54 protein-coding genes and 1 CRISPR repeat array (1 of these 55 only partly in view) are annotated in these 56,835 nt (G+C 61.4%); of the genes, 29 read left to right on the forward strand and 25 right to left on the reverse strand.

The features are described 5' to 3' along the window. Nucleotides 1-27 precede the first annotated feature (27 nt). The gene (locus GJA_RS09745; RefSeq protein WP_051780576.1) at nt 28-1,068 is read left to right on the forward strand and encodes a chloride channel protein; all 1,041 of its coding nucleotides are present in this window, start codon (nt 28-30) and stop codon (nt 1,066-1,068) included. A gap of 7 nt (nt 1,069-1,075) precedes the next feature. Here GJA_RS09745 and GJA_RS09750 read toward each other — a convergent pair whose 3' ends face one another. From GJA_RS09750 to GJA_RS09765, 4 genes are all read right to left on the reverse strand, one after another. Beyond that, a complete protein-coding gene (locus tag GJA_RS09750) occupies nt 1,076-1,435 on the reverse strand; it encodes a helix-turn-helix domain-containing protein (RefSeq protein WP_051780578.1) in 360 nt (119 codons plus the stop codon). Further along, nucleotides 1,432-2,028: an ankyrin repeat domain-containing protein gene (locus tag GJA_RS09755; protein WP_038491524.1), complete on the reverse strand. Its 597-nt coding sequence runs from the start codon at nt 2,026-2,028 to the stop codon at nt 1,432-1,434. Before GJA_RS09755 ends, GJA_RS09750 begins: the two co-directional genes overlap by 4 nt. Nucleotides 2,029-2,087: 59 nt before the next feature. Next, nucleotides 2,088-3,626 carry a catalase gene (locus GJA_RS09760; protein ID WP_038491527.1) on the reverse strand — a complete coding sequence of 513 codons (1,539 nt, stop codon included), beginning with the start codon at nt 3,624-3,626 and terminating at the stop codon, nt 2,088-2,090. Between the two features lie 242 nt (nt 3,627-3,868). Beyond that, nucleotides 3,869-4,303 (reverse strand): YXWGXW repeat-containing protein, encoded by a 435-nt coding sequence (locus GJA_RS09765; protein WP_038491530.1) that lies wholly within the window; start codon nt 4,301-4,303, stop codon nt 3,869-3,871. A gap of 481 nt (nt 4,304-4,784) precedes the next feature. On the opposite strand from GJA_RS09765, the gene GJA_RS09770 reads away from it, so the two are divergent. Next, nucleotides 4,785-7,196, forward strand: a complete 2,412-nt coding sequence (locus GJA_RS09770; protein ID WP_038491533.1) for a TonB-dependent receptor plug domain-containing protein — start codon at nt 4,785-4,787, stop codon at nt 7,194-7,196. A gap of 8 nt (nt 7,197-7,204) precedes the next feature. Continuing rightward, on the forward strand, nt 7,205-8,524 hold the full coding sequence (locus GJA_RS09775; protein ID WP_038491536.1) for an aminotransferase class V-fold PLP-dependent enzyme: 1,320 nt from the start codon (nt 7,205-7,207) through the stop codon (nt 8,522-8,524). Between the two features lie 76 nt (nt 8,525-8,600). On the opposite strand, the gene GJA_RS28255 is transcribed toward GJA_RS09775, so the two are convergent. The 15 genes from GJA_RS28255 to GJA_RS09850 all read right to left on the reverse strand — a co-directional run bounded on the left by GJA_RS28255 (nt 8,601) and on the right by GJA_RS09850 (nt 24,666). Continuing rightward, complete coding sequence (locus GJA_RS28255; protein WP_038491539.1) at nt 8,601-9,239, reverse strand: PEP-CTERM sorting domain-containing protein; 639 nt, start codon at nt 9,237-9,239, stop codon at nt 8,601-8,603. Nucleotides 9,240-9,571: 332 nt separating this feature from the next. After that, a CRISPR array of direct repeats spans nt 9,572-10,576; the repeat unit is 29 nt; unit sequence CGGTTCATCCCCGCGCATGCGGGGAACAC. A gap of 123 nt (nt 10,577-10,699) precedes the next feature. Continuing rightward, nucleotides 10,700-11,407, reverse strand: a complete 708-nt coding sequence (locus GJA_RS09785; RefSeq protein ID WP_038491543.1) for a histidine phosphatase family protein — start codon at nt 11,405-11,407, stop codon at nt 10,700-10,702. 89 nt (nt 11,408-11,496) lie between these two features. Then, on the reverse strand, nt 11,497-12,075 hold the full coding sequence (locus GJA_RS09790) for a prepilin-type N-terminal cleavage/methylation domain-containing protein (protein ID WP_038491546.1): 579 nt from the start codon (nt 12,073-12,075) through the stop codon (nt 11,497-11,499). A 72-nt stretch (nt 12,076-12,147) separates the two neighbouring features. Next, nucleotides 12,148-12,852 (reverse strand): hypothetical protein, encoded by a 705-nt coding sequence (locus GJA_RS09795; protein ID WP_038491549.1) that lies wholly within the window; start codon nt 12,850-12,852, stop codon nt 12,148-12,150. Further along, entirely contained in the window at nt 12,852-13,619 is a 768-nt protein-coding gene (locus tag GJA_RS09800; RefSeq protein ID WP_038491551.1) for an ABC transporter permease, read from the reverse strand. The genes GJA_RS09795 and GJA_RS09800 overlap by 1 nt, the downstream gene beginning before the upstream one ends. 7 nt (nt 13,620-13,626) lie before the next feature. Further along, on the reverse strand, nt 13,627-14,322 hold the full coding sequence (locus tag GJA_RS09805) for a type II secretion system protein (protein ID WP_038491554.1): 696 nt from the start codon (nt 14,320-14,322) through the stop codon (nt 13,627-13,629). A 23-nt stretch (nt 14,323-14,345) separates the two neighbouring features. After that, nucleotides 14,346-15,074, reverse strand: coding sequence for a hypothetical protein (locus tag GJA_RS09810; protein ID WP_038491557.1), 729 nt, complete (start codon nt 15,072-15,074; stop codon nt 14,346-14,348). Next, the gene (locus GJA_RS09815) at nt 15,064-15,441 is read right to left on the reverse strand and encodes a hypothetical protein (RefSeq protein WP_144241471.1); all 378 of its coding nucleotides are present in this window, start codon (nt 15,439-15,441) and stop codon (nt 15,064-15,066) included. The genes GJA_RS09810 and GJA_RS09815 overlap by 11 nt, the downstream gene beginning before the upstream one ends. A gap of 17 nt (nt 15,442-15,458) precedes the next feature. Further along, the gene (locus GJA_RS09820; protein WP_038499296.1) at nt 15,459-16,100 is read right to left on the reverse strand and encodes a hypothetical protein; all 642 of its coding nucleotides are present in this window, start codon (nt 16,098-16,100) and stop codon (nt 15,459-15,461) included. Then, complete coding sequence (locus GJA_RS09825) at nt 16,097-17,593, reverse strand: hypothetical protein (RefSeq protein ID WP_242404500.1); 1,497 nt, start codon at nt 17,591-17,593, stop codon at nt 16,097-16,099. Before GJA_RS09825 ends, GJA_RS09820 begins: the two co-directional genes overlap by 4 nt. 41 nt (nt 17,594-17,634) lie before the next feature. Further along, nucleotides 17,635-18,840, reverse strand: coding sequence for a type II secretion system F family protein (locus tag GJA_RS09830; RefSeq protein WP_038491567.1), 1,206 nt, complete (start codon nt 18,838-18,840; stop codon nt 17,635-17,637). Next, the gene (locus tag GJA_RS09835; RefSeq protein ID WP_038499299.1) at nt 18,840-20,543 is read right to left on the reverse strand and encodes a GspE/PulE family protein; all 1,704 of its coding nucleotides are present in this window, start codon (nt 20,541-20,543) and stop codon (nt 18,840-18,842) included. Before GJA_RS09835 ends, GJA_RS09830 begins: the two co-directional genes overlap by 1 nt. Before the next feature lie 6 nt (nt 20,544-20,549). Next, nucleotides 20,550-21,878, reverse strand: a complete 1,329-nt coding sequence (locus tag GJA_RS27250) for a tetratricopeptide repeat protein (RefSeq protein WP_051780582.1) — start codon at nt 21,876-21,878, stop codon at nt 20,550-20,552. Continuing rightward, complete coding sequence (gene mshL, locus GJA_RS09845; protein WP_038491569.1) at nt 21,875-23,716, reverse strand: pilus (MSHA type) biogenesis protein MshL; 1,842 nt, start codon at nt 23,714-23,716, stop codon at nt 21,875-21,877. Before mshL (GJA_RS09845) ends, GJA_RS27250 begins: the two co-directional genes overlap by 4 nt. A gap of 233 nt (nt 23,717-23,949) precedes the next feature. Further along, a complete protein-coding gene (locus tag GJA_RS09850) occupies nt 23,950-24,666 on the reverse strand; it encodes an ABC transporter ATP-binding protein (RefSeq protein WP_038491572.1) in 717 nt (238 codons plus the stop codon). 177 nt (nt 24,667-24,843) lie between these two features. Between GJA_RS09850 and GJA_RS09855 the strand changes: the two genes are divergently transcribed. The 14 genes from GJA_RS09855 to GJA_RS09920 all read left to right on the forward strand — a co-directional run bounded on the left by GJA_RS09855 (nt 24,844) and on the right by GJA_RS09920 (nt 37,739). Beyond that, nucleotides 24,844-26,547: a GspE/PulE family protein gene (locus GJA_RS09855; RefSeq protein ID WP_038491575.1), complete on the forward strand. Its 1,704-nt coding sequence runs from the start codon at nt 24,844-24,846 to the stop codon at nt 26,545-26,547. Between the two features lies 1 nt (nt 26,548). Then, nucleotides 26,549-27,781 carry a type II secretion system F family protein gene (locus GJA_RS09860; RefSeq protein ID WP_038491578.1) on the forward strand — a complete coding sequence of 411 codons (1,233 nt, stop codon included), beginning with the start codon at nt 26,549-26,551 and terminating at the stop codon, nt 27,779-27,781. A gap of 341 nt (nt 27,782-28,122) precedes the next feature. Beyond that, nucleotides 28,123-28,611: a pilin gene (locus GJA_RS28500; RefSeq protein WP_051780584.1), complete on the forward strand. Its 489-nt coding sequence runs from the start codon at nt 28,123-28,125 to the stop codon at nt 28,609-28,611. A 42-nt stretch (nt 28,612-28,653) separates the two neighbouring features. Beyond that, complete coding sequence (locus GJA_RS09870) at nt 28,654-29,232, forward strand: pilus assembly FimT family protein (RefSeq protein ID WP_242404501.1); 579 nt, start codon at nt 28,654-28,656, stop codon at nt 29,230-29,232. Continuing rightward, the gene (locus GJA_RS09875) at nt 29,219-29,800 is read left to right on the forward strand and encodes a type II secretion system protein (RefSeq protein WP_038491581.1); all 582 of its coding nucleotides are present in this window, start codon (nt 29,219-29,221) and stop codon (nt 29,798-29,800) included. Before GJA_RS09870 ends, GJA_RS09875 begins: the two co-directional genes overlap by 14 nt. Further along, nucleotides 29,797-30,702, forward strand: coding sequence for a prepilin-type N-terminal cleavage/methylation domain-containing protein (locus GJA_RS09880; RefSeq protein ID WP_038491584.1), 906 nt, complete (start codon nt 29,797-29,799; stop codon nt 30,700-30,702). The genes GJA_RS09875 and GJA_RS09880 overlap by 4 nt, the downstream gene beginning before the upstream one ends. After that, complete coding sequence (locus tag GJA_RS09885) at nt 30,699-31,142, forward strand: agglutinin biogenesis protein MshP (RefSeq protein WP_051780587.1); 444 nt, start codon at nt 30,699-30,701, stop codon at nt 31,140-31,142. The genes GJA_RS09880 and GJA_RS09885 overlap by 4 nt, the downstream gene beginning before the upstream one ends. Before the next feature lie 142 nt (nt 31,143-31,284). Further along, complete coding sequence (locus GJA_RS09890; RefSeq protein ID WP_038491586.1) at nt 31,285-32,229, forward strand: type IV pilus biogenesis protein PilM; 945 nt, start codon at nt 31,285-31,287, stop codon at nt 32,227-32,229. Beyond that, complete coding sequence (locus tag GJA_RS09895; protein ID WP_038491589.1) at nt 32,226-32,873, forward strand: hypothetical protein; 648 nt, start codon at nt 32,226-32,228, stop codon at nt 32,871-32,873. The genes GJA_RS09890 and GJA_RS09895 overlap by 4 nt, the downstream gene beginning before the upstream one ends. After that, nucleotides 32,870-33,604: a hypothetical protein gene (locus GJA_RS09900; RefSeq protein ID WP_038491592.1), complete on the forward strand. Its 735-nt coding sequence runs from the start codon at nt 32,870-32,872 to the stop codon at nt 33,602-33,604. Before GJA_RS09895 ends, GJA_RS09900 begins: the two co-directional genes overlap by 4 nt. Continuing rightward, nucleotides 33,589-33,981, forward strand: coding sequence for an MSHA biogenesis protein MshK (locus GJA_RS09905; RefSeq protein WP_242404502.1), 393 nt, complete (start codon nt 33,589-33,591; stop codon nt 33,979-33,981). Before GJA_RS09900 ends, GJA_RS09905 begins: the two co-directional genes overlap by 16 nt. Nucleotides 33,982-33,994: 13 nt before the next feature. Beyond that, on the forward strand, nt 33,995-35,785 hold the full coding sequence (gene mshL / locus GJA_RS09910; RefSeq protein ID WP_038491595.1) for a pilus (MSHA type) biogenesis protein MshL: 1,791 nt from the start codon (nt 33,995-33,997) through the stop codon (nt 35,783-35,785). Further along, the gene (locus GJA_RS09915; protein ID WP_038491598.1) at nt 35,786-36,688 is read left to right on the forward strand and encodes an ExeA family protein; all 903 of its coding nucleotides are present in this window, start codon (nt 35,786-35,788) and stop codon (nt 36,686-36,688) included. A 10-nt stretch (nt 36,689-36,698) separates the two neighbouring features. Continuing rightward, nucleotides 36,699-37,739 (forward strand): tetratricopeptide repeat protein, encoded by a 1,041-nt coding sequence (locus GJA_RS09920; RefSeq protein WP_051780590.1) that lies wholly within the window; start codon nt 36,699-36,701, stop codon nt 37,737-37,739. Between the two features lie 18 nt (nt 37,740-37,757). Here the strand turns inward: GJA_RS09920 and GJA_RS09925 are convergent, their stop codons facing one another. The 3 genes from GJA_RS09925 to GJA_RS09935 form a co-directional block, all read right to left on the reverse strand. After that, nucleotides 37,758-38,858, reverse strand: a complete 1,101-nt coding sequence (locus GJA_RS09925; protein WP_081905319.1) for an HD-GYP domain-containing protein — start codon at nt 38,856-38,858, stop codon at nt 37,758-37,760. A 71-nt stretch (nt 38,859-38,929) separates the two neighbouring features. After that, nucleotides 38,930-40,108, reverse strand: coding sequence for a pyridoxal phosphate-dependent aminotransferase (locus GJA_RS09930; RefSeq protein ID WP_038491600.1), 1,179 nt, complete (start codon nt 40,106-40,108; stop codon nt 38,930-38,932). Nucleotides 40,109-40,182: 74 nt separating this feature from the next. Next, nucleotides 40,183-40,617 (reverse strand): putative toxin-antitoxin system toxin component, PIN family, encoded by a 435-nt coding sequence (locus GJA_RS09935; protein WP_038491603.1) that lies wholly within the window; start codon nt 40,615-40,617, stop codon nt 40,183-40,185. A gap of 30 nt (nt 40,618-40,647) precedes the next feature. On the opposite strand from GJA_RS09935, the gene yaaA reads away from it, so the two are divergent. Next, the gene (gene yaaA / locus GJA_RS09940) at nt 40,648-41,418 is read left to right on the forward strand and encodes a peroxide stress protein YaaA (protein WP_038491606.1); all 771 of its coding nucleotides are present in this window, start codon (nt 40,648-40,650) and stop codon (nt 41,416-41,418) included. A 54-nt stretch (nt 41,419-41,472) separates the two neighbouring features. Here yaaA and GJA_RS09945 read toward each other — a convergent pair whose 3' ends face one another. Further along, entirely contained in the window at nt 41,473-42,276 is an 804-nt protein-coding gene (locus tag GJA_RS09945) for an outer membrane protein assembly factor BamD (RefSeq protein WP_038491610.1), read from the reverse strand. A gap of 89 nt (nt 42,277-42,365) precedes the next feature. Here GJA_RS09945 and GJA_RS09950 point away from each other — a divergent pair, with 89 nt between their 5' ends. Both GJA_RS09950 and pgeF read left to right on the forward strand, forming a co-directional pair. Continuing rightward, nucleotides 42,366-43,379: an RluA family pseudouridine synthase gene (locus GJA_RS09950; RefSeq protein ID WP_144241472.1), complete on the forward strand. Its 1,014-nt coding sequence runs from the start codon at nt 42,366-42,368 to the stop codon at nt 43,377-43,379. Nucleotides 43,380-43,395: 16 nt separating this feature from the next. Beyond that, nucleotides 43,396-44,184, forward strand: a complete 789-nt coding sequence (gene pgeF / locus GJA_RS09955) for a peptidoglycan editing factor PgeF (RefSeq protein WP_081905625.1) — start codon at nt 43,396-43,398, stop codon at nt 44,182-44,184. A 52-nt stretch (nt 44,185-44,236) separates the two neighbouring features. Here pgeF and GJA_RS09960 read toward each other — a convergent pair whose 3' ends face one another. Then, nucleotides 44,237-44,434: a hypothetical protein gene (locus tag GJA_RS09960; protein WP_038491618.1), complete on the reverse strand. Its 198-nt coding sequence runs from the start codon at nt 44,432-44,434 to the stop codon at nt 44,237-44,239. Between the two features lie 45 nt (nt 44,435-44,479). On the opposite strand from GJA_RS09960, the gene phaC reads away from it, so the two are divergent. From phaC to GJA_RS09995, 7 genes are all read left to right on the forward strand, one after another. Further along, nucleotides 44,480-46,216 carry a class I poly(R)-hydroxyalkanoic acid synthase gene (gene phaC / locus GJA_RS09965; RefSeq protein WP_038491621.1) on the forward strand — a complete coding sequence of 579 codons (1,737 nt, stop codon included), beginning with the start codon at nt 44,480-44,482 and terminating at the stop codon, nt 46,214-46,216. 238 nt (nt 46,217-46,454) lie between these two features. Continuing rightward, nucleotides 46,455-47,021 carry a polyhydroxyalkanoate synthesis repressor PhaR gene (gene phaR / locus GJA_RS09970; protein ID WP_038491624.1) on the forward strand — a complete coding sequence of 189 codons (567 nt, stop codon included), beginning with the start codon at nt 46,455-46,457 and terminating at the stop codon, nt 47,019-47,021. A gap of 195 nt (nt 47,022-47,216) precedes the next feature. After that, a complete protein-coding gene (locus GJA_RS09975; protein WP_038491627.1) occupies nt 47,217-48,596 on the forward strand; it encodes a GH1 family beta-glucosidase in 1,380 nt (459 codons plus the stop codon). 175 nt (nt 48,597-48,771) lie between these two features. Then, the gene (locus GJA_RS09980; protein WP_081905320.1) at nt 48,772-49,962 is read left to right on the forward strand and encodes an ABC transporter substrate-binding protein; all 1,191 of its coding nucleotides are present in this window, start codon (nt 48,772-48,774) and stop codon (nt 49,960-49,962) included. A 133-nt stretch (nt 49,963-50,095) separates the two neighbouring features. Further along, on the forward strand, nt 50,096-50,932 hold the full coding sequence (locus GJA_RS09985; RefSeq protein WP_081905321.1) for a carbohydrate ABC transporter permease: 837 nt from the start codon (nt 50,096-50,098) through the stop codon (nt 50,930-50,932). Beyond that, nucleotides 50,929-51,837 (forward strand): carbohydrate ABC transporter permease, encoded by a 909-nt coding sequence (locus GJA_RS09990; protein WP_038491632.1) that lies wholly within the window; start codon nt 50,929-50,931, stop codon nt 51,835-51,837. The genes GJA_RS09985 and GJA_RS09990 overlap by 4 nt, the downstream gene beginning before the upstream one ends. 19 nt (nt 51,838-51,856) lie before the next feature. Beyond that, nucleotides 51,857-52,927 (forward strand): ABC transporter ATP-binding protein, encoded by a 1,071-nt coding sequence (locus GJA_RS09995; RefSeq protein ID WP_038491635.1) that lies wholly within the window; start codon nt 51,857-51,859, stop codon nt 52,925-52,927. A gap of 78 nt (nt 52,928-53,005) precedes the next feature. On the opposite strand, the gene GJA_RS10000 is transcribed toward GJA_RS09995, so the two are convergent. Beyond that, complete coding sequence (locus tag GJA_RS10000; RefSeq protein ID WP_038491637.1) at nt 53,006-54,013, reverse strand: LacI family DNA-binding transcriptional regulator; 1,008 nt, start codon at nt 54,011-54,013, stop codon at nt 53,006-53,008. A 199-nt stretch (nt 54,014-54,212) separates the two neighbouring features. On the opposite strand from GJA_RS10000, the gene rimO reads away from it, so the two are divergent. Then, nucleotides 54,213-55,625, forward strand: a complete 1,413-nt coding sequence (rimO, locus tag GJA_RS10005) for a 30S ribosomal protein S12 methylthiotransferase RimO (protein ID WP_038499324.1) — start codon at nt 54,213-54,215, stop codon at nt 55,623-55,625. Nucleotides 55,626-55,706: 81 nt separating this feature from the next. After that, a protein-coding gene (locus GJA_RS10010) for a cystathionine beta-lyase (protein ID WP_038499327.1) crosses the window boundary here: on the forward strand, nt 55,707-56,835 show its 5' portion. Its footprint extends 50 nt past the window's final position; 1,129 of the gene's 1,179 nt are visible here — the first part of the coding sequence; it begins with the start codon at nt 55,707-55,709; its stop codon lies beyond the right edge, outside the window.

Here is a 56,835-nt window from a genome sequence, read left to right on the forward strand (position 1 = left end):
ATAGGCGCGTGGACCGATTATGCGCCGGTGTATCACCTGCCGGCGATCGCGCTCGGTCATGGCGCGCCGACGCTGGCGCTGGCCGGACTGGGCATCGTGGCCGGCTTGCTGGCGCCGCTGTACCTGGCGCTGCTCGATGCCAGCCGCGCGCTGTTCGGCCGCTGGCAAGCGGCGCTGTGCCTAAAGCTGGCGCTGGGCGGCTTGCTGGTGGGCGCCCTGTCGATCATCGAGCCTGGCGTGTGGGGCAATGGCTACAGCGTGGTGAATGCGGTGTTGCAGGGCACCTGGCTGTGGCAGGGGCTGCTGGCGATACTGCTGCTCAAGCTGCTGGCGGTGGCGGCCACCACCGGCTCCGGTGCGGTCGGCGGCATTTTCACGCCGACCCTGTTTGTCGGCGCGGTGAGCGGCGCCTTGTTCGGCGCCGCCTGCTCGGCCTTGTGGCCGGGCTTGGTCCCGGTGCCGGCGGCGGTCGCGGTCGGCATGGGCGCGATGCTGGCGGCATGCACCCATGCGCCGCTGATGTCGATCCTGATGCTGTTCGAAATGACGGAAAATTATGGGTTGATGGTGCCGCTGATGGCGGCCTGCGTGCTCAGCTACTCGATTGCCCGGGTGCTGCGGCCGAACTCGATCTACGCCGGCGCCAACGGCCAGGCGCGGCACGCGCCGCTGCTGACCAGCGCCGCCGACCTGCTGCGCGACGGGGCGCCGCTGATCCGCAGCGGCCAGGCCATCGGGGAACTGGAGCAGGTGTTCCTGCGCCAGCGCTGGCAGCATGCATACGTGCTGGATGCGGCCGGACTGTTTCTCGGCGCCGTATCGCTGCATGACTTTATGCCGCTGCTGGGCGATGCGGCCGCCGCCGATGCCGGCGCCGCATGGCCGGCCTCCCTGCTGCGGGCCGACTACCCGCGGGTGCGTCGCGGCGATCCGCTGTGGCAGGTGATGGAAACCTTTGTACTCCATCCGGGCGAGCGCCTGCCGGTGATCGACGACGACGGCCGCCTGGCCGGTTATCTGACCAAGACCGACGTGGTGCTGCTGTTCCGCCAGCTGGCCGGCGGGTAGGCCGGGGTCAGCCTTCCGGTTCGCGCCGGCGCAAGCTGTCGCGGTAACGATGCGGCGTCATGCCGACATGCCGCGCAAACACCACCCGCATGCGCGCCGGGCTGCCGAAGCCGCAATGGTAGGCAATCGTCTTCAGCGCCAGCCCGCTGTTTTCCAGCAGATGGCGGGCGGTGGCGATACGGACCTGCTGCACGAATTGCGCGGGCGTGACGTTCATCTGCTTGACGAATACACGCGCAAAATTGCGTGTGCTCATTTTCGCGACCTGGGCCAGCTGCTCGACCGACAGCGATTCCGTCAGGTGGTGCATTACATGGTGCTGCATCACGGTCGCCAGGGTATCCGGCTCGCTTGTCGCCAGTCTCACTGCGCGCCCAATTGCTGGAGCGCTTGCGCGGCGCTGCTGTTGTGCTGTTCGATCGCCAGCGCCAGCGGGGTGCGCCCGTTGGCGTCGATGTGGTTCAGGTCGGCGCCGTGTTCGCGCAGCAGCGGCAGCATGTCGAGCCGGCCGAACAGGGTGGCAAACGAGACCGCGGTTTCGCCGGCGTTGTTGGCCTGGTCGATGTCGCAAGAGGTCGCCATCAGCGTCCTGGCGACGTCGGCATCGCCCTTGAACAGCGCACCCATCAGCGCCGTGTTGCCGCGTTTGTCCGCCGTGCACGCATTGGCGCCGCGTTCGATCAGCAAGGCCAGCGCCGCGCTCTGGTGGTTGTATGCACTCAGCGTCAGCGCGGTGTAGCCTTCCGCCGTGGTGCTTTCGATGGGGAATCTGGCGTCGATCAGCGCTTGCAGGATGTCGGTGCGGCCGGCGCGCGCGGCGGCGAACCAGGAATCGGCATAGTCGGGCGGATTGGCTGTTTCAGCGTGGGCGATCGAGCCGGTCGACAGTATCACCGCCAGCATGGCCGTGGCGAGCAGGGCGCCGGCCAGGTAGGGCGATTTCAGTAAGAATTTTTGCATGATGTTGTTCCCGAAAAATCCGGTCCTGCCGAGGCATGCGGCAAGACCGGAGAGCTTTGTTAATCGCTGAGTTTTGCCGCCGCTGCCTGCACCCGGGCCACGTCGGCATGGGTCGCCTTCGCCAGGCGCTTGCCGTAGTCCGCATCCGCCTTGTAGAAGTACGACAGCATGGTGTACTTGTTACCTTCGTGGCTGACATGGTTCAAGTCGCCCGACAGGTTGCTGATCAGTTCCTGCTTGGCCGCTTCCGACAGCGAGCGGTAGAACTCGCCGGCCTGGCGGAAGTTTTGCGTCTTGTGGATGGCGGCCTGCTGCGTCGTGCCGGCCAGCGGGGTGGTTTCATATTTGTATTGCGGCGACTGCTCCAGTTCGCCGATGCTGGACGGCTCGTAGTTCACTTCGCCCTGGCGGCCGCCGGCATACATGGCGCCGTCCTGGTTGTTATTGACGACCTTCGCGAGCGGGCGATTGATCGGCAGGCTGCTGAAGTTGGCGCCCAGGCGGTACATCTGGGTGTCGGCGTACGAAAACAGCCGGCCTTGCAGCATGCGGTCTTCCGACGGCTCGATGCCGGGCACCAGGCGCGACGGCGCAAACGCGGATTCTTCGGTTGTTTCGAAGTAGTTATTCGGGATGCGGTTCAAGGTCATCGTTCCGACCTTTTGTTCGGCGATGCTGGCCGGCCATTCCTTGGTATCGTCGAGCGGATCGAAGTCGAACTTGTCCAGATCGGCCGGCGCCAGCACTTGCACATACAAATCCCAGCCCGGGAACTTGCCGGCCTTGACGGAGCCGTACAGGTCGTTGCTCATCAGATTCCAGTCGGCGCCTATCGAGGCGGCAACATCCTTGCCGGCGATGTTATGCAAGCCTTGCAAGCTCTTCCAGTGGAACTTGACGTAATTCACCTTGCCTGCGGCATTGACGAACTTGAACGCATGCACGCCAAAACCGTCCATATTGCGGTACGAGTCCGGCATGCCGTTCTCGTGATACATATGGGTCAGCATATTGGTCGCCTCCGGGGTATGGGCGAAGAAGTCGTAGGCCAGGTTGGCGTCCTGCACGCCGGTGACGGCCGATGGCTTGTTGGCGTGCACGAAGTCGGGGAACTTGATGGCGTCGCGGATGAAGAAGATCGGCTGGTTGATGCCGACGATGTCCCAGTTGCCTTCCTGGGTGTAGAACTTGACCGCGAAGCCGCGCGGATCGCGCGCCTGTTCCGGCGAACCGCGATAGCCCATCACGGTCGAAAAGCGCACGAACACCGGCGTCTTGGTGCCGGGCTTGAATACCTGGGCGCGGGTCAGGGCGCTGATATCGGCGCTCGGCACAAATTCACCGAAAATGCCGGTGCCGCGCGCGTGCACCACGCGCTCCGGGATGCGTTCGCGGTCGAAGCGTTGCAGCTTTTCGATCAGTTGCGAGTCTTGCAGCAGCACCGGGCCGCGCGGGCCGGCGGTTTGCGAGTTTTGGTTGTCGCCGACCGGCGAGCCATTGTCCCGCGTCAGCTGGGTAGGCGAGCTGACTTGCGCCAAAGCCATGCTTGAAGCCAATGCGGCGACCGCAAAAGCCACATGTTTTTTAGGTGTTTTCATTGTCGGTTTCTTTCTTTTTGGTAGACAGAAACCAAACAATACCGGACGGAAACTTATTGTGGAATTATATTGTTTCTATGACTTTGATAGTTTTTATGGTGGCAGTTTTTGATGCCTGAATGGCAGATTTCAATCCTTTTTTCAATCGGGCGCAGGGTTGTTTTATGCGATGATGCTTGGTTTTTTTATAAAATTACCTGACAGTATCAGCATATATTTGCCTGCGCCCGGACGGGCAGCGATCACCTGCGGTTCGGATTATTCGGATGGTCGTCATACCGGTTCGGCACGCCATCGTGGTCGCGGTCGCCGCGCGGTCCGTGATTTCCGCGGCCCATTCCCGGTGGCGGTCCCGGGCGGGGATCGGCTTGCCAGCCGCCGCGATTGAAACGCCAGCCGCCATGGGTTTGCTGCCATTCCGGCCGCGCATAATGCTGGCCCGGATGTAGCCGTTCCCAATGTCCCGCCATCCACACATGCCGGTGGCCATTCCAGTTCCAGTAGCCGGGCGCCCATTCGTAGCCGCGCCGGGGTGCCGGCATGACTTCGTAGCGTGGCGGCGGTGGAGCGGTATTGATCACGATGCTTAAACCGGCCTGCGCCATGGCTTGCGTCGGCATCAGCGCCGCGCTGCCCAGCACGATTGCCGCCGCGCCGCAAAGAAGGAAGGTTTTCATGGTGTTCTCCAAGTGAAGTACATAGCTTCACTATAGAGCGCCGTTAGCAGGACGGCATGTTTCATACGTCTGCTTACACCCGATACATTAGGTCATGTATTTATGTGCGCCAATGAACAGACATTTCCCTCATCAGATCGCCGCCCTCGGCGATTGCAAAGCGAAAATAAGTAACGATGTTGTATTTAGGCGACGTTTCTTCCCGCTTGACAACTCAACCCGATATCGCTTGCCGCGTTCTTTTATGACGGCCACGCCCTTGATTGCTCTTGGCAGCGCCATGAAAGATTATTTTTAAGGCATGCAATGACATTCTTTGCAAGTCATCTCTATGTAACACAGGATTTGTAGCATACCGCTCAGTTTGATCCGGGCAAGCCCGGACGCTGTTCGCTGAAAAGCTGGTTCTCTTACGAATCCAGGGGACGCCCTGAATTCCTGGCAGACATTCCACATCCCTTATATTGCAAAGAATCGTGTCATGAAATTCCAACGTACCCATATCGCGAGCGCGGTAGCGCTGTTTGTCCTTGGTTTGTGCGCCCAGGCGCAAGCTCAAACCACCACCAGCGCCGCGGCGCCGCAGGCCAGCGCCGCGCCGGCGGAAACCAGCGCCGCCGACAGCGTGATCGTCACCGGCACCCGGCGCTCGAACCGCACCCAGTTCGACACCATGGCGCCGGTGGACGTGTTCACCCGTGAAGATATCGGCGCGGTCGAGTCGCACGACTTGAACGATGTGCTGGCGCAACTGGTGCCGTCGTTCGTGGTACAGCGTTTGCCGCTCGCCGATGGCCAGGTCTTCGTGCGTCCGGCAACCTTGCGCGGCCTGTCGCCGGACCAGACCCTGGTGCTGGTCAACGGCAAGCGTTTCCACCGCAGCGCCTTGCTGGGCGCGCGCGGCGCGCAGGCGGCCGACCTGGCGCAAATCCCGGTCAGCGCGATCAAGCGGATTGAAGTGTTGCGCGACGGCGCGTCGGCCCAGTATGGTTCCGATGCGATCGCCGGCGTCATCAACATCATTCTCGACGACAGCATCGGCACCGACATCTCGCTGCGCGGTTCGCGTTATTCGGCGGGCGACGGACGCGGCCTGGAATTGAATGCGCGTCACGGTTTTGCCGTCGGCGACACCGGCCGGGTAGCGCTGTTCGCCGAAGCGGGGCAGTCCGATCCGACCTCGCGCACCCGCCAGCGCGCCGACGCGATCGCCTTCCAGGCCGCGCATCCGAACTTGAGCGTGCCGAATCCGGTACAGCGCTGGGGCCAGCCGGAACTGGAAAACCAGCGGCTCGGCTTCGAAGCCAGCGCCACCCTGTGGAACGACGTCGGTTTTTACAGCCACGGCATGTTCGGCCATAGCGACGGCAGCACCGATTTCAACTGGCGCAATCCGGACACCACGGCCGGCGCCTACAAGCTGAGCACCGCGCTCCCGGGCTGGGACTTGCGCAAGCTGTATCCGGTCGGCTTCAGCCCGCAATATTCGAACCAGCAAAACGACGTGCAACTGGTCGGCGGCTTGCGCGGCCACTTCACCGATGCGTTCGGCTGGGATGTCAGCGCCTCGTTCGGCCGCAGCCGCATCGACTATACGCTGGGTAACTCGATCAACGCATCGCTGGGACCGGCCAGCCCGACTTCGTTCTACCTGGGCCAATTGTCGCAGCAAGAAAAAATCGTCAACGCCAACTTCAACTATGAATTGCCGATGGCGGCATTGCCGCAGCCGATCAACATCGCCTTCGGCACCGAGTGGCGCAAGGAAACCTATGGCATCAAGGCCGGCGATCCGGCATCGTATGCCGTCGGCCCCGGCGCGGCGACCGGACTGGACGCCAACTCCAGCGGCGCGCCCGGTTACAGCGACCGCCAGGCCGGCAGCTGGGACGAGAACAGCTATGCCGCCTATGTCGACGTGGAAGTGCCGTTCACCGAGCGGTTCAGCATCGGCACGGCGGCCCGCTATGAACATTTTTCCGAGTTCGGCGACACCGTCAACGGCAAGCTGTCGGCGCGCTACACGGTGACGCCGGACTTCGCGCTGCGCGGTTCGTATTCGACCGGTTTCCGCGCCCCGACGCCGGGCCAGTTGAATACCAACATCACCAACCAGGGCCTCGACACCAAGACCTTGCAAGTGTTTACCAGCGGCCGCCTGGCGAACAGCGATCCGCTGGCGATACTGCTCGGCGCACAGCCATTAAAACCGGAAAAATCGAAGAATGCCTCGCTCGGTTTTACGTGGAAGACGGCCTACGGTTATTCCGGCTCGGTCGATTTGTATAACATCAAGGTCAGCGACCGCTTCAGCACCTCGGCCTCGTTCGCGGTGCCGGCCGGTCTCGCCAATCCGCTGCATTACACCTCGGTCAGCTATTTCACCAATGACTTCGACACCACCACGCGCGGCGTCGATATCGTCGGCAATTACCTGAAGGCGCTCGGTATCGGCAAACTGAACCTGACGGTGGCGTACAACTACAACAGCACCAAGGTCGATAACGGCAAATCCAGCCTGGTCACCAGCGACGCCCAGCGCACCGTCTTCGAACAGCAACTGCCGCGCCAAAAAGCCACCTTCAGCGCCGCCTACGATTGGGACCAGTGGAGCGCGCTGGCCAAGGTGCGCTACTACGGCGCCTGGACCGACAGCTCGGGCAACTCGACCGGCGATATCTTCCAGCGCTTTGGTTCGATGAAATTCCTCGACCTGGCCGGCAGCTACAAGTTCAACAAGATGCATTCGCTGCGTTTTGGCGTCGACAACGTGCTCAATAAATATCCGGACGAGGCAACCTTCCAGGCCAGCCGCGGTCTGATTTATTCGCGCAATGCGCCATACGATACCGATGGCCGCAATCTGTACGTCGAATACCGGGTGAAATTTTGAGTGATGACATGACTGTCAACCAGGCTGTCAACCGGCGCCGCCGCGCCTGGCTGCGGACCGGCATGCTGCTGCCGCTGGTTCCGGGCTGTGCGCTGGCCGCCGGCCAGGCGCCGCTGGCTGCGCTGCCGGCGGCGCCGTCCGGCGTGGCGGCCGATGCGCTGGCGCTGGACCGGCAATACTGGTCCGGCGTCGCCGCGCAATACGACATGAGCGATCAGGCGGTGCTGCTCGATAACGGTTACTGGGGATCGATGGCGCGCCCGGTGCTGGCCGCCTACCAGGAAAACCTTGCCAGGGTGAATCGCGGCAATTCTTTCTATGCGCGCCAGGATTTTCCGCACGACTACCAGGCGGCGCGCCGCCGCACGGCCACGGCGCTCGGCGTGGCGCCCGATGAAATCGTGTTTACCCGCGGCGCCACCGAAGCGCTGCTGGCGCTGATCGGCGGCTATCGCGGCTTGCGCAGCGGCGACACGGTGCTGTACGCCGATATCGATTACGACGGCATGATTTGCGCCATGCAATGGCTGAAACAGCGCCGCGGCGTCGACGTGGTGTCGATCAGCTTGCCGGAACCGGCCACCCATCAATCCGTGATCGACTGTTATGCGCAGGCGCTGGAGCGGCATCCGAAGTTGAAATTGATGTTGCTGACCCACGTCAACCACCGCAACGGCATGGTGTTGCCGGTGGCCGAGATCAGCCGCATGGCGCGCCGGCGCGGCGTCGACGTCATCGTCGACACGGCGCACGGCTTCGGCCAACTGGACATGCGCATTCCGGATCTGGAAGCGGACTTCGCCGGCATCAACCTGCACAAATGGATAGGCGCGCCGGTCGGGGTGGGGGCGGTGTACATCAAGCGCAGCCGCATCGAAGACATCGAGCCCTGCATGGGGCAACCCGACGACGCCAACGTCTACAACCGGGTGCATACCGGCACCGCCAACTTTGCGGCGTTCATGACCTTGCCGCTGGCGTTCGACTTGCACGACCAGATCGGCGTGGCCAACAAGCAGGCCCGCCTGCGGCTGTTGCGCAACCGCTGGGTCGAAGCGGCGCGCGACATCAAGGGCATCGACGTGCTGGCCTCGCCGGATCCGCGCCTGGCCAGCGCGATCTCGTCGTTCCGCCTGCGCGGCAAAACCTCGCTGGCGGATAATGTGGCGCTGGCGAAGCGCTTGCTGGATGAGCACGGCATCTTTACGGTGCACCGCGACGGCCTGGCGTCGGGTGCGTGCATCCGGGTGACGCCGGCGGTGTTCACGCCGGAAGAGGATATGGACCGGCTGCTGCTGGCGTTGCGGAAGATTGCCGGCAGTGCCTAGGTATCCGCGCGGCTGCCGACGGCACTGCCGGCAGCGTCGTCAGCCATGCCTGTTTGATGCCGGACGCCGGTTTCGATCAGGCCGGTCTGGCCTTGCGTCGAACGGCAAAGCCGATCAGGCCCAGGCCAGCGAGCAGCATGCCGTATGTTTCCGGCTCAGGTACCGCGGCAGTGATATTGGCTGTGTAAGCCATATTACTGGCAGTCCACGGGCTCCACGACTGATTCGCTAAAAGAGGGTCGTTGGCGGTCGAATAAACGAATTTGCCCGGCAGGCCGCCATTATTGCCCGATCCTTGAAAGGTGGCCGATGGAATCGGGCTGGTCACGCCTGCGACCGTCAGATACGCGATATAACTGGTATTTGCCTGCAATGCCAGGTTAATGCCGGTCGCCCCGATTGCTTGTGCTCCGCCACCGTATGATATTGGCGAGCTTGTGTACAAGGCGGGTCCGATGGCCTTGTTGCCATCCCAGGCTGCAATCGTTAAGGCGGCGTTTCCTTTAGTTCCTGAAAGCGCATAAAAGGTGAAGTCTTCCAGTATTCCGCCGGGCGAGGTGAAGGTTTCGCCGTAATTCGGGGTCGCTCCTTTGCCGAAAGTCCAAATGGGGGTCGACGATAGGCCAACGTTGGAGTATGTGGTGGCGTGGGCATGCATGGATGCGCTGACGATGAGAGTGCTCAGCAGCAGTTTGGCGAAATGTATCTTTTTCATTTTCCCTATTTAATTATCAATAACACAAATATTAATTATACATCGTTTAATGAAAAAATATTACTAATTGAGTATTTATTTTCAAGGTAATTTTTTATTCATCGTCATCGTTATCGGCGAACCTGCGCGATTATTCCTGGCACCGTGTCGCATGCAAGCGTCGTGACAGTGGGTTCATGTTGTGGGCCGGGGCGCGGATGCCGAGCAGTGGGGGCGCGGGCGGCGGACTGGTTATGCTCAAGCGCCTTCATGACGGTTTTGCCATCCTCAACGCCGTGCCGATAAATGTACCACCTGCCTGTATCGAACTAATCGTATCTGCGGAAAGCATTCAATTGATGCCCGCGCATGCGGGGAACACAGGTGGGCCGAATCACCGGCGCCACCAGTGACCGGTTCATCCCCGCGCATGCGGGGAACACGGAATATCCCATTATGAATAATGATGCGCTGATGGTTCATCCCCGCGCATGCGGGGAACACCCAGTGGCGCGGGGATCGGCAGCGCTAATGCTCGGTTCATCCCCGCGCATGCGGGGAACACTTGACGCCAGCGGCCAGCGATGGAGAAAAAATCGGTTCATCCCCGCGCATGCGGGGAACACGCGCATCGGGTATGCTGCCGGGTCGACGTTCACGGTTCATCCCCGCGCATGCGGGGAACACCCATTGGTGCGGCGTTGATTGTTGTTTTGGCGCGGTTCATCCCCGCGCATGCGGGGAACACGTACTAAGACGGAACGGGGCTCCCCGCTAAAACGGTTCATCCCCGCGCATGCGGGGAACACCGCATTGCACGGTCAAACTCCTGACCACTGGTCGGTTCATCCCCGCGCATGCGGGGAACACTATTGCTGACAATGCATGGCGGGCTGCTGCGGCGGTTCATCCCCGCGCATGCGGGGAACACGCGAACGCATCCCAGGTTACGTCAAGCTCGGCCGGTTCATCCCCGCGCATGCGGGGAACACATAATCCCGCTCCACCACCCACGGGTGAGCGGCGGTTCATCCCCGCGCATGCGGGGATCACGCCACCACCAGCACCAGCAAGTACAAGACCCTCGGTTCATCCCCGCGCATGCGGGGAACACAAATTCCTTCGAGGGGTTAAAAATCATCCGCACGGTTCATCCCCGCGCATGCGGGGAACACTTACCGAATCCGCGTGACTCGAAGTCAACCGCCGGTTCATCCCCGCGCATGCGGGGAACACTGCGTTGCCGCTGCCGTGCACTATTGTCAGGCCGGTTCATCCCCGCGCATGCGGGGAACACTGCATATCGAAGGAAAGACGGCCTGTCAGCATCGGTTCATCCCCGCGCATGCGGGGAACACACCAATTATAAGTCATTGATTACAATAACTTAAATGGCATATGATTTTTCTACCGATTTTTCAGGCGTTTTGGAGAAGCATTGATATGGATGTTTTTCGGCGGCATCAGCGCTCTCAAACAGCCTATCTGCGCGACCTCTTGTACTGCTCCAGCAACTGTTCCATCGTCGTGCTGCGGGTATGCAGTTGCAGCGGTCCCGGCGGGGCGAAGTTGGTGAAGCGGACTACCCAGTCGTGCTCTTCGGTGCCGACGTCGAGTGCGTTGATGCAGCCTGCCGTTTGCGCCATGTTGCCGAGGAAGAGGCGCTGGCCGGTCAGTGCGTAGGACAGGATCGCCCGGTTGACGCCGCCGTGCAAGACCAGCAGCACGGTGTCCCACGACGGGTCGGCGCGCAGTTTGTCCAGCGCGGGAAACACGCGGTCCATCAATTCGCCGACCGATTCGCCGCCGAGGAATTGCTTGTCTTCCGGCACCACGCCGTAGAAGGCGCCGGTGAAGGCGTCTTGCAGGTCGGCGTCGGAAATGGTCGACAGACGGCCACCGCGCAATTCTTCCAGTTCCGGCCATTGTTCGATAGCGATCTGCTGGCCCGCTTCGGCCAGTACGCGGATTGCGGTTTCTACCGTGCGCGGCAAGCCGGACACGATGACGCGGTCGAAGCGCACTTGCTGCGCGGCGAAGGCTGCGCCGGCCGCGGTCGCTTGCTTGCGGCCAGATTCATTCAGGGGGACTGATTCTGGCAGGAATGGTTTGCCGCTGTCGTCGAAGTACGTCACGCTGCCGTGGCGCATCAGGAAGACGCGCCGTCTTGAAGAAACAAGTTTGCTCATGGGAACCTGGAAAAAGAATGCCGGTGCACCACACTGGCGCTACCGGCGTTGGCCCCTATGATAACGCTAAATCAGCATGCACTATTGCTTCAGAAGAATACTGCGGTGCGGCTGATGATGGCGCCGGTATTGCCGTATGGCGCCTTGGCGCGCACCGAGCCGGTATTGGCGACGCCGTCGTCGAGCTTGCTGTCTAGCTGTTCGGCGAACGATTCGGGCAAGTTGTCGAAGCGGATGCCGTTGCCGGAACGTCCGCCGACTTCGTCGTTGTACAGGTAGACGGCGCCGCCCTGGGCGCTGGTCATGAATTGCGAGGTGCCGTTGTAGGAGCCGGTGATGAAGCCGCCCAGCGCCAGATGTTGCGGCGCCAGCGTGAATTCGCGCGGCTGGCCGTCGCCGATCTGGCCGTCGCCATTGCCGTTGCCGGCCGAGTTAGGTACGTGCAAGGTGCCCTGGATATCGTCGCCGGGCAGCGCGCGGAATTTGTCCTGGTAGGCGTTGACGGCGGCCGTCAGCGAATTCGATTGCTGGATCAGGTTCTTGACCTTGGCGCTGTCGATCAAGCCTTGGCCCTTGAGTACGCCGCCCAGCAGCAAGCCGATAATCACCAGCACGATGGCGATTTCCACGAGGGTAAAACCGTGCTGGCGGCGGGCGGTGGTTGACATGAGGACTCCTTTTCTTTCAGTAAGTGTTGCCGTATCAGTCTAATCAAATTGGCTGTTCAATGGAGAAATTTCTCATCTTTGCCGCGCGGCAATTTCCTGTAAGCGACGCTCCAGGAATGCCAGTTCATGCGGATCGGAAATTTGTCCACTGCTGATCATGCCGCCGATCAGGATTTTTGCGCTGTCGAGTTCGTTCATGTCTTCCAGGATGAAAATTTCCAGCTCGCGCGCCCAGGCCGGCATCTCGGCTGCGTTCGCCTGTTCGCGGATTGCTTGCGCATAGTGGCGCGCCAGCGGCAAGTCGTGCAGGCGGTGCTTGGCGACAATGGCGGCGTGGGCCAGCCACGGCCAGCGCCGGTGCGGGTCTTCGGCAAACCGGCGCGCGATAAAATCGAGCATGATGCGGCTGCGCACCGGATCGGGCACGGCCGCGTAGATTTCGCTGGCGGCCATCAATGGATATTGCCCGCGCGGATCGAGGTCCAGCGCCGCGCCCAGCCAGTCTCGCAGGCGGTCGTAATCGAGTTGCGTCCAGCGCAGGCTGATGCCGTCCTGATCTTCAAACCCTTGCAGGTACAACATGGTCGCCTTGGACAAGGCCAGCGGTTCGCCGAGGCTGGCCAGTTGCAGCATCGCCGGCGCCGGCGCCGGCGGCAATGGCCGGCCGCTGGCGGGCGGCAGCGGATGGGCCAGGTGCCAGCCGCATTGCAGCAGCGCGGCCAGTCCCAGCGCGGCCAGCACGCTGTTTGGTATATGGGAGAGGGGTTTCAGCATCATCAAATATTCTTGCGGTACAGGTCGAACAGCGCGGCCGATGTCATCAGCGCGACGTAGATGACTGTTTGCGACAGGATATCCAGCAAGGCCGCGCTATTGCCGGTGTGATACAGCAGCCATTCGGTGCGCGTAAAACCATCCAGTCTCGGCAGCAGGAAAGCGAGCGAGTTGATGCCGCTGCTCAAGATTTGTTGTTGCCAGGAATGTGCACCGCTCCCCGCATGGACTAGCAGTTGCAAGCCGCTGATGCTGCGCGCCAGCAGATAAAAGCCGGCGCACGCGGCCAGCGCCGGCATCACCTGGCTCAGGCTGAGTACGCACAGCAGGGCAAACGCGGCGACGATCCACAGTTCGCACAGCAGCGACATGCTCCACAGTGCGCTTTGGAACAGCGGCGCAAAGAACAGGCTCAGCAGGCCGAACAGCAGCGCGGGAATCAGCGCCAGCAAGCCGAATCCGCACAGCTTGCCCAGCAGATAGGATGAGCGCGGCATCGGCAGCGCCAGCAACAGTTCCAGTCCCTTGTCGTTGGCTTCGCGCACCATGCTGGTGACGACAAACGTCGCGATCAAGAACACCGCGGCAAAGCGCAGCAGCGCCGCCAGCAGCGCGGCTTGCATTTGCCGGCTTTCGGTCAGCGCCAATTCATTCAAAAAACCGCTGAGGCCGACCGCGATGCAGGCGACCAGCAGGAATAAGCAGGCCAGCCGGTTGCGCAATGCTTCCAGCAAGGTGTAGCGGGCAATTGTCGGTATCGGATGTATCATCGATCTACTATAAAGGCAGGCGCTGCGCCGCGACCATGCGGTGGTACAGGATATTCGGCGATAGCCAGACGACGATATCGTCGAATTCGCCGCCCGGACCGCCATCGCTGGCGGGCCGGCTGATGAAGGTGGTGGCATTGGCGCTATTGTTGCGCTCATCGACATTGGTGCCGGCCGGGGTGGCGCTGGACACGCCTGAGCCGCTGGTCGCGCCAAAACCGTTTTTGCCGTGCGACATGATCAGCGCCGGAATATCTTTCAAGGCTGTCGCTTGCACCAGCGCACCGTCGGCGCCACGCGTGACGACGCTGATGTCGCGCGGCGTTTGCAGCGAAAACAAGACGGTGGCATTGCTAAACGCCGGCGTCACGCTGTAGCGCAACAGGTGGTCCCAGCTATCGGTTTTTTGCAGGCCGAGCGTCGCCCACGGCAGGAAGCCATCGCGTTTGTCGTTGGCGCAGGCGCCGCCGCGGCGGTCTTCCAGCCCGTTGCTGGCGGAAATGGCCGGGCAGGGCAGGTAGCCGTAGCGCACCGCAAAGCCGGTCAGCGCTTCTTTCGCTTCGTCCAGCGCCTTGTTGGTATCCGCTACCTTGCGCTGTTCGATCTGCACCGCCAGCGGCGTGACCAGGCCGCCTATCATCAAGCCGACGATCAAAAGCACGATGGCGATTTCAAGCAGGCTGAAGCCGTTTTGTCGTCCCATAACTCTTTTCTCATGATGCTTTCTCATGGCAAGTTCCGCGCCGCGCGCATGCGTTGGTACAAAGCTGGCAGGGTACTCCACACCAGCATGTCGTCGAAGGTTCCGCCCGGCTGGGCCGTATCGTCGCTGGCCATGCGGCTGATGAAGCGCACACTGGCTTGCTGGTTGGCCGCTTCATCCAGATTGCCTTGCGCCATGTTAGCCTGGGTCATGCCATTGGCCGCAACACCAACGTTATTCCGGCCCTGAGAAAAGACCACGAATGGCAGGCACTGGCTGCTTAAGCCGCACACAGTGTAGCCGGCAAGCAAGAATAATCGGCCACGCTCGTCGCGGCTGTGCACGGTCTTGGTCGCCACCGCCGACAGCGCGGCAATCGGCGCCACCGTCATTGCCGGCGTGACGCTGTAGCGCAGCAACTTGCCCCAGCTATCCGCGCCATCGATACCCAACGTGACCCACGGCAAAAAACCGCTGCAATCGGCTTCGCTGCGGCAGGCGGCGGATTGTTCGCGGCCATCGAGGCTGGATGCGGCCGGACGCGGCAAGCGGCCATTGACGGCCGCAAAACCGAGCAGCGCTTCGCGCGCTTGCACCAGTGTCGCCAGCGTCTTGCGTTCGCGCTGCGCTTGCTGGGTATTCTTGCCGAAAACGCCGATCAGCAGGCTGGCCGCGCCCAGGCCGAGCACGGCGACCAGGATCAGCAAGGCCGCACCGCGCTGGTTCGCATGGTGGCGTGCGTCAAGGTTCATGGTCTTCACTGACGCTGCCGTGGTTCGGATCAAAACGCTGGCCCGGCTTCAAGATCACCTTGCGGCCATTCGACAATTGCAGCGTCAGCGTCTGGTTTTTATTCAGCGTGTTATTGCCATCGTTTTGCGGCGCATCGTTCAGCCACGCGGTCGATTTGCCGCTGCTGCGCTTGACCAAGCCATTCAGCAACACCGGTTCGGCTAGCGCTGCGGGCGGCGCAGCGCTAGCCGGGGCCGCTTCGGTTTGCGGCGGCGGATCGCGTTGCAGGTCGAGCGCGCCGCGTTCTGCCGGCGATAAAAACAAGCGGCCCAGTTGCGGCGCCGCGGCATGCACCAGCACCGGCATGCTTGCCAGTAATGCTGACATGATCCATCCGTGCTTGTTCATGGCGCCGCGCCTTGCTGCTCCAGCGTCAGCCAGACCAGCGTGCAATCGGCCGACAGATGGGGCGCGAGGGCCGTTTGTTCCACCGCGCTGTTGCGTTTTATCGTGCATTGTTGTACTGCGAAATAATTGCGTTGCCGCAGGTCGTCGAGGAAATGGAATAAATCCATTTCATGTAGCAAGTCCATATGCAGTTCCATTTTGCTGCCGCGTAATTGATAGGGCCCCATAGCGACCCGCGCATCGGTCTTGAATACTTGCTGTGCGTCGATGTCATAAGTGATTGGCAGCAATTTGCGCTGTTGCTGGCTGCGATGGATCACCTCGATCCAGTCCAGCCGGTTTTCCGCGCCGAGCAAGTTCTTTTGCTGCAAGGCGACGTAGGCGGGCTGGAAAGTGCGGATGTCCTGTTTTTCATTTTCCACATGATTAAAGCGCTCGGATGCGGCATTCCGCGCCTGTTGCGCCTGCTTCAGCCTGTCGTCCTGCTGATGCAGATAATGGTTGCTGACGCCAATCGCGGCGATGGCGCCCGGCACGGCCAGCGCGCAGCACAGCAATGGCCGGCGTATCAGTCCCAGTTCGCCGAGCCACGACGCCTGCGGGCGCGCCGCCGATGTTTTCTTTTTTAAACTGTTCATGGCCGCCACACCAGCTTGAGGATAAATCTGGCCTGGCGATGGTCCGCCGTCGCCGCTGTCTTGCCGGATAATGTGGCGGCGGGCCGCAAATCGAGCGGCATGTCGACGATTTCGACGCGCATGGCCGGCAGCCGCGCCAATTGCTGGGTGAATTGATTGATGTTGCCCAGGGCGCTACGGTAATCGTTTTGCGGCAAGTTCACTTCCGCTTCCAGGCGCAGGCTTTGCGGCGGGCCCAGCGGCATGCCGGCCAGCGCCAACGGCAGCGCTTCGCCTTTCACTTTCAAGAACGGCAGCTCGGCTTGCCAGTGCAGTTGTATCAGATTGATGGCCGGCGACTGCTCCAGCGCCTGGCTGACCATCACCAGCATCGCTTGCGGGCCGGGCGCCTGGCTGCTGATCAGGCGTTCCAGGCTGACCGCGCTTTTCATGTCGCCGGCTTTTGCCAGCACCGGCGGCAGCGACGACATGATGGCTTGATAGCGCTGGTCGTAGGAGGCCGCTTCGGCTTGCAGCCGGCTGCCGTCGTTCGATACCAGCACGATGCTCCAGATATTCCATGCCAGCCACAATACGCCCACGGTCGCCGCCAGCGCGGTGCTGGCGTACAGGCCCAGCCGGGCGCGCCATAATTGGTAAAAGCGGGCGCGCGGCCCCAGCGGATAATGGCTGGCCGGCTGTTTCTTGCCCAGTAGCGACAGCAGCAATGGGTCGGCCAGCAGCGGCGCATTATGCAAGCCCAGCCGTTTGCTGGCGACCGCCATGTCGATGAACTGGTAGGCCAGCTCGACGCCGTCCCGGCACAGCGCCTGCAAGGCGGCGATGTGCGGCCCCGGCGCCAGTATCGCCGTGTGCAGCACGTCGCCGCGCTCCAGCAAACGGGTGCTGGTGAGGAATTGGCGGGTCTTTTCGGTTTCCGTTGCAACATTGACAGACAGGCCGTCGCGGTCGATGGCCGGCGTCAGGCGGCTGAAACGCAGCTTGCCTTGCTCAAAATAACTTTGGCGCAAGCCGCCCGATTGCTGGGTGATCAGCAATAAATGCTCTTGCCGCAGCTTCAATCTACCGACCAGCGCGGCGCCCAGCAAGCTGCTGGAATACAGGCCGGCCAGCGGAATTTTTAAATATTCCAGCGCTTCCAGCCACGGCTGCAACAGCGACGGATTGGTCAGCGCATTGAATAGCACCTGGTTGTCGCGCCGGCCCGCCGTGTCGCGGCCGAGTATGCTTGCCATGCGGAATGGCGTGTCGCGATACAACTGGGTCAGGCGGCGCGTGATCAATTCCCGGCCTGCCTTGCCGCCTACATGGGGTAGCAACTGGCGCTGGAAATCTTCCTCGATCAAATCGGTCAGCAAATAGGCTGGCACGGTAGAGCGGCTTTCCAGGTAGGCGGCGAACTGGTCCAGGCCATCGGCGTTGGCGGCAAACTGCTGGCCCGGCGACAATTTTCCGTGCCGCCAGTCGTAGGCGCACAGCTGATCGCTGGTCACATAGAATAATTGCTGATGGAATAAGGGGAACACAGTCGGCCTCATGTCTTGATGGTGCTGATCGTGTCGTAAATCGGCCCCAGCACCGACAGCATGATCCAGCCCAGCAACAGCCCCAGGATCACGGTCATGGCCGGTTCTATCATCGCTTGCACCTTTTCAATCAGTTCCTTGACTTCGCGGTTGTAGAAATAACTGACATTGCGCAAGGCTGTATCGAGCGAGCCGGTCGCTTCGCCGACTTTCAGCATGCGGATCACCAGCGGCGGAAAGATGCCGGCCTGCTGGAACGCCGCCGTGATGCCTTGTCCCTCAGAAATATAGGCAGCGGCACGGCGCAAGCCGGCCGCGATCAGGCGGTTGCCGGTGATGCCTTCGGACAAGCGCATGCAGTCGAGGATGGTGATGCCGGAGCCATACATCAGGGCAAAAAAGGTGGCGAAACGGGCCAGTATGATTTTGTGCAAGACCGGTCCCAGCAACCAGGCACGTAGCTTGAAAGCATCCCAGGCATACGCCGCCCGCTCGCTGCGCTTGATCCAGGCCCGCAAGAAAATAGGGGAAATGACCGGCAAAGCCAGCAAGATATACCAGTAATCGATGAAGATGTTCGAGATGGCAATCAGTGCGCGGGTGTGGAAAGGCAATTCACCGCCCATGTTCTTGATGAAGGCGGTCAATTGCGGCACCAGGTACATCATCAGGAAAAACGTCACGGCGGTGACCACCAGCGCGACGATGACCGGGTAGGTGATGATTTTCCTGGTGTGCGCCGCCAGCTCGTCTTGCCACTTCAAGCTTTCCGACAAGTTCTTGAACACCTCGGCCAGCTTGCCGCTTTGCTCGCCGGCCATGATCAGGCTGGTGAAGGTGGCGTCGAAAATATCCGGATGCTGGGCCAGCGCGGCCGACAGGTGCAAGCCGCCTTCTATGCTTTCGATCAAGTCGGTCACCACTTCGCGCAAACGCGGGTGGTCGGTGCTGTCGCGCAAGTCGTCCAGACCTTCCAGGATCGGCACGCCGGCGCCGGTCAATTGCTCCATATGGAAACAGAAGTTGATCAGGTCGGTCCGGCGTATCACCCGCTTGCCGAGCAAGATCACATGCTGGCCGGTGATCTTGCAATCGATCAAGTCCAACTGCATGCGGTGCAAGCGCGACTCCAGGTCCGGCACATTGCTGGCGTCCATGCTGCCGGGTATCAGTTCCCCGCTCGCATCCATGGCGCGGTAGGTATATTGCGGCATCAGGCCAGCCTGTCCGTCAAGTCGACCACGCGCGCGACTTCTTCCAGCGTCGTCAAGCCTTCGCGCACGCGGCGCACACCGTCATCGACCAGCGACTGGAAACCGGCGGCCATGGCGGCATTTTTCAGCTCGCGCGACGAGGCGCGGCGGGCCACCAGTTCATCGAGCTCCGGCGTCATTTTCAAGATTTCCATGATCGCCAGGCGGCCCTTGTAGCCTTGGTGCTGGCAGCGTTCGCATGCGCCGGCGCGGCAGATCGTGGCCGCCGCATCGTCGGCATGCAGACCCAGCAGCTTGTGTTCAAGCGCATCGGCTGGGTGTTCCTGTTTGCAATACGGACACAAGCGGCGCACCAGCCGCTGCGCGATGATGCCGATGATATTGCCGGCCATGATATCGGGCAAGATGCCGATATCGAGCAAGCGCGACACCGAGCCGACCGCCGACGCCGTGTGCAGCGTCGAATACACCTGGTGTCCCGTCATCGCGGCGGAAAACGCCATGTCGGCGGTTTCCTTGTCGCGGATTTCGCCGACCAGTATCACGTCCGGGTCTTGCCGCATCATCGAGCGGATGCCGTCGGCAAAACCCATCTTGGCCGATTCATTGACCGAGGTCTGGCGTATCATCGTCATCGGGTACTCGACCGGATCTTCCATCGTCATGATGTTGATGCTCTCGGTATTGATGTGATTCAAGATCGAATACAAGGTGGTGGTCTTGCCGCTGCCGGTCGGACCGGTCACCAGTATCATGCCGTCGGGCCGGGCAATCATCAGTTTTAGCAGGTTCAGTTCGCTTTCCGCCAGGCCCAGGCCCTCCAGCGGGACAATGCCTTTTTGGCGGTCCAGCACGCGCAAGACAAAATTTTCGCCATGCGTGGTCGGTTGCGCCGACGCCCGGAAATCGATTTGTCGGCCAGAAAATTTAATCGAAATGCGACCGTCTTGCGGCGCGCGCGCTTCGGCGATATTCATATTGCTCATCACCTTCAGCCGCACCGCCATTGCCGGCCAGTACGATTTATGCAGGCTGCGTATCTGCCGCAAGATGCCGTCGATGCGGTAGCGTATCCGCAAGAACGATTGTTCCGGCTCGAAATGGATGTCGGAGGCGCTGTTTTGCACCGCGTCGGCCAGCAGCGCATCGATCAGGCGCACCATCGGCTGGCTGTACTCATCCGACGTCGAGGCCATGCTGGCGTAATTGACTTCGCCGGTCTCGATTTCATGCAGGATGCCGTCGATCGACAATTCAAAGCCGTAATACTGGTCGATCGCGCGCGAAATATCGGACTCATTGACCAGCAGCGTCGAAATGGTGATGCCCTTGACCAGCATCGCGCTGATCTGGTCGAGCGCGACGATATTGCTGGTATCGGCCATTGCCAGGATCAGGTTGTCGTGATCGCGTTCATAGACGATGGGAAACACGCGGTAGCGCTTGGCCACTTCTTTCGGGATCAGTTTCAAGGCGATGGCGTCGACCACCAGGCTGCCCAGGTCGGCGCTTTGCTGTTTCAGGTTTTCGCTGAGCGCTACCCGCACCGTTGCTTCGGTGACAAAGCCGAGCGTAATCAACAGTTTCCCCAATGGTTCGCTGCTGCGTTTTTGCTCGATCAGCGCGATGCGCAGCTGGTCTTCGCTGATCACGCCTTTCTGGATCAGCAGCTTGCCCAGCGGAAGTTTTGCCTGTTCTGCCATCGCCATTTATTCCTTGGCCGCTAGTGGAGCGGCGCCGAGTTCGCGCATGCGCCGGGCCACGGCGTTGCGGTCGAAACCGGCGGCCTTGTTTTGGGCCAACGTCACTGCGCGCTGGTAATAAGTCAGCGCCAATGCGGGCTGGTTCAAGCGGTCCAGCCCGACCGCCAGGTTGAATGCATAGTCGGGATTGTCGGGCGCGGCGCTGTAAGCGCTGAAAAATTGTTGCTGCGCTTCGGTCCAGCGCTGTTGTTTGGCATACAGATTACCGAGGGCAAACAATACCGGGCCGCTGTCCGGCGCGCGTTGCAACATCGCTTTCAGGCGCGTTTCGCCGTGTGCCGTGTCGCCCTGGCGCAGGCTGATCAACCCGGCCAGCGCGTCGCCATCGTCGGGATCGAGTTCCAGCAGGCGCAGGTACAGCGATGCCGCCTGCTGTCCCTGTTGCTGGCGCAGCGCGACGGCGGCCAGGCCGAGCAGGGCGTCGCGATTATTGGCATCCTGTTGCAGCACGCTGTCGTATAAGGTGCTGGCGCTGGCCATGTCGCCGGCCGTGTAGGCTTGATAGGCGCTTTGCACGCCGGGAGGGATGGACGGCGCCACGTCGCTGCGTAACACGTGGATCTGGCTATTGTCGGCGGCCACCACTGGCGGCAATGTTGCGGCTTGTTGCTGAGATTGCTGAGATTGCTGGCGTTGTTGCTGCTGTTGTAGGCGGGCAATTATTTCGGCTTGCGCCGCTATTTGCATCGCTTGCTGTTGTTCAGTTCGCTCACCCGCTTCGTCATGCGATTGTGCTGGCGGTATTGCCGGCGCGTCGGTGCCTGGCGTCACCAGCAGCGGTCCATTTGCCGCGCCGACGGAGCCGGGCGCATCGGTCAATGGCATCGGCACCATCGGCAAGCTGGCGCCGGCGCCCGGACCGGTGCTGGCCAGCCAGAACCAGGCCGCAAAACCGGCGATGACCAGCAATAAAATAGTGCCCAGCACAGCCAGGCGCAAGGTGGCCGGGTCGATCGTGGTCGCTGCGCGTGCCGCTGCGGGCCGCGCTGCGTGGCGCGTGGCCGGACGAGAGGGCGGCGCTGGCGGGGGGGAAGGAGGCGCTGAAGCGGGCGGTGCCGGATCGGGCTGGACCGGCTCTCCGCCCAGCGGTTCCAGCCGCAAGTCGCTGGCCGGCTCGACCGGCGCGGTTGGCGCGGCGCGGGGCGGCAAGCTTTCCTGCGGCGCCAGCGACAACACCTGGTCGTACGCTTCGGATGGCTTTTCCAGCTCTTCTTCGTGCAAACTGTTTTGTTTGGCGCGCTCGGCTTTCTTGAGCGCCTGCATCAACAAGCTCATGATACCTCTCCCGGCCGGACCGGCGCGTTCGATTCCGAATACGGCTCGCTATTGAGCGGCTTTTGGTCCGGTATCAAATAACGGTAATCCTTGTAGTCGCCATCGAGGCTGGCGTCCTTGACCACCACCGGCCGCATGAAAATGACCAGCTCGGTCTTGTTGCCGCTTTCATTGCGGTAACTAAACAGGTTGCCGATGAGGGGAAGCTGGCTCAGGCCGGGGATGCCGTCCCTGGCGTTGTCGACCGAATCCTGCATCAGGCCACCCATCACGGCGATCTGGCCGCTGCTCACTTTCATGATCGATTCCAGTTCGCGGGCCTGGATCACCGGCACCTGGCTGGTCACTTTTTCGGCTGCCAGCGCCGGGTTCGGGTCTTGCACGTAACCGACGATACGGGTGATGCTGGGTCGCACGTTCAGCGTCACTTCATCGTTCTCGGAAATTTGCGGCGTCACGCTCATGACAAAACCGACCGGCACGGTTTCCAGTTTCGATTCGTAGGTGGCCGGGATGGTGGCCGAGCCATTGGTGCCGAGCACGGCCGGCGTCACCTTGATGGTGAAGAACACATTGTTGTCGACCACTTTCAACATCGCGGTCTGGTTGTTCAGCACGCTGATTTTCGGACTCGACAAGACCTTGACCTTGCCGAACGATTCCAGCAATTGAATCGTCGTCGTGATATTGCCCAGCCGCGAAGTCGGATTGGCGTAATCGAGCACGAACAATCCCGGCGGGGCGCCGGGCGTCACGCCGGACGACAGGGCGGTGTTGCCGACCTGTTTCTGGGTCAGGCTCAGTCCGCCATGCAGGCGCGACCAGTTAATGCCTTGCTGATACTCATTACTGAGTTGTACTTCGATGATGGTCGCTTCGATCAAGACCTGGCGCTTGGCGCTGCCCAGCACGATATCGAGGAATGCGCGGATGCGTTCATGCTGGCGGCCGGTGGCGCGCACCGCGATCAAGCCGCCCTCGACGTTGACCACCACCGACGATGGCGCGCCTTTATTGGCCAGTTTCATCAGCGGCTGGCCATTCGGATCGCCAGGCTGCGGTGCTGTTTGCTGGTTGTGCGGCGCGTTGCCCGGCTGTTGGTTAGCTTGTTGGCTTAGTTGCTGATTCAGTTGCTGATTGAGTTGCGCCAGCGGATCGGTTTGCACATCGTTTTGCGTGGTTTCGCGCAGCAAGTCGCGGATATTGCGTTCCAGGCTGTACCAGAAATTGTTTTCCGAGCGGTTGACCACCAGCGTCGTCGAGTTATTGTTGCCGCCGTTATTGCCGCCGCTGCTGGCCGCGTTGTTCCCGCCATTATTCGTGTTGCCGCCGCTGTTCGAGCCGCCGCCGGCGGTCGAAATCTGGGTCGCGATATTGACGCTGCTATTGGTGCTGCGCGCCATGCTGACGTAATCGACCTTGTAATTGCGCCACACCGGGGTGTCCGGCAAGACCAGCAAGTTCTTGCCGTCGATTTCGTAGCGCATGTCGACTTGCCGGGAAATGCGCGTCAGCAATTGCGGCAGCGTCTGGTTCAGCGCGTTCAGCGTCACCACGCCTTCGATGCCGGGGTGAATGTCGATATTCATGCCGGCGTCGCGCGCCAGTGCGAACAGCAGCGATTGCACCGCCACCTTGTGCACCGTCACGCTATAGGTTTCGACCTTGGCCGCCGGCACCGGCGCCGGCAGCGCGGTACTTTGCCGCACCGGATCGGGAATCGTGCCGGCCGGCCGCGGCGCAGGCGCCAGATGGCCGGGCGACAGCGGCGTCTGGTGCGAGGCGCAGGCCGACAGCAGCAGGCAGGACAGGCCGGAAATCAACAGAGGTTTATTCATTACGATCCAATCCGGTGTGCAATTTCGTGACGGCCTCATCTATCGTGAAGTTTCTGGACTTCACGGGGGATTTCAAGACGCCATTATTACGTAAAGGATAGATATGTACTTGTTGTAATCCTGTCGTGCAGCAAGTATTTTTTCAAGAAATTTTTTAGCGTTTTCACTGTGCCGACCGACAAATAATGATGTGTAGCACTAAGTTTTTCTTGAGGGTATTTTTGACGCGACTTTTATGCGATGCATTGCAGGAATGCCTGCTCCAGCGTCGCCGCGCCATAGGCGGCGCGGCAGCCGGCTGGCGTGCCGGCGTAGCGGATTTTTCCGTCGTGCAGGATCGCCAGGCGGTCGCACAATTCATCGACATCGGCCAGCGCGTGCGAGGTGAACAAGACGGTGCTGCCGGCTGGGCGCAATTGCAACAACTGCTGCTTCAGCAACGCGCGCGCTTTCGGGTCGAGTCCGCTCATCGGTTCATCCAGCACCAGCATCGGCTTATGGGCCAGCAGGCAGGCGGCCAGGCCCAGCTTTTGCGTCATGCCTTTGGAATAGTTGCGCGTCGGGCGGCTGAGTGCGCTTAACTCCAGGTCGAGTCCGTTTAACACGCGTTCGATCTCGACTTGCTGATAGGAAATACCCTGCAATGTCAGCAGGTAGGACAGGAAATCCTTGCCGGTCAAATAGTAGGGCGGCATGAAGCGCTCAGGCAAGAAAGTCAGTGGCGCGCGCGCGCCTGGCGCGCGGTGCGGCTGGCCGAAGATCTCGATGCTGCCGCCATCGAGCGCGCAAAAATCGAACAGACATTTGATCAGGCTGGTCTTGCCGGCGCCGTTGATGCCGACCAGGCCAAAGAATTCGCCGCGCTGGATGTCCAGGTCGACGCCTTGCAAGACCGGCTTGGCCGCATAACGTTGGGCGACAGCGCGGAAGCGGATTGCGGCTACGGTCATGGAAAATCGCTGATGGATGGCAGTGAGTGGAGGTTGCCATTGATTATCGTCAAAAATACAGCTGTGCGGCAAGTATTTCTGCCGGCAGCGGCGCAAACTGTCGCATCAGCTTATTTACTTCAAGAAAGTTGACGTTCTAGAATAAAATGTCGCCAGCTAGCAATTTGAGGAGTCAGCATGGCAAGGCCAGAAAAAGTCCGGCTGGGGGAAATCTTAGTACAGCAGAATTTGCTTTCGGAAGAACAGCTGGGTTTGGCGTTGACGGAGCAAAGACGCACCGGCCGCAAGCTGGGCCGCGTGTTTGTCGAAAACCGGTATGTGACGGAAGAACAGATTTCGGGCGCGCTGGCCAAGCAGCTCGACATTCCCTATATTAATCTGAAGTTTTTCAATATCAATGCCGAACTGGTGCGGTTGCTGCCGGAAACCCAGGCGCGGCGTTTTCGCGCGCTGGTGCTGGAAGACCGGCGCGGCACCTTGCTGGTCGGCATGTCCGATCCGACCGACCTGTTTGCCTACGATGAAATCGCGCGGCTGGTCAAGCGCGGCATCGAATTGGCGGTGGTCAATGAAACCGAAGTGCTGCAAGCGATCGACCGGATTTACCGCCGCACCGAAGACATCACCGAGCTGACCCGCGAGCTGGAACAGGACCTGGGCGACGTGTCGGTCGATTTCGGCGCGCTGGCCGCCAATCCGGGACTGGAAGAGGCGCCCATCGTCAAGCTGCTGCAATCGGTGTTCGACGATGCGACCCAGGTGCGCGCGTCGGACATCCATATCGAGCCGCAGGAAGGGCGCCTGCAGATCCGTTTCCGCATCGATGGCGTGCTGCACCTGCAAACCGAGGCCGACATCAAGATCGCGGCGTCGCTGGCGCTGCGGCTGAAACTGATGTCGGACCTGGATATTTCCGAAAAACGCTTGCCGCAGGATGGCCGCTTTGCGATCCGCGTCAAGCACCAGCGTATCGACGTGCGGATCTCGACCATGCCGACCCAGCATGGCGAATCGGTGGTGATGCGGCTGCTGAACCAGGGCGGCACCACGCTGCGGCTCGACGCGATCGGCATGCCGCCGGCGCTGGTGGCGAAATTCCGCGCCATCGTGCAGCGGCCGAACGGCCTGGTGCTGGTCACCGGGCCGACCGGCAGCGGCAAGACCACCACCTTGTATTGCGCGCTGGCGGAACTCAATGCGGTCGAAAAGAAATTGATCACGGTTGAAGATCCGGTCGAGTACCGCTTGCCCGGCATTAATCAGGTGCAAGTCAACGACAAGATCGAGCTGAATTTCGCGCGCGTGCTGCGTTCGGCGTTGCGGCAAGATCCGGACATCGTGCTGGTCGGCGAGATGCGTGACCAGGAAACCGCGCAAATCGGCTTGCGCGCCGCGATGACGGGCCACCTGGTGCTGTCGACGCTGCATACCAACGACGCCATCAGCACGCCGCTGCGGCTGATGGACATGGGCGTGCCGCGCTACATGGTCGGCAGTTCGCTGCAGGCGGTGCTGGCGCAGCGGCTGGTGCGGGTGATTTGCGAAAGCTGCAGCACGCCGTACCAGCCGGCGCCGAATGAATATGAATGGCTGCGCCTGGAATTGGGCCAGCTGGTCGAGAAGACCCGCTATTTCCATGGCAAGGGCTGTTCGCATTGCAATGGCATGGGTTATCGGGGCCGCACCGGCGTGTATGAGTTGCTGGAAATGACGCGCCCGGTGGTGGACGCGGCGAATCACCCCGACCCGGCCCATTTCCTGAAGGTGGCGGCGGCCGAGATGGCGGGCGAAACCTTGCGCCGCCACGCGGTGCAACTGGTGGTGCAGGGCCGCACCACGGTATCTGAAGCGATGCGCATCAGTCACCAGATCGAGGATTGACGTGCCGTTCTTTGCCTACAAAGCCCGCAGCGCCGGCGGCGACCTGTTGCACGGCGTGCTGGAAGGCGCCGATAGTCATGCCGTGGCCGACCAATTGTTTGCGACCGGCGCGACGCCGGTCGAGATCGTGCTGACCAAAAAGACGGTCAGCAATAGCGGCGATATCGGCTGGTGGCAAAAACTGACCGAGCCGAAGGTGACATCGATGGACGTGCAATTGTTCAGCCGCCAGTTGTACACCTTGCTGAAGGCGGGCGTGCCGATCATGCGCGGCCTGGCCGGCTTGCAAGAGTCGGCGATCAGCAAGTCGTTCGGCCGTGTCATCAAGGATATCCGCGAATCGCTCGACGCCGGCCGCGAATTGTCGGCCGCGATGCGACGCCATCCGGACGTGTTTTCCGCATTTTACCTGTCGATGGTACGGGTCGGCGAAATGACCGGCCGCCTCGACGACGTGTTTTTGCGGCTGTTCAACCACCTGGAATTCGACCGCGACATGCGCTCCCGGGTCAAGACCGCGACCCGCTACCCGACGTTCGTGATCGTCGCGATGATCATTGCGATGGTCATCGTCAACATGTTTGTGATACCGCAATTCGTCAGCGTGTTTGCCAGCTTCAATGCCGAATTGCCGCTGATGACGCGCATCCTGATCGCCACGTCATCGTTCACCGTGCATTACTGGCCGGTGCTGCTGGCGCTGGCCATCGCCGGCATCGCGGCTTTCAAGGCGTGGCTGCGCACGGTGCGCGGCCGCTATGCCTGGGATCGGTACAAGCTGCGCTTTCCGATCGCCGGCAAGATCATCTTAAAAGGCACGATGGCGCGCTTTGCGCGCAGTTTCGCCTTGTCCAGCAGCAGCGGCGTGCCGATCGTGCAGGCGCTGACGGTGGTGTCGCAAACGGTCGACAACGCCTATCTGTGTTCCCGGGTCGAGCAGATGCGCGACGGCGTCGAGCGCGGCGACAGCATCTTGCGCACTTCGGTGACGGCAGGCGTGTTTACGCCGGTGGTGCTGCAAATGATCGCGGTCGGCGAAGAGTCCGGTTCGCTGGATGAGTTGATGGATGAAATTGCCCAGATGTATGAGCGCGAAGTGGATTACGAATTAAAGACGCTGTCGTCGCAGATCGAACCGATCCTGATCGCCTTTCTCGGCGTGATGGTGCTGGTGCTGGCGCTGGGTATCTTCTTGCCGATCTGGGACCTGGGCCGGGTCGCCTTGCATAAGTGACATTGGCGGTTTTTGCTTTGCCGGCTCGGATTTTCTCTTGGAAACTAATGATCGTATGGTTAAAAGTATTGCTCTAGAGCATATCCTTTTTGACAGAAATCATGGAAAATTGTTATATGTATTAGGTTATGGCAATACTTTTCGAGGAGGAGGTTCCGGCTTGCTGAAATTCAAGGTAAGCTTGTCAAATGTGCCCGATACACCGGGTCCATCCTTGAATTCGACTGATGCACACGATGGCATGCTGGTTCAGCTTGGGGAGTAGCTTGTTGTTATTAATGAAGGTATAAACAGGGTTCTGTTTTGCCAGTGAAATGTTTACATGATTTTTGGAGATCCGCATGAACAAGCAGTCGATACGCAGTTTGAAACAAGGCGCCCAGGCGGGTTTTACGTTGATCGAGTTGGTGGTGGTGATCGTGATCCTGGGTATCCTGGCGGCCACCGCGATTCCTAAATTTGTCGATATGTCGGTCGATGCGCGGATTGCCAAGATGAATGGCGCCAAGGGTTCGATGCAATCGGCGGCCGCCTTGTTCCATGCGCAATGGCTGGTCAGCGGCTCGCCCGCCGACGCCGCCACCGGCGTCAAGATGGACGGCGCCGATATCGCCTTTACCGGCGGCTATCCGACTTCCAACGCGGCGGGCATCGGCCTGGCCGCCGGCCTGACCGGCACCCAGGCCGACTACGGCAGTTCGTCCACCGCCACCGTGTTTACCGTCACGCCCGATAGCAGCCATACCAATTGCAAGGTAACGTATACCATCGTCGCCGGTGCGGCGCCGACCGTCGATGCGTCGGCGTTGGCTACGCGCACCAATTGCTGATGGTTATGACGGTTAAACCACGTCAAACCTAGTTGAATTGAGTTGAGCCGCAGTAATCCCTCATGCCTGCGCGCGCCGCTGCCGTGGCGCGACGCAGGTGGTTTTAGCCTCATCGAACTGATCGCGGTGATGGTGTTGGCCGGCATCATTGCCGCCTTCGCCGTGCCGCGTTTCTTCCAGCAAAATACCTTCGACGCGCGCAGTTTCACCGATCAGAACCTGAGCATGCTGCGCTATGGCCAAAAACTGGCGATCGCGCAAAACCGGCCGGTGTTCGTGCTGCTCAACGGCAGCAGCATCGCCTTGTGCTTCAAGGCGTCGTGCGCTGCGGCGGCCGACCGCGTATTGCCGCCGGCCGGCGCCAATAGCGGCGGCAAGGCGACCCTGAACGCTTGCGGCAAGAGCACCGCGTGGCTGTGCGAAGCCGCGCCGGCCGGCATCACGTATGCGGTGCCGGCGGCTGGCGCGGCGTTTTATTTCAATGCGCTGGGCCGGCCTTTCGCGGCCGGCGACAACGAGCCGGTATCGACTTTTCCGGCCCGCCTGAACATCGGCATCAGCGGCGGCGGTTTCGCGCGCAGCATCGTGGTCGAAGGGGAAACCGGCTATGTCCATCTATAGGCGCGCCACGGCGCGGCGCGGTTTTACGCTGATTGAACTGATCGTGTTCATCCTGATCGTCGGCATCGCCGTGGCCGGCCTGGTGAAAATCTTCAGTTTTACCACCAGCCGCAGCGCCGACCCGCAATTGCGCAAGCAGGCGTTGGCGCTGGCCGAGGGCATGCTGGAAGAGGTCGAACTGGCGCGCTTCACGTTTTGCGACCCGCTTGCCGACCCGGCCGCCGACACGGCCAGCGGCGCGGGCGCCTGCAGCACCCCGCAACAGCCCCGCGCCGCCGCGCCAGCCACCGGGCGGCCGTATTACAACGTCAGCGATTATGTGCGGGCCTTCAATCAGGCCGTGAGCTACAGCACGGATGCGGCGGGTAATAAATTTCCTGCTGGCTACACAGTGAACGTGACGATCAATCCCGACGCGGGCCTCGGCCCGTCCGGCGCCACCGTGCCGTCCGACGCCACGCCGGCCAACATGAATGCGCTGCGCATCACGGTGGCGGTCAGCTACGCTAACGGGAGCGTGGCGCTGACCGGTTACCGCACCCGCTACGCGCCCAACGCCATCCCATGAAGATACCAGCTCATCCAGGCGGGCAACGCGGCTTCACGCTGGTCGAACTGATCGTCGTGATCGTCATCACCGGCATCGTTGCCGGCATGGTCGCCTTGTTCATCCGGATTCCGGTGCAGGGTTACCTGGACGTCAATGCGCGTGCCGAACTGGCCGACGCGGCCGACACCGCGACCCGCCGCATCACACGCGACGTGCGCCTGGCGCTGCCGAACAGCGTGCGGGTCAGCAACGCAGCCAACGGCGGCAGTTACCTTGAGTTGCTGTTGACCAAGGCCGGCGGGCGCTATCTGTCGGAAGACGACGACTTGACTGCCACCCCGGGCAATGTGCTGGCCTTCGACCCGAATACCCAGGCCGCCAATCCGAATGTCTTTACCATTGTCGGCGCGGCGCCGTCCGGCTTGCAAACCATCGTTGCCGGCGACTCCATCGTCGTCAACAACCTGGGCGACCAGCCGCCGGTGGATGCCTATAATTGCGGCGGGCAATGTAACCGGGCCCTGGTCAGCGCGGTCAATGGCAGCAATATTACGCTGGCCGCCAATCCGTTCCTGGCGCAAAATCCATCGATGCCGTCGCTGAGTCACCGTTTCCACGTAGTCACTACGCCGGTGACCTATTATTGCGCCGGCAATCCGGCCGGCCGTGGCGTCTTGCAGCGTTTTTCCGGCTACGCGATCCAGGCCGGCCAGCCGCTCGACGCCAGCGCGGCGCCATTGTCCACTGCGCCGGTGGCGGCGCTGCTGGCCCAGCAGGTGGCCAGTTGCGGATTTTTCTTCGACACCCTGGCCAATGCCGAGCGCGGCCTGGTGCGCATCAACCTGACCCTCGGCGCGCCGGGCTCGAGCTCCGGCCAGGTCAGCCTGGTACAACAGGCGCAAGTCAATAACACGCCATGAGCAACGCCAGTCAACTTTCGCGGCAACAGCGATACCGTCCGGTACGCGGTTTCGGCATTGTCACGGCGGTATTTTTCCTGGTGGTGCTGGCCGGGCTGGGCGCCGCGCTGGTGGCGATTTCAACCCTGCAGCATGCCGAATCGGCGCTCGACGTGCAGGGCGCGCGCGCCTACCAGGCCGCCCGCGCCGGCATGGAATGGGGCTTGTACCGGCAGCGCATCGCCGGCAGCTGTGCCGCCAGCAGCAGCTTCGCCTTGCCGGCCAATAGCGGCCTGAATGGCTTTTCCGTCACCGTGCAATGCAGCCAGGCGGCCGGCGCGTTGCCGCGCTTCCAGGTCATCGCCACCGCGTGCAACCAGCCGGCCGGCGGGGTGTGCTCGACTGTCAACGCGAGCAATCATGCGGATTATGTGCAGCGCGTGCTGCAGGCGGACTTTTGATGGCAGGAATTTGTGTATTTTATGGAAAAACTGTTATCAATATTGCCTTTTTTAAACCCGTAGTGCAGGCGATGAATTAAAATTGATCCAGTGCATTATTCTGGCCATAAGTAGTTGTAGCATTCTTTTTTGGATTGGTCGCATGGGTTTATTCGCAAGGGCAAAAAAACAAGAAGGATTGCTGGCCACGGCGTGGGGCGCCGACGGCCTGTGCGCGGCGGTCGTCAAACGGCGCGGCGGCGACAAGCCGCTGGTGCAGGCGCTGGCTTTTTATCCCGGCCGTCAACCGCTGCTGGCGGCCACGCTGGAAAAACTGAACAGGGAAATGCAGGCCCACTCGTACCGCAACAGCACCTTGCTCGGCGCCGGCGAATATCAATTGCTGTCGCTCGACGCGCCCAATGTGCCGCCGGAAGAATTGAAGACGGCGGTCGGCTGGCGGCTGAAGGACATGATCGATTTTGCGCTGTCGGACGCCACCATCGATGTGCTCGATATCCCGGCCGACAAGAATGGCGCCGGGCGCGGCCAGAGCCTGTTCGCGGTGGCCGCGCGCAATCGCGCGCTGGTCCAGCGCCAGGCGCTGTACAGCGCCGGCAAGATCCGCCTGTCGGTGGTGGATATCCCGGAAATGGCGCAGCGTAATATCGCTGCCTTGCTGGAGCCGGAAGGGCGCGGCCTGGCGATGCTGTCCTTCGATGGCGAAGGCGGCTTGTTGACCGTCACCTTTAATGGCGAGCTGTACCTGTCGCGCCGCATCGATGTCAACATCGGCCAGCTGGCCGATTCCAGCGACCAGCAAAAACAGCAGTATTACGACAAGATCACGCTGGAATTGCAACGCTCGTTCGACCATTTCGACCGCCAATTCCATTTCATCACGATCGCCAGGCTGGTGCTGGCGCCTACCGGCACCGATGGCTTGCACGCTTATCTGGCGGACAATCTGTACGTGCCGGTGGTGGTATTGCAACTGGAGGAGGTGCTGGATTGTTCGAAGGCGCCGGAATTGCGCGACGCGGCTTGCCAGGCGCGCTTTTTCCTGACGCTGGGCGCGGCGCTGCGCCACGAGGAGAGCGCCGCGTGAGCCAGCAAATCAATCTGTTCAACCCGGCTTTTGAAAAAAAGAAACAATACCTGTCGGCGCTCGGCATGGCCCAGGGCCTGGCGCTGATCCTGGCCGCCGGCATCGCGCTGGGCTGGTATGGCGCGCGCCAGGTAAGCGAGCTTGAGCGGCAGGCGGCGGCATCGAAAGTTGTGCTCGATGCGCGCGAGGCGCGCCGCGCCAAGGTCGCCGCCGATTTTCCGCCACGCCAGAAAGATCCGGCGATCGAGCGTGCGCTGGTGCAGGCCGAGGCCGACCAGGCCGCCTTGCGCGAAGCGCGGCAGATCCTCGACGGCGGCGAGTTGGGCAATACGCAGGGTTATGCCGGGTATTTTCGCGCCTTCGCCCGCGCCCGTGTCAATGGCTTGTGGCTGACCGGCGCCGGCATCGTCGGCGCCGGCAGCCAGATCGGTTTGCAGGGACGCGCCACGCAAGCGGAACTGGTGCCCTTATATATCGCCGCGCTGGGCAAGGAATCCCTGTTGAAAGGCTCATCGTTCGCTCGGCTTGATATTGCTCAAGGCCAAGCGCAAGATGCCGGTGCCGCAACGCCGTACTATGTGGAATTTGATTTGCAATCGTTGGCGGCGCCGGCCGATGGCGCCGCCGGAGCGGCCAAACCATGAAACAGCAGTGGTCCACCCTGGCCGCGAAGGTCGATGCACTCAGCGTGCGCGAGCGTGTGATGTGCTTTGGCGCGGCCGCGGCCCTCTTGATCTTCCTGCTGTTTTTCATGTTGCTCGACCCAATGCTCAGCAAGCAAAAAATGCTGGCCAACACCATCGAACAGCAGCATCAAGCCGCCAGCGCCATCGATATCGAGGTAGCGGAAAAAATCGCGGCCCATGCCAGCGATCCCAGTTTGCAAGACCGTATCAAGCTGGAGCGCTTGCAGCAGGAAACCGCGCAAATGAGGCGGGCCTTGCAAACCACGCAAGAGGGCCTGGTGGCGCCGGAGCGCATCGTCTTCTTGCTGCAGCATTTGCTGAAACAGCACAAGCACCTGCGGCTGGTGTCGCTGAAAACCCTGCCGTCCAGCATCATGGGACAGGGGGGCGCAAGCTTGGCCAGCGCCCCTGCTACCGTTCCGGCCAGCGCCCCGGCCGCTACGCCAGCCAGTCCGGCCAGCGCGGCGGCCGTGCCGCTCACGGCGCCCGCGCTGCTGCATCGTCATGGCGTGGAAGTGGTGTTGCAAGGCGGTTATCTGGAATTGGTGAATTATATGGATGCACTGGAAGCGATGCCGTCCCATGTGTATTGGGGCAAGGCCAATCTGCTGGCCGGACACTATCCGGACGCCAGCCTGACGTTGACGCTGTACACGCTCAGCCTGGACGAGAAATGGATCGCGCTGTGATGGCCGGCAAGTTATGCGCGGCGAGATGCCTGTTTGCCTTGCTGGCCTGCGTGGCCGGATCCGCCGCGGCGCAAAGCCTGGTCGATCCGACCCGTCCGGCCGATGCGCCGCCGGCCGGCGCCGCTGCTGCCGCCGCCGCGGCCGGTCCGGTATTGCCGCAAATCCAGTCGCTGCTGGTGTCGGACCAGCGCCGCGTGGCGGTGATCGACGGCCAGACCGTGCGCATCGGCGACAAGGTCGGCGCTGCGACCGTGGTCAATATCGGCGAAACGACGCTGGTATTGCGCCGAGGTAAGAAGCTGGAAACCCTCAGGCTGTACCCTAAGGCGGCCGAGGCTGGTGATGTTGGAAAGAAACAGACTCATGCAACTCAATAAAGACAAGGCGAGAATGCTGAAGATAAGCAAAATGGCCAGCGTGCTGGGCGTCACCGTCGCGCTGAGCGCCTGCAATAGCGCGCCGGTCAAGCGCGACACCTACGATGCGATCAAGGCGCAGGTGGCGGCCGCTGCGGCCAGCACGGCGGCGGCCCAGTCGGACGCGGTGGAAAACGCCTTGTTGCCGCCGCTGGCAACGCTGGCCGATCAATTGCCGAAAGCGCGCGCGGTGCTCGACGAACGTTTTAATGTGGCGTTTAACAATGTGCCGGCGCGCCAGTTCTATCATTCCATCGTTACCGGCACGCGCTACAACATCCTGGTGCATCCCGATGTGCAGGGCAATATTTCGGCCAACCTGAAAGACGTCACGCTGTTCGAGGCGCTCGACGCGGTGCGCGAACTGTACGGCTACGATTACAAGGTCGACGGCACGCGCATTGCGATCCGCCCGCTGACCATGCAAACCCGCATGTTCCAGGTCAATTACCTGACCGGCAACCGCAAGGGCGTATCGAACTTGCGGGTATCGTCGACTTCGGTCGGCAATGCCGGCATCAGCAACAGCGGACAAAGTTCCGGCAACGGTACCGGCAGCGGCCAGCCGCAGCAGACCGGCCCGCAGCCCGGCCAGCCGGGACAGCCTGGCGCCAGCAGTGCGCTCGACAGCGCCAACGTCAGCACCACGTCGGACAGCGATTTCTGGGGCGAGCTGAAAGAGTCGCTGAGCGCCATCGTCGGCAGCAGCGAAAATGGGCGCAAGATCGTCATCAGCCCGCAATCGGGCGTGGTCGTGATCCGCGCCATGCCGGATGAATTGCGCAGCGTCGACCAGTACCTGAAGGCAACCCAGCTGTCGGTCGACCGGCAAGTGATTTTGGAAGCCAAGATCATCGAAGTGGAGTTGAACAACAACTTCCAGACCGGCGTCAACTGGGCTTCGTTTGCATCGATCCGCAGCGGCCACGACAACCGCGTGTCGGGCGGCTTTATTGCGCCCGGCACCAACCTGGCGCCGTTGCCGTTTGGCGGCGGCCAGCCGCCGGTGATGAACAATGGCAATACCGGCTTGTCGGCCAGCGCCGGTTTCGGCCTCAGTTCGGCGGCCACCGCGGCCGGTTCGATGTTTGGTCTGGCGTTGCAAACCAGCAATTTCGCCGCCATGATTTCCTTCCTGGAATCGCAGGGCAGCGTGCATGTGCTGTCCAGCCCGCGCATCGCGACGATGAACAACCAGAAGGCCGTGCTGAAAATCGGCACCGATGAATTCTTCGTCACCGGCGTCAGCACCACCGTCACTTCGACCGGGACCAACGGCGGCACCACGTCCAGCCCGAACGTCACCTTGCAGCCATTCTTTTCCGGCGTGGTGCTGGATGTGACGCCGCAAATCGATGAAAACGGCAACATCATCCTGCATGTCCACCCCTCGGTCAGCCAGGTGTCGACCGTCACCAAGAATGTCGACCTGGGCAGCGCCGGTTCGCTGAAATTGCCGCTGGCGTCGTCCAGCACGTCGGAAATGGACAGCATGGTGCGCAGCCAGGACGGCCGCATTGTCGCGATCGGCGGCCTGATGCGCCAGTCGACCACCGCCGACCGCTCGCAAGTGCCGGGCGCCGGCGACGTGCCGCTGCTGGGCGCGCTGTTCCGCAATACCGGCCAGGTGATCCAGAAACGCGAACTGGTGGTGCTGATCAAGCCGACCATCGTCGAAGGCGCGAATAGCTGGAATGAGGATTTGCTCGATTCCGGCAAGCGCATCGAGGCGCTCGACCCGCGCCGTCCGTCGGAGCGCAAATAAATGTATCTCGCCCATTTCGGCTTGCGTGAGTTGCCTTTCGGACTCACGCCCGATACCAGCTTTTTCTTCAACAGCCCGCATTCCCAGGAGGCGCTGAACACCTTGCTGGTGGCGGCGCGCAATGGCGAGGGTTTTATCAAGATCACCGGTGAAGTGGGCACCGGCAAGACTTTCCTGTGCCGCAAATTCCTGGCCACGCTGGGGCCGGATTTTGTCACCGCCTACATTCCGAACCCGAACTTGCAGCCCCGTTCGCTGATCCTGGCGCTGGCGGAAGAATTGCAAGTGCTATTGGAAAAAGATGTCGAGCAGCACCAGTTACTCAAATCGATCAACCTGCGCCTGCTGGACCTGGCGGCGCAGGGCAAGCGCGTGCTGCTGTGCCTGGACGAAGCGCAGGCGATCCCGCTCGACAGCCTGGAAGCGCTGCGGTTGCTGACCAACCTGGAAACGGAAAAACGCAAGCTGCTGCAAATCGTGCTGTTCGGCCAGCCGGAGCTGGATGCCAAGCTGGAGCTTGATGCGATCCGCCAACTGGCGCAGCGCATCACTTTCCATTACCGCATGGGACCTTTGAGCCGCGACGATGTCGAATATTACGTCGCGCACCGCTTGCGGGTGGCCGGTTTTGCCGGCAGCCGGCTGTTCAGCCGCGGCGCGGCGGCAAAATTGTATGCGGCCAGCGGCGGCACGCCGCGGGTGGTCAACATCCTGGCGCACAAGGCTTTGCTGATGTGCTTCGGCGAGGGCCGCCAGCAAGTGCAACGGCGCCATATTGCCGCGGCGGCCAGCGACACCGGCTCGTCGCGCAAGCGCGGCTTCTGGCCGTGGCTGGCCGGCAGCGCCGTCTTGATCGCCGCCTGCGGCCTGACCTGGGTGCTGACCTGGAAATCAAGTTTATGAGTTTGACGGTATGAGCCTTATCAATAAAATGCTGCAAGACCTCGATGCGCGCGGTTCGCAAGCCGGCAGCGGCTTGCCGCCCGACGTGCGCAGCGTGCCGCGCGAGCGCGAACGGGGCGTACCGCGCGCCGTGGTGCTGGGCGGCGCGGCCGGCCTGACGGCGCTCGCCATCGCATTCGGCTGGACCTATTGGCCGCGGCCAACAGTGTTGCCGGCGCCGGCGGTTGCGCCGATGCCGATGCCGGTGGTGGTGATGGCGTCAGCGCCAGTGGTGGCGGCACCGCCGGAACCGCAAATAATCGCGCCGCCGGCGCCGGTGGCAGCGCCGCATGAGACGCCCGCCGTCGTCGAAAAGACAGCGCCGAAAAAGGTCGGGCAGGTCAAAGCGGGAAAAAACGAAGGTGCCGTGCAGGCCGCCGCCGAGCCGCTGCAAGCCGCGGTGCCAGCCTTGGAGGGCAAGCAAGCCAACTTGCCGCCGCGCGCCGAAAACGATTACCGCCGCGCGCTCGATGCGCTGCAAGATGGCCGGGTGCCGGAAGCGCTGGCCCGTTTGCAGCAGGCGCTGGCCATCGATCCGCGCCACCAGGCCGCGCGTGAAACGCTGGTGCGCCTGTTGCTGGAAGCCCAGCGTCCGGACGAGGCGATGCGCCAGTTGCAACTGAGTTTGAGCCTGGACCCGAAACAGCCGGCCCAGGCGATGATGCTGGCGCGGCTGCAAGTGGAGCAGGGCGGCCCGGCGCTCGATACGCTGATGCGCACCTTGCCGTTCGCCGCCGACCATGGCGAATACCGGGCGTTTTTGGCCGGCGTGCTGCAACGCCAGCAGCGCAACAAGGAAGCCGCCGAGCAATACCAGCAAGCGTTGCAGCACGCGCCGCACAACGGCGTCTGGTGGATGGGACTGGGGATTTCCCTGCAAGCCGATCAGCGTCCGGCCGAGGCGAAAGAGGCGTTTTCGCATGCCAGGGTCTCGGGCAACCTGTCGCCGGAATTGCAAGCCTTTGTCGAGCGCAAGTTATTGCAATTGGCACAGAAGCAGGCTGCGCCTTAAGTTCCAGGCAGTTACAAGCTACAAGCTGGCCCGCTCGCCCCACACATTTTTCATGCTGAAGCGTAATCCCGCCTCATCTTCATGCAGCGCTGCGGCGATCGCGTAGGCCGGCTCGCCGGTGCTGCGCAGCACCGTGTCCGGTATCGGCATGCCGCTGGCGTCGCGCAAGGCGCGCACCGGGATGCGGCCATCGCTGTCCTGGCGCCGTGTCACGACGCCGACTTCGCCATTGTGCAGGCGCACCAGGCTGCCGGGCGGATACTTGCCCAACTGGCGCACGAATTGCTCGGCCAGCATGGGATCGACCGCCAGGCGCTGCTCCAGAAACAGATGCTGCAAGGCCTGGTCCGGCAAGATCGAGCGCCGGTAATTGCGCGCCGATACGCGCGCGCAATAGCGGTCGGCCAGGCCGATCAATTTGGCGTTCTGGGTGATTTCGTCGCTGGTCTTGCCGTCCGGATAGCCGCTGCCATCGTCGTTTTCATGGTGCAGCATCACGCACGATAGCCATTCCTCGTCGTCGACGCCGGCGCATTTGAGTAAGTCCGCGCTTTGTTCCGGATGGCGCCGCACGATTTCCATTTCTTCGCGGGTCAGCGGCGTGCGTTTTAATTGAAAACTGTCGTGATGGCGCAGCATGCCGACATTCATCGTCAGCGCGGCCGAACCGATGACCAGCGTTTCTTCCTGCGACTTTTCCATGCCGCGCGCCACCAGCGACACCAGCAGCGCCGTTTCGATGCAATGCCGCACCGCATAGGTGCCATTGATCTGGTTCAGGAAGATGCTGGCCAGCGCGATGTCCGGATCGAGCTCGGCGGCCCGCACGACGTCGGCGGCGATATGACGCACCTCGTGTTCGGCATCGTCCTGGCTGCGCAAGTCGAGCAGCAAACGCTCCAGGCGCTGGTTCGATCGGTTCAACAGATGCAGCACCGACGGCGCCGGAGTGTCATCGGCAAACAGGCCGTTTTCCAGCAGGCGCCGCAATTGCGCACCATCCGGCGCCGGCCGGCCCTTGTGCAGCAGCGGGCCGGCCGCGCCCTCGTTGCCATACAGATCCCATGCCAGTACCTGGCCTGGTGCCAGGTCGTTCAAACCGATGCGCCTTCGAGTCATGATGTTTCCTGCCTCCCCGTGTGCACCGGTCTTCGTTGTGGCCGGTTTTGACTGTTTTTACGATTACCGTGTCATACCCTGGCCAGCCGCTCCAGCGCCAGCTTCAATGTGTCATCTCTTTTCGCAAAACAAAACCGCACGATGCCCGATTCCTTGCCTTGCGCATAAAACGCCGACACCGGGATCGCCGCAACCTTGATTTCACTGGTCAGCCATTCGGCGAAAGCGGCTTCGCTGTCGGCCGAAATCGCCTCGTACTTAACGCACTGGAAATACGTGCCGTCGGCCGGCAGCAGCGTGAAGCGGCTGCCGGCCAGGCCGGCCCGGAACAGGTCGCGCTTGCGCTGGTAAAAGTCCGGCAATTGCCGGTACGGCGCGGCATCGGCCATATAACTGGCGATGCCATGCTGCATAGGCGTGTTGACCGTAAATACATTGTACTGGTGCACCTTGCGCAATTCCGCGCTCAGCGACGCCGGCGCGGCGACATAGCCGACTTTCCAGCCGGTCACGTGATAGGTCTTGCCGAAACTGGATACGACAAAACTGCGCGCCGCCAGTTCCGCATGGCGGCACACCGATTCGTGCTGGATGCCGTCGTAGACCATGTGTTCATAGACTTCGTCGGACAGGATCAGGATATCGCTGCCGCGCACGATATCGGCCAGCGCATCGATGTCGCTGCGGCGCAGGATCGAACCGGTCGGATTGTGCGGCGAGTTAATGATGATCAAGCGCGTTTTCGGCGTCACGGCGGCGGCCAGCTTGTGCCATGGCACGCTGTAGCCTTGCGGGCCGACTTCCATCGCCACCAGTACCGGCAGACCGCCGGCCAGCGCAATTGCCGGCAAATAACTGTCGTAGGCCGGTTCGATGACGATCACTTCGTCGCCCGGATGCACGCAGCACAGGATCGCCGTGGTCAGCGCCTGGGTCGCGCCGGCGGTGACCGTGATTTCGCTGGCCGGGTTGTATTGATGGCCGTAGTGGGCCGCGATCTTGGCGGCGATCGCTGCGCGCAACGGCGCTGCGCCGGTCATCAGCGGATATTGGTTGAAGCCGGCGTGCATCGCCGCGCCGACCATATCGATCAGCTTGCTGTCGCAGGCGAAATCGGGGAAACCCTGGCCCAGGTTGACTGCGCCATGTTCGGCCGCCAGGGCCGACATGCGCGTAAAGATGGTGGTGCCGACGGCGGGCAGCCGGGTCGTCAGGACAGGTGTGACTGGAGGCATGGCTGGGCTATTCATCAAGGCAGGAAAATTTGTCATTTTCCTATTCTAGCGCAGCCGATTGTATTTGGTGTTGCAGGGACGCCCGTTTATTACCCCGCAGGAAGCCATGCTTCCGGCACCATGATCTTGAACAGGCCGGCCTTGGCGGTCTTGCGCGCCAGTTTCAGCAGTGCCTTGTCCTTGGTGATCAGGATGTCGGCGCTGGCGTCGCGCGCCAGTTCGAGGAATTTCTGGTCATCCTTGTCCGTGCAGACCGGCAAGCGGATGCCTGAAACCGGCGGCGCCACCAGCGTGATCAGCGCATCGAAACGGGCCGCGCTGACGGCGCGGCTGGCTTCGTCGAGCGGCAAATGCGGGTAGTGCAGCACCACCAGATATTCCATACGGCAATCTTCACGCGTGATCGCCTGCACCGCGCCGCTTTCCAGCGCGGCCAGCAGCGCGGCCCAGCGCGGGTCGCGGAACACGAACAGGTCGAGGCAAACGTTGGTGTCCAGGACGATTTTTTGAGGAGCAGGTATCATGTGGGCAATTCTATTTTGTAGTGAAATTTTATGTTGATTGTGCTTTCGCCCGCCAAGAGTCTCGACCTGGAGACGCCACCGACCACCCAGTTACGCAGCACCCCGGATTTTCTCGACCATTCAGCATTGCTGATCGAGCGCATGCGCCAGTTTTCGCCGGCCGAGGTCGGCAGCCTGATGGATATCTCCGACACCTTGTCCGCGTTGAACGTGGCGCGCTACGCGTCGTGGACCCCGGAACTGGACCATGCCCGCCAGGCCATCATGGCCTTCAACGGCGACGTGTACGCCGGCTTCGATGCGCGCAGCCTGGCGCCGAAACAGCTCGACTATGCGCAATCGCATGTGCGCATATTGTCGGGCCTGTACGGCTTGCTGCGACCGTTCGACCTGATCCATCCACACCGGCTGGAAATGGGCACCCGCTTGTCCACCGCGCGTGGCAAGGATTTATACACTTTCTGGGGAGACATCATCACCAACGGCTTGAACCGCACGGCGCAAGAGCAGGGCGCCAAGGTGCTGGTCAACCTGGCCTCGGAAGAATATTTTAAATCCGTCAAGCCGCGCCAATTGACGGTGCCGGTGATCACGCCGGTATTCGAGGACTGGAAAAACGGCAAATACAAGATCATCTCGTTTTACGCCAAACGCGCGCGCGGCATGCTGGCGCGCTACGCCGCGTTGCACCAGATCCGCGAGCCGCAGCAACTGAAAGGCTTCGACATCGACGGCTACCGCTTCGTGCCGCAAGACTCCAGCGACACCAGCTGGATGTTCCGCCGCCGCGTCGCCGACTAATTCAACCACACCGGGGACCGGCCTCGGTGTGTCGCCGCAGCTACGCGTTTTGTCTTATTGCCAGAACTTCCACCACTTGCGTTCGGCCTTGCCGCCGCCGGCCACCAGGAAGCGGCTGTTCGGGTAGTTTTTGTCGAATACGCGCTGGGTGTCGTCGCGCAGGTCGGTCATGCCCATCTTGTCGTAGCAGCGTATCATGATGAACAGCGCTTCTTCGATCGACGGCGAGTCGCGGAAGTCGTTGACCGAGCTTTGGGCGCGGTTCAGCGCCGCCAGGTACGCTTCGCGGCGGTAGTAATAACGCGCCACGTGCACTTCATACGACGCCATCGCATTGATCAGGTAGCTCATGCGGTCGACCGCATCCGGCGTGTACTGGCTGTTCGGGAATTTATCGACCAGTTGCTTGAACGCGGCAAACGCTTCGCGCGTCGCTTTCGGATCGCGTTCGGTCGGGTCTTGCTCGTAGACAAAGTTCAAGAAGCCGACCTGGTCGTTAAAGCTGATCAAGCCGCGCAAGTAGTACATATAATCCACGTTATTGTGGTTAGGATGCAACTTAATGAAACGTTCGACCGCCGCCAGCGCCTGGGCCTGGTCACCGGATTTGTAATACGCGTAGGCAATCTCCATCTGTGCTTGCAAGGCATAATTGCCGAACGGGTAGTTCGATTCGAGCTTCTCGAACAGCTGAATGGCGCGCTCGTAGTGCTGGCCCGCCATTTCTTCGCGTGCCTCCGAGTATAATTTCGTAACGGACCAGTTTTTGGTCTCATCGACTTTTTCCGGTAACAAGCTGCAAGCGGACATGCCGAGCAGAACGACTGAGGCGACTACCAACGATAATTTTTTTTGCATGACGTTTTGCAAGAAGGTTTTAACCAAGTTTTTACAATAGGCTGATTATAGCCGATGGGAATGCTGTGATATTAACTCCTAAGCCTAATTTGGCTGACCCCCTGTCTGACCACGAAGCCGAAGATGCATTCGATGGCGATTTTGCCGCCGACGACATCCTCGACGACATGGCGCCGATCGAACTCGAACTGACGCCGGACGCTTGCGGCCACCGCCTCGATAAAGTCATTTCCAGGCTGGTGCCGCAATATTCCCGCAGCCGTTTGCAACTGTGGCTGGAAGCCGGTTTCGTTACCGTCGACGGTAAAGTCGCGAAACGCAACATGACTGCCTATGGCGATGAAAAGATCGTCATTCTGCCGCAAACCGCGCCGGAAGACGAGGCTTTTAAGCCGGAAGCGATGGATTTGAACATCGTCCATGAAGATGAGCATATCATCGTGATCAATAAACCGGCCGGACTGGTGGTGCATCCGGGCGCCGGCAACTGGTCCGGCACCTTGCTCAACGGCTTGCTGCATCACTGTCCGCAACTGGCCGGCGTGCCGCGCGCGGGCATCGTGCACCGGCTCGACAAGGATACCAGCGGCTTGATGGTGGTCGGCAAGACCCTGGCGTCGCAAACCGACCTGGTGCGCCAATTGCAGGCGCGCACCGTGAAGCGTGAATATTTCGCGCTGGTATGGGGTACGCCGAAACCGGCCGGCACCATCGATGCGTCGATGGCGCGCCATCCGCGCGACCGTATCAAGATGGCGGTGTCGGAAAACTTTGCCGCCAAGCCGGCCATCACGCATTACACCTTGCTGTCGAGCGGCGAGCTGGACCGCCGTCCGGTCAGCCTGGTGTTATGTCGCCTGGAAACCGGACGCACCCACCAGATCCGCGTGCACATGCAATCGCTGGGCTTTGCGCTGGTCGGCGATGCGCTGTACGGCAAGCAGCACCTGGTCTCGGTCTTCCCGCGCCAGGCCTTGCAGGCGCGCCGGCTGGGCCTGACCCATCCGGGCAGCGGCCGGCAATGCGAATGGCTGGTGCCGCTGGCCGACGACTTTGCCGCGCTGATCGCCAGCGCCGGCATTCCCGAGCCGGAACAGGTGTAAGCATGGGTTTGCCATGATGAGTTTGCCATTGCTGCTGCCGCACTGGCCGGACTTGCCCGCTGGAATAGGGGCGCTGTCCACGCTGCGTAGCGGGGGCATCAGCCTGGCGCCGTATGGCGCGACCGATGGCAGCGGTGGCTTGAACCTGGGCCAGCATGTCGGCGACCGGCCTGAGCATGTACAGCATAACCGCGACGCGCTGGCGGCCTTGCTGCCGTCGCAGCCGGTGTGGCTGTCGCAAGTGCATGGCACCAAGGTGGTTGACGCCGCCCAGGTGGCCGGCGGCGACGTGCCGGAAGCGGACGCCAGCTTTGCGGCGGCGCCCTCGGCGGTGTGCCTGGTCATGAGCGCCGATTGTTTGCCGGTATTGTTCAGCGCGCTCGACGGCAGCGTGGTCGCGGCGGCGCACGCCGGCTGGCGCGGCCTGGCGGGCGGCGTGCTCAACCGCACCGTATCGGCCATGCGTCATGCCGGCGTGGGCGCCGGCGAGATCACCGCCTGGCTGGGACCGGCCATCGGAGCGTCGCAATTCGAGGTCGGCGCCGATGTGCTGGCCGCATTCCAGGCCGGCGCGTCGGATGACGGCGAGGCGCGGCGTGTGAAGGCGGCGTTCACGCCCATCGACGGACGTCCGGGCAAATACCTGGCCGACATCTATGCGCTGGCGCGGATTTTCCTGCGCCGCGGCGGTGTCGAACGGGTTTCGGGCGGGGAATTTTGTACCGTCAGCGATGCGGCCCGTTTTTATTCGTATCGCCGTGATGGCGTCACCGGGCGACAGGCAAGTTTGATCTGGCGCAAATAAACTGAACGGCAGACAGTGTAATGTCTGCCGTTTTTGTTTTATCTGCTTTATCTTACCGGGCTGGCGGTTCGGATGGCGCTTGTTGCCGCGCGGCTTTGCGTTTGCGCCGCCTGGAGCCGGTCAGATAGAATAGGATGGACAAGGGAACCACGCAGTAGATGAGAAACGTCATCACTCCGGCAACGATGGAGGGTTCCGTCAGGGCCATGAGGCCGACCACGTAAATCCATGCAATAGCGACGATCAGCATAAAACGGCCTTGGAAAATTTTAATTCTTAAATGGACTTAAACACTATGAATATGCCCGATCCTCAAGTGATGGCCAACGCGTGGATAGCGCAGATGAGCAATCCCGAGCAGTGGAAAACCTGGTTCAACATGGCGCCGCAGGCGCCGTCGAATCCGATCGCGGCGGTGCTGCAAGACACCGGCGCCAGCATCAAGCCTGAAGTCATCGACCGCCTGAAAGACGATTACCTGGCCAAGCTGGGCATCTTGTGGGCGCAATTCATGGCGGGCCAGATTCCGCCGCTGAACGACCGCCGCTTCGCCGCGCCGGCCTGGCGCGACAGCCCGTTGTCGGCATTCAATGCCGCATCATACCTGCTCAACGCCGAATTTCTCAACGCCCTGGCCAATGCGGTCGACGCGACCGCGCACCAAAAGCAGAAAATCCGCTTCGCCGTGCAACAAATCGTCGATGCGATGTCGCCGGCCAATTTCCTGGCGACCAATCCGGAAGCGCAGCAAAAAGTTATCGAAAGCAAGGGTGAAAGCCTGACCAAGGGCTTGAGCAATATGTTGGCCGACATGCAGAAGGGCCGCATTTCGCAATCCGATGAAACGGCCTTCGAAGTGGGCCGCAATGTCGCCACCACGCCCGGTACGGTGGTGTTTGAAAATGCGCTGTTCCAGCTGATCCAGTACACCCCGGCCACGCCGAAGGTGCACCAGCGGCCGCTGTTGATGGTGCCGCCGTGCATCAACAAGTTTTACATCCTCGACTTGCAGCCCGAAAACTCGCTGGTGCGTTACGCGGTGGAGCAGGGCAATACCGTGTTCCTGATGTCGTGGCGCAATCCCGACCAGAGCATGCAGCACACCACGTGGGACGATTACATCGAACAAGGCGTGATCCAGGCGATCCAGGTGGCCCAGGATATTTCCGGACAAGATAAACTGAACATGTTCGGCTTTTGCGTCGGCGGCACGCTGATCGCCACCGCGCTGGCGGTGCTGAAGGCGCGCGGCGAGAATCCCGCGTCCAGCCTGACCTTGCTGACCACCTTCCTCGATTTTTCCGATCCCGGCGTGCTGGAAGTGTTCATCGATGAAGCCCAGGTCAGCCTGCGCGAACAATCGCTGGCCAACGGCGGCTTGTTGCCCGGGCGCGATCTGGCCAGCACTTTTTCCAGCCTGCGGCCGAACGACCTGGTCTGGAATTACGTGCAATCGAATTATTTGAAGGGCAATGAGCCGCCGGCGTTCGATTTGCTGTACTGGAATGCCGACAGCACCGGCTTGCCCGGCCCGATGTTTTGCTGGTACCTGCGCAACACTTACCTGGAAAACAGCCTGAAGGTGCCGGGCAAGCTGACCGTGGCCGGCGAAAAAGTCGATTTGTCGAGCATCGACGCGCCGGTTTTCATCTACGGTTCGCGCGAAGACCATATCGTGCCGTGGCCGGCTGCGTATGCATCGACCTTCTTGCTGAATCCAAAGAAGGCCAAGGCCAACCGCTTCATCCTCGGCGCTTCCGGCCATATCGCCGGCGTGATCAACCCGGCGTCCAAGAAAAAGCGCAATTACTGGAGCAACGATACGGCCCGGCCAGCCCGCGCCAAGCCGCTCAGCGCCGACGACTGGTTCAGCGGCGCCACCGAACACGCCGGCAGCTGGTGGCCGGAATGGGCGCAATTCCTGGCGCAGCATGGCGGCAGCGATGTCAAGGCGCCAGCCAAGCCGGGCAACAGGAAGCACAAGGCGATCGAACCGGCGCCGGGCAGATATGTTACAGTCAGGGCTGATTGACATTTAAAGCATTGTCATTCTGGATAGGCGCGCCAGGATGGCGCCGCCTGTCCGCCAATCAGTTTAGTGACTTTTAGTTGCGTTGCAATAAAACACAGAAACTTGCATTGTTATATGCAAAATGATGGTTTTCCACTCTATAATGCCATCAGAGTAGGCAGGTGCGAAAGCGGACCGAAGTTCGCTTTTTTTTCGGATTTAATCAGTACGCGCCGCGGCGCAATAAGTGGAACTTGTGATGAGTAGTGCAAAAAAAAGTATTGACCGCCTGATCAAGAAATACCCCAACCGCCGTCTGTACGACACCCAGACCAGTTCGTACATCACGCTGACCGACGTCAAGCAGCTGGTGCTCGATAACGAGGAATTCACCGTGGTCGACGCCAAGTCGAATGACGATTTGACGCGCAGCATCTTGCTTCAGATTATCCTGGAAGAAGAGGCGAACGGCGTGCCGATGTTTTCCAGTGGCGTCTTGTCGCAAATCATCCGTTATTACGGCCATGCGATGCAGGGCATGATGGGTTCTTACCTGGAAAAGAACGTCCAGGCCTTCACCGACATCCAGCACAAATTCACTGGCGGCAGCGCCAACGGCACGTTCGAAGGCAAGCCGTTCAGTCCGGAAATGTGGACCCAGTTCATGAATGTGCAGGGGCCGATGATGCAGGGCATGATGAATAACTACATCGACCAGAGCAAAAGCCTGTTTGTGCAGATGCAAGAACAAATACAAAACCAAAGCAAGAATATCTTTGGCGCCTTCCCGTTTGTGCCGCCGGTTCCGCCAGCGGACAAGAAATAGGCGCGGTCACAGCGGCATGGCATCGAACGGCACAGGCGACTTCCCTGTGCCGTTTTTCTTTGCTGCACTGCAAAATGGCGCGCCGGCCGGGCCGGCTAAATTTAAAATATCGTTGACACTGCAAATTCTTCGCTGGTAGTATCGTTACACCTTGTGGAAGCGCTTCCACTCCCATTTCGCAGCGAAGGAGATTTTGTGAATCAAGTAGTACCAGTTTCCCTGGAAGACCAATTTTCCCCACCGGCCGACTCGGTACTGTGGAACAAAGATTTCCTGTTGGGCGTGGCCACCGCCGCTTACCAGATCGAGGGCGCCGTCGCCGAAGACGGTCGCCTGCCGTCGATCTGGGATACCTTCTCGGCCACCCCCGGCAAAGTGCTGGCCGGCGATACCGGTGCCGTCGCTTGCGACCACTACCACTTGTGGGAGCAGGATGTCGAGACGATCGCCGCGCTGAACGTCGACGCCTACCGTTTGTCGATCTCCTGGCCGCGCGTGATGGATGCGGCCGGTCAGCCTAACCGCAAGGGCATCGATTTCTACAAGAACTTGCTGCAGCGCCTGAAACAAAAGGGCTTGAAAACCTTCGTCACGCTGTACCACTGGGACTTGCCGCAATACCTGGAAGACCGTGGCGGCTGGGTCAACCGCGACACCGCTTACCGATTCGCCGAATACGCCGACCTGATGAGCCGCGAATTGACCGGCCTGGTCGATGCGTGGGCCACGCTGAACGAACCTTGGTGCTCGGCATTCCACGGCTACGGCGGCGGTCACCATGCGCCGGGCCGCGCCAACGTGCGTTACGCCACCCAGGCGATGCACCACTTGCTGCTGGGCCACGGCCTGGCGCTGCAGCACCTGCGCCGCAACGACCCGTCCGCACAAGCGGGCATCGTCGCCAACGTCGGCCGCGGCACCACCACCGGCACCAGCGCCGCCGACTTGCGCGCCGCCGAACTGTTCGAACTGCAGCACAATAACTGGGTGCTCGACCCGCTGCTGAAAAAAACCAATGCCGCCGCGTTGTGGGAACTGTGGCCGGGCGCCGAACCGCTGGTGCTGGAAGGCGACATGGACATCATCGGTGCGCCGATGGATTTCCTGGGTATCAATTACTATTTCCGCACCAACGTGGTCAGCGATGGCAAGCACGGTTTTACCGAAGTCGACCTGGAAGGCGTCGAGCGCACGCAAATGGGCTGGGAAGTGTATCCGGTCGGCTTGCGCGACTTGCTGATCGGTTTCCACAAGGAATACGATAACTTGCCGCCGATCTACATCACCGAGAACGGCACCGCGTCCGACGACCAGGTGGTCGATGGCGCAGTCAACGACCCGCGCCGCATTTCGTTCCTGAACCGCCACCTGGCGGCGGTCGATGAAGCGGTCAAGGCCGGCGTCGACGTGCGCGGTTATTTCATCTGGTCGCTGATGGACAATTTCGAATGGGCTTTCGGTTACGAGCGCCGCTTCGGCATCATCCACGTCGATTACGCGACCCAGAAGCGCACGCTGAAACGCAGCGCGCAACTGGTGGCGGATTTCCTGGCCGAGCGTAACGCCCGTCCTTGAAGGTTGTAGCAAGGTAAAAAAGTTGTATCTGGTTACGTCCTGATATGTATTTTTAATATTGGACGTTACCAATTCATTCCCAATAAAATGAGTGCCAGACACTCACAGGAGACAATATGAATAAAACCAAAAAATTGCCGGCGCAGTCGCGCTGGCCCTCGCCGCACAAGGCACCATGATGGCCCAGGCGCACGCCCAGGCGCCATTAAAAGCCACCGTGATTCACTGGTGGACTTCCGGCGGCGAATCGGCCGCGATCAAACAATTTGCCGACGCCTACAACAAGGCCGGCGGCCAGTGGATCGACCAGGCGATTGCCGGCGCTGACCAGGCCCGCGCGACCACCATCAACCGCATCGTCGGCGGCAACGCGCCGGTGGCGGCGCAATTCAATACCTCGCAACAATTCCGCGACATCGTCGAACAAGGCTTGCTGAACAACGTCGATGACGTGGCGATCAAGGGCAACTGGGACCAGATCATGCCGCCGTCGATCTTGAACGCGATCAAGATCAACGGTCACTTCTATGCCGCGCCGGTCGACATCCACATGCCGGCCTGGTTCTTCTACTCCAAGGCCGCTTTCAAGAAGGCCGGCATCGCCGACGAACCGAAAACCTGGGACGAATTCCTGGCCGACCTGGCCAAATTGAAAGCCGCCGGCATCGTGCCGCTGGCGTTTGGCGGCCAGGTATGGCAAGAAAAAATCACCTTCGACGCGATCTTCGCGATGGTCGGCGGCCAGGACCTGTACCTGAAAGTCTACCGCGACCGCGACCAGAACGCGGTCAAGTCGGACGCCTTCAAGCAAGTGCTGCTGGCCTTCAAGAAATTGCGCGGCTTCATCGATCCAGGTTCGCCTGGCCGTAACTGGAACGACGCCACCGCGATGGTCGTGACCGGCAAGGCCGGCGTGCAAATCATGGGCGACTGGGCCAAGGGCGAATTCTCGGCCGCCAAGCAAACCGCCGGCAAGGATTTCGGCTGCTTCCCGGGCTTCGGTCCGAAGTCGCCGTACATCGTCGCGGGCGACGCGTTCGTGTTCCCGAAATCGACCAATGCCGATGTGGTCAAGGCGCAAAAGCTGATGGCCACCACCATCACCTCGCCAGCCGCGCAAGTGGCGTTCAGTGCGCGCAAGGGTTCGATTCCGATCCGCGGCGACGTCGACGATTCCTCGCTGGACATTTGCGCCAGGCAGGGCATCGTGATCATGAAGGATAAAACGCGCCAGTTGCCGAATTCGGAAATGCTGACTTCCCCTGACTTGAACGGCGCGCTGCAAGACGTGCTGACCAATTTCTGGAACAAGAACCAGTCCGCCGAAGATGCGCAAAAAGCCTTTGCCAGCGCATTGAAAGAGTAATCGGCGCGCGCCTACGGAGTAAGGGGAGAGTAATTTGAGTAGCTCGAGTAAGTTAGCATCGCTGGAAGCGGCGGCGAAAACCAGGGCCGGACGCAAACGGTTTTCGTGGGCCGCCAACATCGCACTGATACCGATGGCAGTCACGGTATTGTTTGCATATATGGGAACGATGTTGTGGACCGCGCGCGTGTCGGTCAGCAGTTCGCGCACCTTTCCGGCGGACGACTTCGTCGGCGCCGCGCAATATATCCGCTTGTTCAATAACGACCGCTGGATGCTGTCGCTGCAAAACCTGCTGGTCTACGGTGTGCTGTTCATCGTGGCCTGCATGGTGATCGGCTTCCTGCTGGCGGTCTTTATCGACCAGAAAGTCGCGGCCGAAGGCGTGCTGCGCACCGTGTTCCTGTATCCGTACGCGATGTCGTTCGTGGCCACCGGCCTGATCTGGCAATGGATACTGAATCCGGAGCTGGGCATCCAGGAAGTGCTGCACAAGATGGGCTTCGAGCAGGCCCGCTTCGACTGGATCGTCAACCAGGACATGGTGATCTACACGGTGGTGATCGCCACCGTGTGGCAAGCTTCCGGGCTGGTGATGGCGCTGATGCTGTCGGGTTTGCGCGGCATCGACGAAGAGATGTGGAAAGCGGCGCGGATCGACGGCATCCCGCGCTGGCGTGTCTACCTCAGCATCGTGCTGCCGATGCTCGGGCCATCGGTCTCGACCGCTTTCGTGCTGCTGTTCGTGATGGTCATCAAGGTGTACGACGCGGTCGTCGCGATGACCCAGGGCGGTCCCGGCACCGCCAGCGAAGTGCCGGCCAAGTTCATCATGGATTACCTGTTCGGTCGCGCCAATATCGGCCTGGCGTCGGCGGCCTCGGTGGTGCTGCTGACCACCGTGCTGGCGATCGTCGCCCCCATTTTCATCGTGCGCAACCGCGCAGGCAAGGGCAAGGCCAAGAAATGAGCAGCACCGTGAATAACCATAACCATAAACCTGCCGGCCAGGCCCGGCGCGCCAGCAGTTTCACGCCAGCACGGATCGGCGTGTACGCCTTCCTGATTTGCGCGGCGCTGTTTTTCCTGCTGCCGCTGTATGTCATGCTGGTCACGTCGGTCAAGCCGATGGAAGAAATCCGCCTCGGCACGCTGTTCGCGCTGCCGATGCATATCACCTTCGAGCCGTGGAGCATGGCGTGGCAATCGGCCTGCACCGGGCTGGAATGCAACGGCATCAAGGGCGGCTTCTGGAACTCGGTCAACATCGTGGTGCCGAGCACCATCCTGTCGATCGCGGTCGGCGCCGTCAATGGCTATGCGCTGTCGTTCTGGAAACCGCGCGGCGCCGGTGTGCTGTTCGCGGTGCTGATGATGGGCGCGTTCATCCCGGTGCAGGTGATGGTGTATCCGCTGGTGCGCCTGCTGGCCGCCGCGCATCTGTTCAGCTCGCTGCCCGGCATCATCCTGATCCACACCATCTTCGGCATGCCGGTGATGACGCTGCTGTTCCGTAATTACTATGCGGCGCTGCCGCAGGAATTGTTCAAGGCGGCGCGCATCGACGGCGGCGGCTTCTGGCGCATCTTCCTGCAACTGATGCTGCCGATGTCGACCCCGGTGATCGTGGTCGCGGCCATCATGCAAGTGACCGGGATCTGGAACGACTTCCTGTTTGGCCTGGTGTTCGCCGGTTCCGACCATTTGCCGATGACGGTCCAGCTGAACAACATCATCAACACCACCACCGGCGAACGGCTGTACAACGTGAACATGGCTGCCACCATCCTGACGTCGATGGTGCCGCTGGGTCTTTATTTCATCTCCGGCCGCTGGTTCGTGCGCGGCATCGCCTCCGGCGCGGTCAAGGGCTAACAAGGTAACAAGGGTAATTATGTCTAATGTAGCTATACGCAATCTTCAGATCCAGCTTGGCGGCAATACCATCATCGATTCCCTGAATCTCGATGTGCAGGCAGGCGAATTCGTGGTCTTGCTGGGGCCTTCGGGCTGCGGCAAGTCGACCTTGTTGCACACCATCGCCGGCCTGATCGACGTCAGCGGCGGCAGCATTGAAATCAGCGGCCAGGACATGACCTGGGCCGATCCGAAAGACCGCCGCATCGCGATGGTGTTCCAGTCGTACGCCTTGTATCCGACCATGAACGTGGAGCGCAATATGTCGTTCGGCCTGCGCATCAACGGCACGCCGAAGGCGGAAATCGAACGGCGCGTCAAGCGCGCGGCCGACATGCTGCAATTGCAGCCGCTGTTGAAGCGCAAGCCGGCCGAACTGTCCGGCGGCCAGCGCCAGCGCGTGGCGATCGGCCGCGCCATCGTGCGCCAGGCCGACGTGTTCCTGTTCGACGAACCGCTGTCGAACCTGGACGCCAAGCTGCGCACCGAATTGCGCCGCGAATTGAAGCAACTGCACCAGCAGCTGGGCGCGACGATGATCTACGTGACCCACGACCAGGTCGAGGCGATGACGCTGGCGCAGCGCATGGCGGTGATGAAGGGCGGGGTGATCCAGCAATTCGACACGCCGGCCAACGTCTACCGCGAACCGGCCAACCTGTTCGTCGCGACCTTCCTCGGCTCGCCGGGCATGAATCTGTTCCGCGGCACGCTGAGCAAGCAGGGCGGCAAGGTCTTGTTCCGCAACCAGCAGGTCGAACTCGACGTCAGCGCCTATCCGTTCAGGCAGGCGCCGGCCGATGGCCAGACCTGCGTGCTGGGCGTGCGCCCCGAAGACATCGGCGTCGGCCAGGGTTTGCCGTACCAGGCCGGCATTTCGCTGGTCGAGGCGATGGGCAACCACAAGGTGGTGTGGCTGGACTTCCACGGCAACCAGATCGCCGCCGTGGTGCAGGAACAGGACGTGATCGATGCCGGCAGCACCTCATTCGAGATCCGCACCGGACAGGCGTCGCTGTTCGATGGCAGTAGTGAATTGCGCCTCTAGTCGGCGTTGTCGCTGGCGGTAAAAAAGCCGGATCGCGCAGCGCTGCGCGATCCGGCTTTTTTTGCGCTCAAGTTCGGCTCAAATCCGTGTCGACACCGATCCGCGCATCGTCACCGTGACCGGGAAGTCGCGGATGATGTCATGCCTGGTGCCGTAGCACTGGTTCAGCAGCCAGCGTACCGCGCTTTGGGTCAATTCCTGGATCGGGATATGCACCGAGGTCAGGCCCGGCGCCGAAAACGCCGCCGAGTAGTCATCGTCGTAGCCGATCACCGACACTTGTTCCGGCACCTTGATGCCGGCGCCGTGCAGGCAGGACAGCGCGCCGACCGCCATTTCATCGTTGGCGCAAAACAGGCCGGTGAACGGCTGCCGGCCGGCCAGCAGCGTGGCCGCGGAATCGAAGCCGCCCTGGCGCGAAAAGTCCGATTCGATCAGCGGCACGCCGGCGCGGGCGATGCCGTGCCTGGCCAGCTCATCGAAAAATCCCTGCAGGCGGCTCTTGTTGTCCGAGGTTTCGGACGGGCCGGAAATCACCGCAAGCTGCCGGTGGTTCGCTTCCAGCAGGGTCCTGGCCGCCGCCACGCCGCCCTGGTAATGGTCGGGGCAGAACGATGCTTCTTCCAGTTGCGGGCTGCGCCGGTTCAGGAACGCCATCTTCGGGTGCATGCGGTGCAGGTTGACCAGGTCTTCGTCGTGCAAGTCGTGGCCCAGCACGACGATGCCGTCGCAATCGCGGCCGATCAGGAACTTGACCGCCTCGATCGCCTCATCGCGCGGCGTGCCGTCGCCGCAGCCGGTGGCGACCACCACATGGCGCCGCAATGCGCGCAGCTCGATGTCGGTCTGCTTCAGGATGGTGCCGTAATAGGCGCCGAAGAACGACGGCGCGAAAATGCCGATCATGCCCAGCGACTGGGCCGAAAGCGAGCGGCCGATCGAGGACGGGCGGAAGTTGAGTTGTTCGACGGCGGCCTGTACCCGGGCCAGCGCATCGGCCGATACCGGGCCGGCGCCGGAAATGGCGCGCGACGCCGTCGACATGCCGACACCGGCGAGCACTGCGACGTCTTTCAGTGTTGCCACAAAGTCTCCTGAAACCTGCTATTCATTGGGTAGTAAATTTTATAATAAATTGAAGCGGAATGCGCCGTGCATGTGGCGTTAATATAAATTTTATATAAACTTTACGCGACACCCGGGATTATCCTCCATCCTAGCACGGATCAAGGGCGTGGAATGATGTACAATGTTCGATTGGTCTGAATTTTCCTGGCAATCAATCATGCACTCCATTTCCCGTATTCCAGTAGTCAACTCCACCCCTGACGCAGTCGTCGCCGCACCCGGCTCGGCGCCGAAAGTGGGCTTTGTGTCGCTCGGCTGCCCGAAGGCGCTGGTGGACTCCGAACAAATCCTGACCCAGCTGCGCGCCGAGGGCTACGACACGGCGAAATCGTATGACGGCGCCGACCTGGTGATCGTCAACACCTGCGGTTTCATCGACGCCGCGGTGCAGGAATCGCTGGACGCGATCGGCGAGGCGCTGGCCGAAAACGGCAAGGTCATCGTCACCGGCTGCCTGGGCGCGAAAAAAGACGCGGCGGGCGACGATATCATCATGAAAGTGCACCCGAAAGTGCTGGCCGTGACCGGCCCGCATGCGCTGGGCGAGGTGATGGACTCGGTCCATAAGTACCTGCCGAAGCCGCATGCGCCATTCATCGACCTGCTGCCGCCGCAAGGCATCAAGCTGACGCCGAAGCACTATGCCTACCTGAAAATTTCCGAAGGCTGCAACCACCGCTGCAGCTTTTGCATCATCCCGTCGATGCGCGGCGACCTGGTGTCGCGCCCGATCGCCGAATTGATGATGGAGGCGGAAAACCTGTTCAAGTCCGGCGTCAAGGAATTGCTGGTGATTTCGCAGGACACCAGCGCCTACGGCGTCGACGTCAAGTTCCGCTCCGGCTTCTGGAACGGCCGTCCGCTCAAGACCCATATGACACAGCTGACCGAAGCGCTGGGCGAGCTGGCCAAGAGCTACGGCGCCTGGGTACGGCTGCATTACGTCTACCCGTATCCGCACGTCGACCAGATCATTCCGATGATGAGCGGCGGCCATATCCTGCCTTACCTCGACATCCCGCTGCAGCACGCGCATCCGGACGTGCTGAAGCGCATGAAGCGTCCGGCCAGCGGCGAGAAAAACCTGGACCGCATCCAGGCCTGGCGCGCGATGAACCCGGATCTGACCATCCGTTCGACCTTCATCGCCGGTTTCCCCGGCGAGACCGAAGCCGAATTCGAATACCTGCTGGACTTCCTGAAGGAAGCGCAGATCGACCGCCTGGGCTGCTTCGCCTATTCGCCGGTGGAAGGCGCGACCGCCAACGAGATCGCCAACCCGGTGCCGGAAGAGGTGCGCGAGGAACGCCGCGGCCGGGTGATGCTGCTGCAAGAGGAAATCTCGAAAAAACGCCTGCAGGCCAAGGTCGGCAAGACCGTGCGCGTGCTGATCGACGAAGTCACCCGCAGCGGCGGCGTCGGCCGCTCCAGCGCCGATGCGCCGGAAATCGACGGCGTGGTGTATGTCAAGCCGCCGTACGAACCGCACCGCAAGCTGCAGGTCGGCCAGTTCGTCGACGTCACCATCACCTCGTCCGACGCGCATGATTTATGGGGCGCCGCCGAATAAACACGGTTGCATGGAATACAATAAGGGCGAACCGGCGGTATGCGGTTCGCCTTTTTTTCTTGTCCGTACCTGCCCATCATCATGACTAAAAAATCTCCACAAACCGCGCTGATCCACAGCGATTACCGGGCGCCGGCCGGTTTCGCCGCCTTTCCCGGCGCAATCCACCACGCTTCCACCGTGCTGTTCAAGAACGTCGCCGCGATGCGCTCGGGCGACTGGAAGGATAAAAGCGGCTACACCTACGGCTTGCACGGCACGCCGACCACGTTCACGCTGGAAGCGCGGCTGGCCGAGATCGAGGACGGCAAATACTGTTTGCTGGCGCCGAGCGGACTGGCGGCGATCGCGATGGTCGATTTTGCGCTGCTCAAAAGCGGCGACGACGTGCTGTTGCCGGACAATGTGTACAGCCCGAACCGCGAATTGAGCCGCTGGCTGGAACAGGATTTCGGCATCACGGCGCGCTATTACGACCCCTTGATCGGCGCCGGCATCGCCGCGCTGATCCAGCCGAACACCCGCCTGGTCTGGACCGAGTCGCCGGGATCGGTGACCATGGAAGTACCGGACCTGCCGGCCATTTGCCGGGCCGCGCGCGCGCGCGGCGTGCCGGTGGCGCTCGACAATACCTGGTCGGCCGGGCTGGCCTTGCGCGCTTTCGAGCTTGGCGTGGACATCATCATGCAGGCGCTGACCAAGTACCAGTCCGGCGGCTCGGACGTGCTGATGGGCGCGGTGATCACGCGCGACCAGGCGCTGCACGAGCGCCTCTGCATGGCCCACATGCGGCTCGGTTTCGGCGTCGGCGCCGACGATGCCTACCTGGTGCAGCGCGGCTTGCCGACCATGAAGCTGCGTTTCGACGCGCATGACAGCGCCGCCCGCAAGCTGGCGCTGTGGCTGCAGGGGCGCCCGGAAATCGCCGGCGTGCTGCATCCGGCGCTGCCGGGCTGCCCCGGCCACGACATCTGGCGGCGCGATTTCAGCGGCGCCGGCGGCCTGTTTTCGGTCATCTTCGACGCCCGTTTCAGCGAGCAGCAGACCGACCGCTTCGTCGATGCGCTGCGACTGTTCAAGATCGGCTATAGCTGGGGCGGCGTCAACAGCCTGGTGATGCCTTACCGGATGCGCCACATGCGCCCGGACTGGCAAGAGCAGGGCGTGCTGGTGCGCTTTAATGTCGGCCTGGAAGACGTCAACGACTTGA

It is taken from the genome of Janthinobacterium agaricidamnosum NBRC 102515 = DSM 9628, from assembly GCF_000723165.1.
Classification (GTDB): Bacteria; Pseudomonadota; Gammaproteobacteria; order Burkholderiales; family Burkholderiaceae_D; genus Janthinobacterium; species Janthinobacterium agaricidamnosum.

Bases quoted from the DNA above. Each gene is read 5' to 3' on its own strand.
- GJA_RS09755 (WP_038491524.1), bottom strand. From the start codon at position 2,028: ATGCAAAAATTCTTACTGAAATCGCCCTACCTGGCCGGCGCCCTGCTC.
- GJA_RS09760 (WP_038491527.1), bottom strand. From the start codon at position 3,626: ATGAAAACACCTAAAAAACATGTGGCTTTTGCGGTCGCCGCATTGGCT.
- GJA_RS09765 (WP_038491530.1), bottom strand. From the start codon at position 4,303: ATGAAAACCTTCCTTCTTTGCGGCGCGGCGGCAATCGTGCTGGGCAGC.
- GJA_RS09770 (WP_038491533.1), top strand. From the start codon at position 4,785: ATGAAATTCCAACGTACCCATATCGCGAGCGCGGTAGCGCTGTTTGTC.
- GJA_RS09775 (WP_038491536.1), top strand. From the start codon at position 7,205: ATGACTGTCAACCAGGCTGTCAACCGGCGCCGCCGCGCCTGGCTGCGG.
- GJA_RS28255 (WP_038491539.1), bottom strand. From the start codon at position 9,239: ATGAAAAAGATACATTTCGCCAAACTGCTGCTGAGCACTCTCATCGTC.
- GJA_RS09785 (WP_038491543.1), bottom strand. From the start codon at position 11,407: ATGAGCAAACTTGTTTCTTCAAGACGGCGCGTCTTCCTGATGCGCCAC.
- GJA_RS09790 (WP_038491546.1), bottom strand. From the start codon at position 12,075: ATGTCAACCACCGCCCGCCGCCAGCACGGTTTTACCCTCGTGGAAATC.
- GJA_RS09795 (WP_038491549.1), bottom strand. From the start codon at position 12,852: ATGATGCTGAAACCCCTCTCCCATATACCAAACAGCGTGCTGGCCGCG.
- GJA_RS09800 (WP_038491551.1), bottom strand. From the start codon at position 13,619: ATGATACATCCGATACCGACAATTGCCCGCTACACCTTGCTGGAAGCA.
- GJA_RS09805 (WP_038491554.1), bottom strand. From the start codon at position 14,322: ATGGGACGACAAAACGGCTTCAGCCTGCTTGAAATCGCCATCGTGCTT.
- GJA_RS09810 (WP_038491557.1), bottom strand. From the start codon at position 15,074: ATGAACCTTGACGCACGCCACCATGCGAACCAGCGCGGTGCGGCCTTG.
- GJA_RS09815 (WP_144241471.1), bottom strand. From the start codon at position 15,441: ATGTCAGCATTACTGGCAAGCATGCCGGTGCTGGTGCATGCCGCGGCG.
- GJA_RS09820 (WP_038499296.1), bottom strand. From the start codon at position 16,100: ATGAACAGTTTAAAAAAGAAAACATCGGCGGCGCGCCCGCAGGCGTCG.
- GJA_RS09830 (WP_038491567.1), bottom strand. From the start codon at position 18,840: ATGCCGCAATATACCTACCGCGCCATGGATGCGAGCGGGGAACTGATA.
- GJA_RS09835 (WP_038499299.1), bottom strand. From the start codon at position 20,543: ATGGCAGAACAGGCAAAACTTCCGCTGGGCAAGCTGCTGATCCAGAAA.
- GJA_RS27250 (WP_051780582.1), bottom strand. From the start codon at position 21,878: ATGAGCTTGTTGATGCAGGCGCTCAAGAAAGCCGAGCGCGCCAAACAA.
- mshL (WP_038491569.1), bottom strand. From the start codon at position 23,716: ATGAATAAACCTCTGTTGATTTCCGGCCTGTCCTGCCTGCTGCTGTCG.
- GJA_RS09850 (WP_038491572.1), bottom strand. From the start codon at position 24,666: ATGACCGTAGCCGCAATCCGCTTCCGCGCTGTCGCCCAACGTTATGCG.
- GJA_RS09855 (WP_038491575.1), top strand. From the start codon at position 24,844: ATGGCAAGGCCAGAAAAAGTCCGGCTGGGGGAAATCTTAGTACAGCAG.
- GJA_RS28500 (WP_051780584.1), top strand. From the start codon at position 28,123: ATGAACAAGCAGTCGATACGCAGTTTGAAACAAGGCGCCCAGGCGGGT.
- GJA_RS09875 (WP_038491581.1), top strand. From the start codon at position 29,219: ATGTCCATCTATAGGCGCGCCACGGCGCGGCGCGGTTTTACGCTGATT.
- GJA_RS09880 (WP_038491584.1), top strand. From the start codon at position 29,797: ATGAAGATACCAGCTCATCCAGGCGGGCAACGCGGCTTCACGCTGGTC.
- GJA_RS09885 (WP_051780587.1), top strand. From the start codon at position 30,699: ATGAGCAACGCCAGTCAACTTTCGCGGCAACAGCGATACCGTCCGGTA.
- GJA_RS09890 (WP_038491586.1), top strand. From the start codon at position 31,285: ATGGGTTTATTCGCAAGGGCAAAAAAACAAGAAGGATTGCTGGCCACG.
- GJA_RS09900 (WP_038491592.1), top strand. From the start codon at position 32,870: ATGAAACAGCAGTGGTCCACCCTGGCCGCGAAGGTCGATGCACTCAGC.
- GJA_RS09905 (WP_242404502.1), top strand. From the start codon at position 33,589: ATGGATCGCGCTGTGATGGCCGGCAAGTTATGCGCGGCGAGATGCCTG.
- mshL (WP_038491595.1), top strand. From the start codon at position 33,995: ATGCTGAAGATAAGCAAAATGGCCAGCGTGCTGGGCGTCACCGTCGCG.
- GJA_RS09915 (WP_038491598.1), top strand. From the start codon at position 35,786: ATGTATCTCGCCCATTTCGGCTTGCGTGAGTTGCCTTTCGGACTCACG.
- GJA_RS09920 (WP_051780590.1), top strand. From the start codon at position 36,699: ATGAGCCTTATCAATAAAATGCTGCAAGACCTCGATGCGCGCGGTTCG.
- GJA_RS09925 (WP_081905319.1), bottom strand. From the start codon at position 38,858: ATGACTCGAAGGCGCATCGGTTTGAACGACCTGGCACCAGGCCAGGTA.
- GJA_RS09930 (WP_038491600.1), bottom strand. From the start codon at position 40,108: ATGAATAGCCCAGCCATGCCTCCAGTCACACCTGTCCTGACGACCCGG.
- GJA_RS09935 (WP_038491603.1), bottom strand. From the start codon at position 40,617: ATGATACCTGCTCCTCAAAAAATCGTCCTGGACACCAACGTTTGCCTC.
- yaaA (WP_038491606.1), top strand. From the start codon at position 40,648: ATGTTGATTGTGCTTTCGCCCGCCAAGAGTCTCGACCTGGAGACGCCA.
- GJA_RS09945 (WP_038491610.1), bottom strand. From the start codon at position 42,276: ATGCAAAAAAAATTATCGTTGGTAGTCGCCTCAGTCGTTCTGCTCGGC.
- pgeF (WP_081905625.1), top strand. From the start codon at position 43,396: ATGAGTTTGCCATTGCTGCTGCCGCACTGGCCGGACTTGCCCGCTGGA.
- GJA_RS09960 (WP_038491618.1), bottom strand. From the start codon at position 44,434: ATGCTGATCGTCGCTATTGCATGGATTTACGTGGTCGGCCTCATGGCC.
- phaC (WP_038491621.1), top strand. From the start codon at position 44,480: ATGAATATGCCCGATCCTCAAGTGATGGCCAACGCGTGGATAGCGCAG.
- phaR (WP_038491624.1), top strand. From the start codon at position 46,455: ATGAGTAGTGCAAAAAAAAGTATTGACCGCCTGATCAAGAAATACCCC.
- GJA_RS09980 (WP_081905320.1), top strand. From the start codon at position 48,772: ATGATGGCCCAGGCGCACGCCCAGGCGCCATTAAAAGCCACCGTGATT.
- GJA_RS09985 (WP_081905321.1), top strand. From the start codon at position 50,096: ATGGCAGTCACGGTATTGTTTGCATATATGGGAACGATGTTGTGGACC.
- GJA_RS09990 (WP_038491632.1), top strand. From the start codon at position 50,929: ATGAGCAGCACCGTGAATAACCATAACCATAAACCTGCCGGCCAGGCC.
- GJA_RS09995 (WP_038491635.1), top strand. From the start codon at position 51,857: ATGTCTAATGTAGCTATACGCAATCTTCAGATCCAGCTTGGCGGCAAT.
- rimO (WP_038499324.1), top strand. From the start codon at position 54,213: ATGCACTCCATTTCCCGTATTCCAGTAGTCAACTCCACCCCTGACGCA.